Raw genomic sequence first — 57,671 nt, forward strand, 5'->3', positions numbered from 1 at the left:
CGCGTTACGTCACCGTATTCACGCGCGCCCCGAGCTGGGCTTTGAGGAGTACGCCACCAGCCGGCAAGTCGCCGAGTGTCTGGTGCGCTGGGGTTACGAGGTCAGCACCGGCGTGGGCAAGACCGGGGTGGTCGCCACCCTGAAAAATGGCGAAGGGCGGTCCATCGGCCTGCGTGCCGATATGGATGCGTTGCCGATTCAGGAAGCCACCGGCTTGCCCTATGCCAGCCAAATTGATGGTGTCATGCACGCCTGCGGCCACGATGGTCACACGGCGATCCTGTTGACAGCCGCCCGGTATCTGGCGCAAACCCGGGCCTTCAAAGGTACGCTTCAGCTGATTTTCCAACCGGCGGAAGAAGGCTTGGGCGGTGCCCGGAAAATGCTGGAAGAGGGGCTGCTCGAACGCTTTCCCTGTGATGCGGTTTTCGCGATGCATAACGTTCCCGGGTATCCCGTCGGGCATATGGGCTTCTATAGCGGGCCATTCATGGCCTCGGCCGACACGGTGAACATCAGGATCATCGGCAAGGGCGGGCACGGCGCGGTGCCGCACAAGGCTGTCGACCCGGTGGTGGTCTGCGCTTCGATCGTGATTGCCCTGCAAAGCATCGTGTCGCGCAATGTCAGCCCACAGGACATGGCGATCATCACCGTAGGCTCGATTCATGCCGGTAGCGCCTCGAATGTCATCCCGTCCAGCGCCGACATGAGCCTGAGCGTGCGTGCCCTGACGCCGGAGGTTCGCCGCTTGCTCGAAGTCAGGATCAATGAATTGGTCAACGCCCAGGCCGCCAGTTTTGGTGCCCAGGCACAGATCGATTATCAGCATTGTCATCCGGTGTTGATCAACGATCCGGAGTCAACCGAAATTGCCCGGGAAGTCGCACGGGACTGGCTGGGAGACGAGCGGTTGATCAACGACTTGCGCCCCTTCACCGCAAGTGAAGACTTTGCCTTCATCCTGGAGAAATGCCCCGGCAGCTATCTGGTGATCGGCAATGGCGAAGGTGACAGCGGCTGCCTGCTGCACAACCCCGGCTATGACTTCAATGATGCCTGCCTGCCGATCGGGGCGAGTTACTGGGTCAAGTTGGTGGAAAGTTTTCTGCGTTGAGACGCCGCGCTGGCGAGCGTCTATCTGTACAAGCATCATCTGCGACCTGAGAGGAAAATAATGAACAAGATCATTGCAGCGGTTTCACTGGTATTGCTGACGGCATCAAGCCTCGCGAGTGCGGCCGACTGGTCGGGAAAAGTCCTGAGACTGGGGGTGGACCCTACCTATCCGCCGCTGGAGTACAAGAACCAGGATGGCACGCTGACCGGCTTCGGGGTCGATATCGCCGAAGCACTCTGTGCCGAAATACACGCCCGTTGCGTATGGGTCGAAAGCAGCTGGGACGGGATGATTCCGGCACTGCTGGCGCGAAAATTCGACGCGGTGGCGTCGTCGATGACGGTCACGCCAAAACGTCTGGAGCAGATTGCGTTCACCGACAAGGTCTCCAATGCGCCGGCACGCCTGGTGGTCAGGCGTGGGTCGGGATTGCAGCCGAGTATTGAATCGCTCAAGGGCAAACGCATCGGTGTGGAACAGGGCTCGACCCAGGAAGCCTTCGCCAAAACCGTGTGGGGCTCGAAGGGCGTGGAGGTGCTGTCTTATCAGAATCAGGATCAGGTCTACGCCGATCTGGTCGTGGGGCGGCTCGATGCTTCGCTGCAGGGCTCCATCCAGGCCAGCTACGGATTTCTGAACACCGAGGCCGGCAAGGATTACGAGTTCTCGGGCGCGACCCTGGATGACCCGAAGTTTTTCGGCGTGGGTGACGGGATCGGCTTGCGCAAAAACGATGTGGAGTTGCGCGAGGACTTGAACAAGGCCCTGGCGACCATTCTCGCCAACGGTACCTACGAGCGAATCAACAAAAAGTACTTCGATTTCGACGTCTACGGCGCGAAGTAATTTCTGACTGGGCGCTCGCCCGAGCGCCCTATCGCCATAAATGGGGCATTACACCCACCCAGCCGGGCGGTTACCACCTAATTTGAGTAATAGTCCCCCCTCAGATTGAATCACTCAGAAACAGCTTGTTAATTCATTTGAGCTTTTTCTTCGCCCTGCGCTAATGGCTCATTTGTTGCACCACTCCCTGGAACCCGCAGCAGCAGTCGTCCCGAACATCATGGAGACGGCGGGGCTTGCCAGACTCGGCATGGCGCGAGGGGTGGAAAATGCAATGCGCGACACCACCATGCAGCTCCATCGCCTCTTTATGAGGAGCTTCCTATGAGTTCCATGATCAAGGTTGGCATCGTTGATGATCACCCGCTGTTAAGGGATGGGGTCACAATGGCGCTGAAGAAAATAGCTGACTTTCAGGTGGTCGGGCAGGGCGGGTCTGCCGATGAGGCCCTGGAAATTGCCGCTCGTTTTGCTCCGAATGTTTTGCTGATGGATGTCAATATGCCGGGCGATAGCTTTGCTGCCGTGCGAGCGATCTCAGCTTCTTCGCCGGCAGTTAAAATTTTGATGCTGACGGTATCCGAGTCCATCGAGGACGCCTATTCCGCCCTCGAAGCGGGCGCGCAGGGGTATGCGTTGAAAGGCATAAGCGGTCGTGAGCTTGTACAAGCCATCAGAAATGTTGCCGGTGGTGAAACCTTCATTACACCTAAACTTGCCAGCAAGCTGTTAGGCAATTTCAGACAGTACGCGGGTGATAAGCAAAAGGTCGAGCTGACCCATCGCGAAGAACAAGTTATCCGGGAGGTATCGAAGGGCCTGACTAACCGCGAGGTGGCTATCAAGCTTGAGCTCTGTGAGAAGACTATCAAGCACTACATGACGAATGTCATGTACAAGCTACGCGTTCGTAACCGGACGCAGGCAGTCGCAGCAGTAAGACGGCATTGGGAGAGTGACCATATACCTGGCTTATGTGGTGCTCTTCAACGCCGCGACTTGAATGGCAACAGTAAGCAAAATAACGGGGCATAAGCGCTAATGCGATCTGTAGCAGCTGCCGAGCTCGCGAGGCTGCGTTCGGCTGCGAAGCAGTCGTAAAATCAATCATTGCGTTACGTCAGGCATACCGCGTCAGCTGGACTCACGACTGCTTCGCAGCCGAACGCAGCCTCGCGGGCTCGGCAGCTGCTACAAAGGGTGTCGGGCGATCAGATTTTGAACTGCGCTCTGGCTTTGGTACCGCAATGGGGTGCCGATTCAATAATGAATATTCCGCCGAGGGATTCGACACGATAGCGCATGCCGATAAGGCCCAGATGAGTTCTACTTCGACCTGGTACGCTCGGCTTCTCGGTTGAAATACCCACTCCCGCATCCTCGACTTGCACTTCCAGTAGCCCTTCGGAGTGAGAAGCGCTGAGTTTTTGGCCTTTCCCTCCGGCGTGAATATAGGCATTGTTCAATGCTTCCTGGGCGAAGCGGTAAATACAAATTTTATGCGCTATCGGTACATCGTCTGGAAGAGTATCAAGCTCCAGATCGACTCGTGTCTCGGTCCGCTCTTCGTGCCGCTCGGCAAGCAATATCAGTGCATCGTGCAGGGTCAGATCAGTGACTTCCGGAAGTGCCAGGCCGAGTGATATTTCCCGCACTTCGTTTAAAGCATCCTCGCCGGCATGTCTGATCATTTCGAGGACTTCCTCATCTGGGGCGCCTTTCGAATCCTCGAGCTCTTCAAGGCGAAGGAGGATAAGTGACAACAGCTGGGCAGGACCATCATGAAGGTCTGCCCCGATCCGACGAAGAGTGAGTTCACTGATTCTGGAAAATTCGCGATTGGCTGTCGTGACTTTGCGCTGAAGGGCAGCATTACTTGAGTGCAACCTGGCTTGCTCATCCATTCGCCATTTAAGTGCGGTTTCATGCAGCTTTATTATCTTGTCGCCACGCCGAACAATAAAAAATAACAGCAAAATCATTGCCATTGTTGCTGCACCAACAATCGCCCAAACTTTCTTGCGAACGTTATTGATTTCGCGCTGTAACGCTTCTGCGGTTTCGTAAAACTCACCAACCGCAACAATCTTTCCAGTACCCGCTTCGCGCAGTGGAGCAAAGATTTCATAGAAGGGAATATTCAGACTTCGCTCAAAAGCATCGTCAGTATCCTCCTCAAGATCATTGTCCAGCTCTGTATAGATCTTGCCGGTCAGCGCTTGCGAGATCTCCTCTGTCGGGAAATTTTTCTGGACCGCGGATTTGTCGGTGCTGTAGACAATCGTGCCGTCTGGCAGCCAGATCTTCACCGAGACAACGTGTGTGCTCAACGAGGTGCTGGACAGCAGGTGGTCAATGGTCTGAATCGTTCCATCGGGGAGCTCTTTGGCAGTGGTTAATCCCTGAACGAAAGGCTCGAGAAAGTTCGCCATATAGCGCGCTCCCGCCTCTGCCGCCGTTTGAACCGTTGCATCTTCGATACTCTGGCTGACGAGGTTTCCAACGAACGTCATGGTCAAACCCAGAATTATTGTGGCGCAGATTACGAACTGGGTTGAGCGGCTTAAATGGCGCAATTTTACACGGGGGCCCTGGCTCCCGGGCACTCCGCCACCGGACGTTTGGCCTGCCTCCGATCCGACCAAGGTCTGATCCGATTCATCGACCAAGGTCTCAGAATTTGGTTGGGCTTTTGTCTCTGTACACATCCGGGCAGCACCTCAATACTCATTTTCAATGGAGTGTAGAGCTAGCGTTTGAGGTTGAAGGTGGGAGGCGCGATGAATAATTTAAAAAGATTCCCGATCCATCTGGATAATCGCTATTTCCGGCAACAACAGCCGGGGGCTATTACCAATGGTGTGGTCGGCCATTCGCGCTCTGTACTGTCACTTTACGGCCACACAAGCCAGGATGGAAACGTCTGCACGCTTGGCATTCAACAGACTAGTCAATTGCTAGTCGATGCCAACTTTCTCATGGATAAAAGGCTTGTTGACGAAGCCGCATGGACGCAGAACCGTGCCATCACCCCTCAGGAAATCCCGGTATATGGCGATCTTCACGAGCCTGTTCCGGGCAATGACTCTGATCGCTGGATATGTGGCATCTGTGACAAGCCCCTTATGCCTGAGACAGCATCATGTACAGACGCATAGAGCCCCGATTCGTGAAGGGGCCTTTTGTAAGTTGCACCTTCTATTCAACCTGCGTTCATGGGCCGTCGCCTCCTTGAGGCGCAATACCAGCCTGTAGATACGGTTGTCATGGGGAATTGATCCTCAGTTGAGCATTGCTGATTGCACGCAATTCAGTGAGGGCTCAGTGCGGCCGTCATACCAGGTCCCGTCGTTCAATTTTCGATTTTTGTTTATGGGGTCCAGCACTAAACCACGCGTTTGCAGCCGTGTTTTATGCGTGTGGTTTCCTGATTAGTCAAGCATCGAGGAAACAGCCATGGCCAGCTTCATCAAGTCCGATCTCGAGTTCATTCTTGAACAAATTTTCATCGCCGAACGACATGCAGCAGGCGCGAGTCTGGTTGACATGCTACCGAACGTAGAAGTGCCCTTCGGCCTGCGCACCGTCTCCGGCATCTACAACAACCTGGCTAATCCCCAGTTCGGCGCCGCCGACACCATCTTCCCGCGTATGACGATACCGGTGTTCAATACCGCGCAGGTCCAGCCGGTCGGCTTCTTCGGCCCCGCCGATCCTGGCGGAACCACGCCGACCTCTTACCTGCAGACCAGCGGTGCCGTCTTCGACTCGCAGCCGCGCACCATCAGCAACCTGATCGTCGACATGACCGCCAACAACCCGGCGGCGGTCGCGGCTGCAGCGGCCAATCCGGGTTCACAGGTGGTCACCAGCCCCGGTCTGGATGGCCTGTTCGGCACCGCCGACGACGTTTCCGTCTTCAAGATCCCAAATATCACGCCGGACGCGGGCCTGACCGCGCCCTTCAACGCCTGGATGACCTTCTTCGGCCAGTTCTTCGACCACGGCCTGGACCTGGTCACCAAAGGCGGCAGCGGCACGGTGTTCATTCCGCTGCAGCCCGACGATCCACTGTTCGTGCCTGGTAGCCCGACCAACTTCATGGTGTTGACGCGGGCCACCAATCTGCCCGGTCCCGACGGCATCCTCGGCACCGCCGATGACATCCACGATCAGAGCAACACCACCTCGCCGTTTGTCGATCAGAACCAGACCTACAGCTCACATCCCTCGCACCAGGTATTCCTGCGCGCCTATGAGCTCAACGCCGCCGGCGACCCGGTCGCCACCGGCAAGCTGATCACCAATCGTGACCTGGGTGCCGATGGTGTGTTCGGCACCGCCGACGACGTCGAAACCGGTGGCATGGCCACCTGGAAGGTGGTCAAGGCCCAGGCCCATGATCTGCTCGGGATCAACCTGACCGATGCGGATGTGTTCGATCTGCCGCTGCTGGCGACCGACGCCTATGGCAACTTCATCAAGGGCCCCAACGGCCTTCCGCAAGTCGTGATGAAGGGCGCGGATGGCATTGCCGGCACCGCCGATGACATACTCGTCGAGGGTAATCGGGCCGCGCCAATCAGCCTGACGAACGCCGTGCGCACCGGTCACCAGTTCCTCATCGACATCGCCCACAGCGCCGATCCGACCGGCGGCCTGACGGCTGATGCGGACACCGTCATTGGTGGCCCGCAAGCGCCCGGCACCTACGACAACGAGTTGTTGGATGCGCACTACATCGCCGGCGATGGCCGGGTCAACGAGAACATCGGCCTGACCACCGTCCACTCCGTCTTCCACCACGAGCACAACCGGCTGGTTGATCAGACCAAGGCGACGGTACTGGCCTCCGCCGACCTCGTCTTCCTGAACCAGTGGCTGATGCCCGACGCCCAACTGACGGCGTTGCCGGTGACGGCGGCCGACATCGCGGCCCTGCACTGGAACGGCGAGCGGTTGTTCCAGGCCGCCAAGTTCGGCACCGAGATGCAGTACCAGCACCTGGTGTTCGAGGAGTTCGCGCGCACCGTCCAGCCGCAAGTGGACGCTTTCCTGGCACCCATGGGTAACGACACCACGATCAACCCGGCGATCGTCGCCGAATTCGCACACACGGTATTTCGCTTCGGTCACTCGATGCTGGTAGAGACGGTCGATCGTTTCGATGCCAACTTCAACGTCGTCGGCGACGGCAATCCGACTGCCCCGGGCAATCAGCAGACCGGCCTGATCGCGGCCTTCCTCAACCCGCTGGCATTCGCTGCCAGCGGCCCCACCCCTGAGCAGGCGACAGGCGCCGTCGTACGCGGCCTGACCCGCCAGGTCGGCAACGAAATCGACGAGTTCGTGACCGATGCGGTGCGCAACAACCTGGTTGGCCTGCCGCTGGACCTGGCCGCCCTTAACCTGGCGCGTGGCCGCGACGCCGGCATCCCGTCGCTGAACGAGGCGCGACGCGAGTTCTACCACATGACCGGCGACAGCCAACTGACCCCCTACACGAGCTGGGCCGATTTCGTGCAGCACATGAAGCACCCGGAATCGCTGGTCAACTTCATCGCCGCCTACGGCACGCATTCAACCATCACTAGCGCTACGACGATGGCGGGCAAGCGCGCCGCGGCTGCAGACCTGGTGTTCGGCAGCGCGACCGCGCCAATCGACCGTCTCGACTTCCTGCACAGCACCGGTGTCTGGGCGAACAACGCCGGTGCGGACGGTATTCCGAACACCGCAGACGACTTCACCATCTCCGGCCTGGACAACGTCGACTTCTGGATCGGCGGCCTGGCCGAAGAGAAGATGCCCTTTGGCGGCCTGCTGGGTTCGAGCTTCAACTTCGTCTTCGAAACCCAGATGGAAAACCTGCAGAATGGCGACCGCTTCTACTATCTGGCGCGCACCGCGGGACTCAACTTCGGCACTGAGCTTGAGAACAATTCGTTCGCCAATCTGGTGATGCTCAACAGCGACGCAACACACCTGTCGGCTAACGTATTCCTGACGCCGGCCTTCACCCTGGAGACCGACCCGACGCGCCAGTTCAACCAGAGTGTGGTGGCCGGCCCGGACGGCATCGTCGGCACGCTCGACGATCTGCCCGCCAACGCCGACCCCTTTGGCCCGTCGATCCACCCGATCGGCTCACCACGGATTGACCATTTCACGCCGCTGGTGATCCGCGACAACCCCGCCACAGTGGGCCTGGATACCAACTACCTGCATTACACCGGCGGCGATACGGTCGTACTGGGCGGCACGGTCGGCAACGATATCCTCATTGCTGGCGACTCGGACGACGACACCGTCTATGGCGACGCCGGCAACGACCGGCTCGACGGCGGCTACGGCAACGACAACATCTTTGGTGGCGCCGGTGACGACATCATCACTGACATCGGCGGTGACGACGTCATTCGCGGCGAGGACGGCAACGACGTCATCCAGGCCGGTAACTCGACCCTGGCCGGTAACAATCTGGTCCTCGGCGGTGCGGGCAAAGACTTCGTCATCACCACCGAAGACATCACGATGACCTTCGGCGGCGCGGGCGACGATTTCATCCTCGGCGCCAAGGTCAACCTGGCGCCGACCGGCAACGAAGGCGACGACTGGATCGAGGGCGGCACCCAGGACGGTGCACCCGGCGACAACGCGAGCCCGACATTGACCGACGATGTGCCCGGCAACGACATCTTCATCGGCACCGGCGGATTCGATGAAATGATCGGCGAGGGCGGCGACGACACCTTCGTCGCCAGCGACGCTCAGGACAAGATGGACGGCATGTCCGGGTTCGACTGGACCACCTACAAGAATGACAAGTTCGGCGTGACCGTCGACATGGTCACCCCGTTCTTCAGTCCGTATCACCCGGTGGCCAATGCTGCGGGCGATATCGTGGGCGCGGTGGGGCAATCGCCCGATGCGGTCTATGACCGGTTCGCGGAAGTGGAGGGGCTGTCGGGGTCGGCCTTCGCCGACTTCCTGCGCGGCGATGAACAAAACGCGGCCATCATCGCCAACATCACGGCCAGGGGCAGCATCCTCACCAACTTCGATCTCGTCAGCGGCCTGCGGGCCTTTGTCGGCAGCGCCGGTTTCGGTGCCGACGGCATCGGAGGGACGGCCGACGATCAGTTCGGCGCGGGCAACATCATCCTCGGCGGCGATGGCAGCGACATCATCGAAGGCCGTGGCGGCAGCGACCTCATCGACGGCGACAGTTGGCTCAACGTGCGCATCAGCGTGCGGCAGAACATCGATGGCACCGGGCCGGAGATCGCCAGCTTCGACAGCATGGTGCCCATGATCCCGCTCATGCTGAACGGCACCTTCAATCCCGGCCAGCTCGTCGCCGTGCGCGAAATCCTGCCTGGTACATCCGTAGGCGGGGCTGCGTTCGACACCGTCAACTTCATGGGCCCTCTGGCGAACTACACGATCGCCGTCAACGGCATCGTCGTCGATCCCGCCGTGCCCCTCGATATCGCCGCCACCGACATCGTCACCGTGACCGACAATGTCGGCAACGAAGAAACCGACCGTCTCACCCACATCGAACGGCTGCAGTTCTCCGATCAGGCAGTGGTCCTCGTGCAGGGGGTCAACGCCGAGCCTGTGGGCGCACTGACGGTCGATAACACCGCACCGACCGTTGGCCAGACGCTGACCGTGTCGGCGGCAGGCATCACCGATGCCGACAACGCGGGTGGGGGGATCAACAATTCCATCAGTTACATATGGCAGGTTGAATTGGCACCGGGCTCGGGCGTCTTCGAGGACATCATCCTCGGGCCAGGCCGCATCGGTATCGGATTTACCAGAGCGGACGCGCCCACTCTCACGGTGACGGCGGATCTTGCCGGCCTGGCAGTGCGCGTCAAAGGCATCTATGCGGACGATAATGGCGTGACCGAGCAGGTATTCTCGGCACCGACCACGGCAGTAGTGGCCGCGGCACCGGCCCCCGCAGCGGCGCCTTCGCTGATCGATCCGCAGACCACTGCCCCAAGCAACGGTGTGCGTTACACGCAATCGGACCTGGCGTTCATCCTTGACCAGATCAAGATCGCGGAACACAACGCGGCGGGTGAGAACCTGGTTACTCTGCTGCCGAACATACGGATGCCATTCGGTTTGCGCACGGTCGAAGGGACGGAAAACAACCTGCTCCATCCCGAGTTCGGTGCCGCCGATACGGTATTCCCGCGTCTGACCACGCCGGACTTCCGCCCGGCCGAAGCCGGCACGAGCTACACCCAGACCAGCGGCCTGGTGATCGACTCGCAGCCGCGCACCATCAGCAACCTGATCGTCGATCAGACCGCCAGCAACCCGGCGGCGGTCGCAGCCACGTTCGATCCGGGCCTGGATGGCATCCTTGGCACGGCTGACGATGTCTTGAAGGTCGGTGCACAGGTGGTTACCGGAACCCGCACCGACGGCACGACGTTCCAGACCTTCTTCGACCCGAACGTGAGCCCCGACGCGGGCCTGACCGCACCCTTCAACCAATGGATGACTTTCTTCGGCCAGTTTTTCGATCATGGCCTGGACCTGGTCACCAAGGGCGGCTCGGGTACGGTGTTCATTCCGCTGCAGCCCGATGACCCGCTGTTCGTGCCCGGTAGCCCGACCAACTTCATGGTGCTGACGCGGGCCACCAACCTGCCAGGGCCCGATGGCATCCTCGGCACGGCCGACGACATCCACGAGAACACCAACACCACCTCGCCGTTTGTCGACCAGAACCAGACCTACAGCTCGCATCCTTCGCATCAGGTGTTCCTGCGTGCCTATGAGCTCAACGTCGCCGGCGATCCAGTCGCCACCGGCAAGCTGATCACCAATCGTGATCTGGGCGCCGATGGCGTGTTCGGCACGGCCGACGACGTCGAGATCGGTGGCATGGCCACCTGGAAGGTGGTCAAGGCGCAAGCTCATGACCTGCTCGGGATCGACCTCACCGATGCCGATTTCAACAACGTGCCATTGTTGGCGACCGACGCCTACGGCAATTTCATCAAGGGTCCGAACGGTTTCCCTCAGGTGGTGATGGTGGGCCCGGACGGCATTGCCGGCACGGCCGACGATGTGCTCGTTGAAGGCAATCCGGCGGCGCCCATCAGCCTGGTCGATGCCGTACGTACCGGTCATGCCTTCCTCAACGACATCGCGCACACCGCCGTTCCGATCGACGACGTGACCGGCGCAGCACTTCTGCCCGATGTGGACACTGTTGTTGGCGGTACGCCTGCGCCGGGCTTCTACGACAACGAACTGTTGGACGCGCACTACATTGCCGGCGACGGCCGGGTCAACGAGAACATCGGTCTGACCACCGTCCATTCCATCTTCCACCATGAGCACAACCGCTTGGTCGATCACACCAAAGCGGTGGTCCTGGCGACAGCGGCAAGCGGCGACGTGTCCTTCCTGAACGAGTGGCTGCTCACGCCTGTCACTGCCGTTCCCGTCGACACCACGACCCTGGACTGGAACGGCGAGCGCCTGTTCCAGACGGCGAAGTTCGGCACCGAGATGCAGTACCAGCACCTGGTGTTCGAGGAGTTCGCGCGTACGATCCAGCCTATGGTCGATCCGTTCTTTGCCCCGGGCCAGGTGTACGACACCGCGATCGATCCGAGCATCGTTGCCGAGTTCGCGCACACCGTTTATCGTTTCGGGCACTCGATGCTGCTGGAGCAGGTCGACCGGCTGGATCCGAACTTCGCCTCGAGCGATATCGGGCTGATTCAGGCCTTCCTCAACCCGATCGCGTTCGCGGGCAGCGGCCCCACTCCGGAACAGGCGGCCGGTGCCATCGTGCGCGGCGTGACCCGCCAGGTGGGCAACGAGATTGACGAGTTCGTCACCGAAGCCCTGCGCAACAACCTGCTCGGCCTGCCGCTCGATCTGCCCTCCATTAACCTGGCGCGCGGCCGCGATACCGGCATTCCGTCCCTGAACGCGGCGCGGCGGGAGTTCTATCTGCCTACAGGCGACGCAGAGCTCAAGCCCTACACCAGTTGGGCCGATTTCGTGCAGCACATAAAGCATCCGGAATCGCTGATCAACTTCATCGCCGCCTACGGCACGCACCCGACCATCACCGGCGCCGTCACGCTGGCGGACAAGCGCGCCGCGGCTGCGGACCTGGTGTTAGGCGGCGCGACCGCACCAGCCGACCGTGTCGACTTCCTGAACAGCACGGGTGCCTGGGCCAGTAACCCCGGTGCGGACGGTATTCTGAACACCGCAGACGACGTGACCATCACCGGTCTGGATAACGTCGACTTCTGGGTTGGCGGGCTGGCTGAGGAGAAGATGCCGTTTGGCGGCATGCTCGGCTCGACCTTCAACTTCGTCTTCGAGAACCAGATGGAGAAACTCCAGGACGGAGACCGCTTCTACTATCTGGAGCGCACCGCCTCGATGGACTTTGGCGCGGAACTTGAGAACAACACGTTCGCCACTCTGGTGATGGCCAATACCGACGCAACACACCTCTCGGCCAGGGTTTTCCTGACGCCGGCCTTTACCCTCGAGGTCGACCCGACCAAGCAGTTCAACCCGAGTGTGATTGCCGGGCCGGATGGCATACTGGTCGACAATCCATTGACACTAGTCAATGAGGCCGCCGACAACCTGCCGGCCAATGCTGATCCCTTTGGACCGTCGAACCATCCGATTGGCTCACCACGCAGTGACTTCCTCACACCGCTGGTGATCCGCGACAACCCCGGCACAGTGGGCCCGGATACCAACTACCTGCACTACACCGGTGCCGATACGGTCGTGCTCGGCGGCACACCCGGCAACGATATCCTCATTGCCGGCGACTCGGACGACGACACGGTCTATGGCGACGCCGGTAACGACCGGATCGATGGCGGCTACGGCAACGACCAACTCTTCGGCGGTACCGGTGACGACATCATCACCGACATCGGCGGCGACGACGTCATCCACGGCGAGGAAGGTAACGACGTCATCCAGGGCGGCAACGGCCTCAACCTGATCCTCGGCCAGGCCGGTCAGGACTTCATCATCACCGGCGAGGACTCGGCCGATAGCAGTGGCGGCCTGGGCAACGACTTCATCCTCGGCAGCAAGGCGAACGAATTCGCGCGCGGCGGCGAAGGTGACGACTGGATCCAGGGCGGATCCGCTGATGGTGTTGCCGGCGACAACTTCGACGCATTCGGCAACGATCCGATCATTGGCAACGATGTCTTCATGGGCGATGGCGGGCCGGACAACTTCGACGGGGAAGGCGGTGATGACATCATGGTCGGCAGCCCCAGCGAGGCGGACCGTTTCATCGGGTTCTCCGGTTACGACTGGGCGACCTACAGGGACGATCCGGTCGGCGTGACCATTGGCCTCAACTCCAGTCAGCGCTTCTTCGATCAGCCGGCGGTGCCCGGTTCCACCGCGTCGATCCTTGCCCGGTTGGACCTGGTGGAAGGGCTGTCGGGATCGGCACACGCCGATTTCCTCACTGGCGATGATTCCACCGCGGTAACGCTCGCTATCGCTGGCGCCACGGGTAGTGTGCTCACCAACCTTGACCTCATCAGTGGTCTGCGGGCGTTCGTCGGTGCCGCTGCTGCTGGCCTCGACGGCATCGTGGGTACCGCAGACGATAAGTTCGACGGGGGCAACATTATCCTGGGTGGTGCCGGCAGCGACGTCATCCAGGGCCTTGGCGGCGATGACCTCATCGACGGCGACAAGTGGCTCAACGTGCGCATCAGCGTGCGGCAGAACATCGATGGCACCGGGCCGGAAATCGCCAGCTTCGACAACATGACACCGCTGGTCCCGCTGATGTTGAACGGTACCTATAACCCCGGCCAGCTCCAGATCGTCCGCGAGATCCTGACGGCGGCCGGTCCTGACTTCGATACGGCGCTGTACTCCGGCAATTTTGCGGATTACACCGTGGTCGAAAACGTCAATGGCACCGTTACGGTCACCGACAGTGTCGCTGGCAGGGACGGGATCGACACTCTCAGCAATATCGAGCGGTTGCAATTCACCGATCAGGCGATCGTGCTTGGCGGTTTGAACTCGGCGCCAGTCGGTTCGCTGACGATCGACGATGCCACGCCCGCCGTCGGCCAGACGCTGACGGTATCGGCGGCAGACATCACCGATGCCGACAATACCGCGACCGGTGGCGCGATCACCAGCCCCATCAGTTTCTTCTGGCAGTTCGAACCAAGCCCAGGCTCGGGCGTCTTCGAAGACATCACCTTCTTTGCCGCCGGAGAGGTCGCGCGCGCGGAGGGTACGACTGTCACGGTGGGCACGGAATTCAGGGTCCCACCACCGGCGACCCTCATTGGTGCCGTGCCGGCTATCCCGCAACTCGTCGTGCCAACCGGACTGGCTCTGCGCGTCAGGGCGGTCTACAAGGACGCCAATGGCGTGCTGGAGGAGGTATTCTCGGCGCCGACGGCACCGATCACGGCGGCCGGTACCGGCACCGTCAACTTCCTGCCGGTCGGAACGGTGCTGATCAGCGATACGACCCCGACGGAAGGCTCGACCTTGAGCGCCACGGATGCATTCACCGACGCCAACGGGACCACAACCTCGGTGATTACCCATCAGTGGCAAGTGGGGAGCGGTGCGATCTTTACCGACATCGTCGGCGAGACGGGCACGACCCTCGCGCTCATCCCGACACTGGTCGGTCAGCAACTGCGTATCGTCGCGAGTTACACCGATGACCTCGGCACACTTGAGCGAGTCACCTCTGCCGCTACGGCAGTGGTCGGTGATGTGTTTGTCGGTACCGCCGGTGTCGACATCTGGACCGGCACGGCAGGCGACGACATTGCCAGCGGAGGTGCTGGCAACGACATCCTGAACGGCTTGGGCGGCAACGACATCATCAATGGTGACGCGGGCAATGACGTGCTCATCGGCGGTCTTGGTGCCGACACGATGGCCGGCGGTGATGGCAACGATATCTACGAAGTCACCGACGCTGGGGACGTGGTGACGGAGCTAGCCGGTGGCGGCATCGACGAGGTCTGGACCTCGCTTGCGAACTACACCCTGAGTGCCAACGTCGAGAATCTGTTTTTCGGAGGCAGCGGCAACTTCACGGGCGGCGGCAACGTGCTCGACAACACGATCGTGGGCGGTGCGGGTAACGACATCATCATCGGTGCCGCAGGTGCCGACATAATGGTCGGCGGTGGCGGCAACGATATCTACGAAGTCACCGACCTTGGGGACCAGGTGATCGAGGCCGCCGGTGGTGGTGGCGACACGGTCTGGACCTCGCTCGCGAGCTACAACCTGGGTGCCAACGTCGAAAATCTGTTTTTCGGCGGCAGCGGCAACTTCGCGGGCAACGGTAACGAGCTGGCCAACACGATCGCGGGCGGAGCGGGTAACGACGTCCTCGTCGGTGGCGCAGGTGCCGACATGATGGTCGGCGGTGGCGGCAGCGATATCTATGAAGTCACCGACCTTGGGGACCAGACGGTCGAACTCGCCGGTGCCGGCATCGACACGGTCTGGACCTCGCTCGCGAGCTACACCCTGAGTGCCAACGTCGAGAATATGTTTTTCGGCGGCAGCGGCAACTTTGCGGGCACCGGCAACGAGCTGGCCAACATGCTCGTGAGCGGTGCGGGTAACGACCTGCTCATCGGTAACGGCGGTGCTGACACGATGGTCGGCGGTGCCGGCAGCGATATCTACGAAGTCACCGACCTCGGGGACGTGGTAGGCGAGAACGCCGGTGGCGGCAGCGACACGATCTGGACCTCGCTCGCGAGCTACACCCTGGATGCCAACGTCGAGAATCTGTTTTTCGGCGGCAACGGCAACTTTGTGGGCACTGGCAACGGGCTGGCCAACACGATCGTGGGTGGTGCAGGTAACGACTTCATCGTCGGCGCCGGGGGTAACGACGTGATGAGTGGTGGCGTGGCCGGCAACGATACGTTCGTGTTTGGTGCCGCCGGTTTCGGCAACGACACGATCCTGAACTTCGGAGCCAATCCGGCCGCAGGACAGGACTTGCTCGATCTCAGGCCGATGGGGATCACCAGCGCGACGTTCGCTCCCAGCCTGACCATAACGGCAGACGGGGCGGACACGGTGGTCGGGATCGGAGCGGACTCCATCCGCCTTGTGGGTGTCAGCAGTGCGACCGTTGATCAGACGGACTTCATTCTGGCCACTTGAGGTACTGGTCAGTACTGTCGCAGGGAGCGTGGAAAACGGAGGGGAGGGCAATGAATGCCCTCCCTTTTTTTCCTTCCGTTCAATTGCCTCATGAATGCGTTCGATGTGGGAATTCAGGGAGGGCTGAATCGCCCAGGGTTTTGTAGCGAAAGCGATGATCGCCTTGGCGTAACCCACAACCCATCGCGGACAGTCCGATACCAGAGTCAGGTGTCGGATTGATGAGCCGCCCAGTGTTTCATCTCTTCGGCAATGAAGTGGTTCACCAGATCGCTGTACATCTTCTCGATGGCATCCGGGCTCAGGCCTTCAGCCTCGGCCCATTCGCGTCGTGTCGCGAGCATGGCCTTGAAACGCTCCGGAGCACGCACTGAAGTCACCGAAGTCTTGAACTTCGAGGCCGCCAGTACGTAGTGAAAACGCTTGCCCAACAGCTTGATAACGACCTGATCAAGGGCATCGATTTCGCGTCGGATGTCCTCCATGCCTGCACACGCTTCGGGCTGCAACTGATTGATAACTTCCATGCAGGAGACTCCATTTGCTAAAAAGATCATGAGCCTTCGGAAAAAGCATCGGTGCGCTATCTTCCGTGGGCGATACAGCCTCAATACCATAAAATCCGCTGTCCGCCCCAATGCGCGCGGCTATCGGTTCAGCAGGGGTGCCAGCAATGCACACATACCTCGCCAGTGCGAACCCTCCCAGTAAACCCGTTGGCAGGCGTCGCAGCGCAGGAAGTGCGAATAGAGGGCGCCAATGCGTGGCGGCACCTGCGGCCGAGCCAGTTCCGGGCTGATCTCGTGCAGCGGCAGGTTGCAATGAAGGCACAGGCTGAATGGCCGCGCGCTACGCGCCAGGTCGAGGCGCTCGTACAATTCACGCAGCTGCAGCGACGGTTTCAGGGCATGCACATAACAGCCGTGGCTGATGATCCGCCGCTTGAGCAGTTCGCGGTCGCGGGTTAGCACGATGCGTCCTTGCTGTGCAGCGATCTCGGCGATCTCGCCATCCTCGAAGCCATTGTCATAGAGGGTGTCGAAGCCGCTCATGCGCAGCAGGCTGGCCAGCCCGCCAAGGTGCGCATCAGCGACGAAGCGCAGCACCCGTAAAGGTTGTGTACGAACCTTTAGCAGCGGGCTGATGTCCAGCGTTTCGAACTTGGGATACACCGCCAGCCGGTCACTGTCGAGGATCACCCGCTCGAAGCCCACCGACTCGCCATTGAGCAGCACCAGCTCGACTTCGGTGTGCGGTACCCCAAGCGCCTCGATCATGTGCTTGACCGTCGCCCCTCGCGCGCATTTGCAGGTGAAGGATTGCCGCCGCCGTTCGGCCGGCAGGAAATCGTTGAGCTCCTCGTAGAAGCGGAAGGTTGCACTGGTCATGCTCAACAGTATGGCAGGGCTGCAGGAAGAGCGAGTCTCGCCTGAACAACTTCTGCGGCAGGCTCGAAACTTCCAAACTCCCGCTGAAAGATTGAGCCAATCTGTTGCAACGACCGGTTGAGTCCACAACTGATAGCGGCTGCTTCCCAATAGCGCTACGCTGGTGATCGCATCCCTCACGTTCTGATTACAACGACATGAACCGCCTTCTTTATTGTCTGCGTGGCTGGGCCCGAAAGCTAAAACAGCAAATCATGGCTCTCTGGTTTTGTTATCAGCATCCGCAAACGCCTTGGCTACCCAAATGGATTTCAGTTTTTGTTGTGGCTTATGCGTTGAGTCCAATTGACCTTATTCCCGATTTTATTCCCGTGCTTGGATACGTGGACGACGTGATTATTTTGCCGCTTGGTATTCTGCTTGCAATTCGGCTGATGCCAATAGCGGTGCTTCATGAGTGTCAGCTCAAAGCGGCTGAGTGGGAGGCCAGAGATTTGAGGCGCCCGGTGAATGAGCTTGCTGCGGTACTCATCGTACTGACTTGGTTCATTGTCGGTATTGGTGCGTGGCGAGCGTGGGGTGTTTGACACAGGATCGATAGAAACGGGGGGAGTGAAGCTGTCGTCCAGTTCCGTGAATGGTTGCAGCAGCACCTCTCCCATTGGATCAAAGCCAATAGAGCAGCGCAATGGTATACAGCCAGCCGATGCAGAGGGTGACAATCAGGTAGATCACCACGAGCATCAGAGCGTGATTCCACATGACACTAACCTCCCATAACCACGGTTTGAGGCGCGTTAGGGGCGTCTGATAAACCGAATAAACTAGGTTAAGCCGTACCGCAGCATCCGCGCTGCTCCTGGAATGGCGGGCACTTCACCGTGCCAAACGAACAGAACACACAGCAGTCACCGCGGTTCGGGCGTAGCAGCGTTTTGCAACGGACGCACTCGTAGAAGAACTGGCAAGTGTCCGTGGGCATGGCTTCCTGCTTGGCGAAACCGCAATGCGGGCAGGTCAGCACGGATTCGAGGATGACGGCGCTCATGGTTGCCTCACTTGTGCACGGTGGAGGGAGAACCCGCCTTCGCCGTCGCCTCGGTCAACGCCTCAGGGGTGGCTTTATTGGGGGCATAGGTGACGATGGCGATCTTCTCGGCGAAATCGACCTTGACGGTACTTACGCCGGGCAACTGCTCCAGCGATCTCTTGCCGATCTGTTGAACCATCGTCTTCTCCATTGAATCGATCTAATCTAGAGTCACTCTACACTCCGTACCCAAGTACAGAATCAAGGGGCGTGTGATGGCGACAGGGCTGAGTATCGGCAAGTTGGCGGAAGCTGCCGGGGTGAACATCGAGACTATTCGCTATTACCAGCGACGCGGCTTGCTGGATGAACCGCCAAAACCGCTCAGCGGTTATCGGCACTATCTACCGGAGCAGGTCAAACGGCTGCGCTTCATTAAGAGGGCACAGGCGTTGGGATTCACGCTGGATGAGGTGGGCGCATTGCTGACACTGGATGCGGCCTGCACTTGTAGCGAGACTCGGGCACTGGCCGTGCGCAAGCTGGCCCTGATCGAGCAAAAGATGGCTGACCTTGCCGCCATGCGGCAGGTGCTAGGCGGACTGGTGCAGAAATGCGATCTAGGCGACGGCGGAGCCGCTTGCCCTATCATCGATGTGCTGAACGAAGAGTGATACACCAATCATCGGCAGATTTTGCGTAGCGACGCAGACTTAAAAATAGTGTCTGCGTTTTTACCCAGTCTGGACCCATGGCTGCCACTCACAAACCGCTGTTATTATTTCGATGTGGCAAATTGCACCGCGATAAATCATGCATCGCGGATATTTAGAATTATAAAAAAGTGATAATAACAATACGAGAATGGCTTATCTCGAACATGCCCGCAGAATAGGGGAAGGCGCCCGTTTTAGAGGAGCGTTTCGAAGCGCCTGTCGATTGACCGCTATTGGCTGATTTATGCCTGTAAAGACCGCAGCCGATCTCAAAATCATCGATTTTTTGAAATCACACCACTCATGTATTGATTTAAATCGCGCAGATCCTTAATCCTCCAAGGGTACGGAGATAGCTTTACACCATTCTCTTTCAAGGTTTTTGGGATTAAGTCTCCATTTGGGCGAAGTATTATCGATGATACAATAACGCCCGGATAATCATTTAATCGTTTTTTGAAGGCGGACGTTGTAAGGTCAGGTGTAGGGGGGGTGCTTTTATTAGCCAATGGCCCTGTTCCTTTGAGATCTATTCCGTGGCACATGGTACATCTCTGTAAATAGAGATTTTTCCCATTTGCATTGTCCGCGAAGGACAGTGATGTTTGAATTAGCGATAGAATTCCTAGCGAAGCGATGAATAATATTTTCATTTTCATGTGGCCTTATTACATAAGACAGATCTGAATCGAGGGCAACCCCGGAGTTGCCACTGCAACACTCAACTCTCTCGATAACATTTGAACCGAGATTGTTCATTAGCAATATGTTCGCGCCCGCGAGAGGTCGACTGGCTCGCCGGCATCGCCACGTCCAGCGCTGCCTCCGTGACCCAGAAGTCGTGTAACAGCGATCAACTGCGGTGTGGCAGTGGTTGCACTCGGGTACCAGACGACCAACTCCAGCGGGCGGTCATTTTGCTTGTCTGGCAACGTCGAGGCCCGGAAGCCAATGGGGTTGTCGCCAGCGAACGCATATATGTTTGGGCAGATAAGGAGCAGGGCGTCGAGCACTGTTTTCATTGTTTGTATCTTCCTTGACGGGATCAGCGTCGATTGGACGCGATCAGGTGCGCGGGAAAGATATCAGCCATCGTGTCGGCACACACAATCATTTCTGATGCCCATTAAATCAACTCGTTTTCCAGGCGCATCCCAACCGCTATTGCTGGCTGCCTGGGGCCAACGGTGGCGGCAGCACGGAGCCAGCCTGGAACATGATTTCTCCGTCTGCCTTAATCAGATGCCATATCGGCTATCAGGAAAACCTTCAACACTCACGTTGAAGTGCAAATTCGACAGCGCTCAGCAAAGCATCGCCGCTGAAGGGCTTACGCAGGCATTCGATGGGTTTATAACGGCTGGATTCGGCCAGTGTCGCTTCATCCCAATGTGCCGACATGCAAATCACCGGGAATTTTCTGTCCTTGAGCGTCAGCGCGTGCATGACGTCTATCCCTGACAGGCCGTTCATTTTCAAATCCAACAACAGGCAGGCGATGTCATTGAAGTTTTCGAGGGCCAGGAACTCCTCGCCCGAGGCGAATACTCGGGCGCGGTATCCGGCCGACCGAAGCAGGTTGGCGAGGCTTTTGCGCACGGACGCATCGTCGTCCACGATGCAGACGATGATCATGACGCTGCCGGATGATCCAGGGGCGGTGCAGCCAGTGTCGATAGTCATGAAGAGCCCTGAGTGCCAAACGCCGGCTCGGCGCTGAGCAAGCCATAAAGGCTGACCAGACTGACCAGCGAGCGCGTCTGCATCTTCTCCATGATGTGTTTGCGGTGGACCTTGGCGGTGACTTCACTGGTGCCCAATCGGTTGGCGATGTGCTTGTTGGACAGACCCGCGACGATCAGCGGGAGCACTTCGTGTTCACGGGGGGTCAATAGGGTAGCCCTTTGACGGGCACTCTGAGTGCGTTGCCATTGCTCGAACGCCGTCGCTGCACGCTGACGGGTGGTGCGCAGGATGTCCAGCAACTGGCTGTCATTGAAAGGCTTGGTCAGGAACTCGACCGCTCCCGCTTTCATGGCCTGCACCGACATCGGGATGGTGCCAAAACCGGTCATGAAAATAACCGGCCACGGAAGTCCGCGCCGCCCGAGTGCGGATTGCAGTTCCAGGCCTGTCGCCTCGGGCAAGCTGACGTCCAGCAACAAGCAAGCGGGGCCGATGTCGAGGTCAGCGCTGAGCAATTCTTCGGCCGAGGCGAATATCCGGTGCACAATGCCTTCGGCCCGCAGCAGCCGGCTGAGCGCCGTGCGCACGGGGGCTTCATCGTCCACGATGAATACCTGCACGCTGTCAGGATCGATCCGCTGCTGATCCTTGGACGCCGAGGGGCCCGGGGTCATAGGATGGAACAGGGGCAGGGGCGGTTCACGTTCTTTCAATAATCGGTAACCTCGGCGCGGGACCGTCTGGATGAGCTCTTTTTCTCCGAGCAACTTGCGCAGCGAGGAAATCTGCACCTGCAGATTGTTTTCCTCGACGACGGTGTCAGGCCAGACCTGTGTGATCAATTCATCTTTGCTGACGATTCGGCCATCGGCCTGCATCAGCACCGAGAGGATTTCGAACGCCCGGCCTCCGACACGCAGCGGCCGTCCATCAAGAAAGGCTTCACGCCGTTCCAGGGAAATAGTGGCTTGGCCGAGTCGGATCATACGTTCCTCTGCACTGCGTTGACGGGGAGTGACGCCGGAACGTCGTTTCATCAGGGCTACACGCTAGGGGACGGCCTCGCATAATGCAATTATCCCGAGGGATAACACGCTGCGATTTCAGTGCGCAAAAACCACAGGTCGCGGGGGCACTGAACTGCCATCCTAGTGCCGATAACGGACAGGATTGCTCGAGCGCAGCCATCGGGCCAGAGCCTTGCGTATACTCACCGGCTCAGCCCGAAATGAATCTTCAGCGGTGATTGTTCATGCCCAGCAGCCCTCTCTCAGCATCCGGTTCCCACAGTCTTGATGTGTTCCACGATGAAGCCTGGCTTGAGCGTTGCACCTTCGCAATACTGCGCCGGGAAAACGACCTGACCTGGTTCACGCTCCAGGATCGGCAATCGGGCACACGTTGGCTCGCCGCCCGGGCGCCGATTCAGCGGCCTGCCGTATGCCAGCGGCTGGAGCGCGATTTTCACCTGCGCCTGGATCCGGCCTGGGCGATTGCCCCGGTCGCGTTCATCCGCTCGGCCGAGGGGCCTTTGTTGATCTATCCCACGCATGGGGTGCCGCTGACTGATTTGATTGGTGACACAGGGATGCCACTGGCGCGCGTGCTGGTCATCGCGGTAACTGCGGCCAACGCGCTCGCGAGCGCCCAGAAGATGGGCGTGCGACATGCCAGTCTGTTACCCCACCACTTGGTGGTGGACGCCGCTGACTCGGTCAGACTACTGAGTTTTCACAGCCATGCCGGGGAGACGCCCGCCGTTGAACTGCCCGGCCTGGAGCAATGGCCTTATCTGGCCCCCGAGCAAGTGCGTCGCGATGCCGCCAATTTTGACGCGCGCAGCGATGTCTACGCGCTGACCGCGATTCTTTATCAAGCGCTGACCGGCCGACTGCCGCTCACCGCCCGCGACCCATCCCAATGGCTGCACGTGCACGCCGCTGTCCAGCCGGAATCACCGGCGATTCATGTCACCGATCTACCGGAAGGCATCTGCCGGGTTCTGCTCAAAGGCTTGGCGAAAGAGCCGGGTGCCCGCTACCAGAGTGCCGAATCAATGGCCGCGGATCTGGCCTGGTGCCAACAGCAGTGGCTGGAACATGAGCGTATCGACGCGTTCCGCCTGGGCGCTTTCGATGCGTTGCCTTCCTTGGCCCGCAGCGATGTGCTGTTCGGTCGAGAGGCCGAACGTACGCAGTTGGTCGAGCTGATGCGTCAGGTAGGCAACGATGGCATTGCCCGGGTTCTGCTGGTCGGTGGCGCGCCGGGTGCCGGCAAGTCGACGCTGATCCATCAGGGTGTCCGGCCCCTGGCGCCCGGCTACTGGGCCAGCGGCAAGAGCAATCTGTTGCAGCAGGAAATTCCATTTGCACCCTTGGCAGAAATCTTCAAGTCGCTGATGACCCAGTTGCTGGGCAAGCCGGCTCTGGAGCTGCAGACGCTGGGCGAGCAACTGGTCGAACGGCTTAAGGGGCGGGGCAGGCTTCTGGTGGAACTGGCGCCCGAGGCCGAGCTGGTCATCGGGGTCACACCTGAACTGCCGAACATGCCGGCCCGACATGCGCTCGATCGCGCCAACCGGACCCTGCTCGATGTATTGGAAGTCTTCGCTCAGCCGGGACGCCCCCTGGTGCTGTTCGTGGATGACGTGCAATGGGCGGACGATTCGACGCTGTCGTTTTTGCAGGCCTTCGTCGCCCGGAGGCCCCGACATCTGGTGCTGATCCTGGCGTATCGCGAGGCGGAGTCGCAGGCCCTCGAGCGCGAGGGGGGAGTGCTGGAGGTGCTGGGCCGCGAGCAATCGTTGCCCTGTGCAAGCGTCTTGCTGGGGCCATTGTCGGTGGCCGCGGTCGCGGAGTTGATCGCCGCTGAGCTGGGCACTGACCCCAGGGAGATTGAGGCGCTCGCGCAAGTCGTGCATTACAAGACGGCCGGCAACCCTCTGTTCGTCAGCCAAGTGTTGCGCGCATTGATCGATGAACGTCTGGTGCGCTTTGACGTGCAGGGTCACCGCTGGGTCTGGAATCAACAGGAGGTGGACGGTTATCGCTACGCTGACAACGTCGCGGACTTGATGGTACTGCGACTCGAACGCCTGTCACCGATGGAGCGCGAAGTGCTGCGCACGGCCGGCTATGTCGGCGGGCGCTGTGATGAATCATTGCTGTACCGGCTGTTGCCGTGTGAGCTGCAACAGATCACCCATGCTGTGCAAAGCCTGGTCGATTCAGGTTTTCTGCTGCGTGAGCGCGAGCAACTGGTGTTTCCCCATGACCGTGTACTTGAGGCGGCCTGTCAGCTTGCGGCGCCAGTGGGACGCGCTGCCGAGCATGCGCGTATCGCGGGTGCCATGCTTGATCATTGGGGTGAGCAGATCCATGAGCGCGTGTTCGAAGTCGCCAGTCAGATCCAGCGCATTGACGCCGATGAACTGGAGGCGCATCGCCGCGCCGCGTTCGTCGAACTGTTGGTCGAAGCCGCCGAACGCGCCCGGGACACCGCCGCTGTCGAGCAGGCCGTGGGCTATCTTCGCACGGCCGAAAGTCTGCTCGGCCAGACGGGGTGGTCGAGTCTCTACACCCAGGCGTTCGCCACCCAATGGTTGGCGGCCGAGTGCGACATGCTCCTGGCCGATCTGACCGGTGCCCAACGCCGCCTCGACGACTGCCTGACCCACGCCACTACAGCGCTTGACCGCGCGAAATCCTATCGGTTACTAGCCACCTTGCGCACGCTGCACTCCGATTACGAGGGGGCGATCACCGAGGCGTTGAACGGTCTGGCCCTGCTGGATATTCTCCTTCAGCGCAGGCCCTCACAGAACGATTTGACCCTGGCATTTACCCAGGTTCGTGAGCTTGTCGGCGCACGCCGCATCGCCGATCTGGTGCATTTGCCCAAGGCCGATGACCCGCCTGTCGAAGCGGCCATGGAGTTGCTCAGTACGTTGATTTCTTCATTCTTCGTTGACGACGACATTCGTTTTCTGCATTTGGCGAAAATGGTCGAACTCACGCTGCTGCATGGCACTACGCCAAGCAGTGGTTACGGTTTTGCCTGGTTTGGCGTGATGATCGCCGAACGCTATGGCGAGTATGTGGACGGGCAGGCCTTCGCCGAAGTGGCTCTTGAACTCACCGACAAGCACGGCTACGAAGCAGGGCGCACAGGCACGCTGGTGGCGCTCGATCAGGTCAGCCCGTGGACCCGACCGATGGCATACGCTCGACAGAGGGCGTTCGCCGCATTCGAGTGCGGCCAGGCCGGCGGCGACCTGGGCATGTCCTGTTACGCCTGCAACCACATCGGTTCCGACCTGCTGTTCATGGGCGAACCCTTGCAAGGGGTGTTGAACGAACTGGAGCACGGGTTGAGGTGGGTGCGGCAATTTCATTACATCGATATCGAGCGCATCCTGCTGGCGCAACAGGAATTCGCCACCGATCTGCGCGACGGGCGCCTGCATCGGCCGTTGGCCGAACTGGATGGCATCGAACATGACCGTTTCGGCCCCATCGACCGTACCCGTGTGTCGCAGCCGACGCTGTTCTGGTCGTGGCTGTATTCAGGTATGTCAGCGTTTTATTTCGGCGATATCCCTTACGCATTGCGACGTTTCGAAGAAGCCGCTGCGCTGGCCTGGTCCATTCCGGCGCATATCAATCTCGCAGATTACTACCTGTTCTACAGCCTGGCGCTGGGCAGTGCGCAAGCGCCGGGCGAGGTCGCGGAAAAACTGGAAAAACTCGAGCGGCAACGCCTGCGGTTCCTGCCGTGGGTCGAACTCAACCCGACAACCTTCCGCAACAAGCTGCTGCTGATCGATGGGGTCATCGCCCGTTTGCGCGGTCAGGAACTGGTAGCTATCCGTTGTTTCGATCAGTCGCAGATCGCTGCGGCGGCGGCCGGTTTCATCCATGAGCAGGCGCTGGCCCATGAACAGCTGGCCGATATCTGCCTACCCAACGGGCTGGTGTCGGGTGCCAGCCACCACCTGCGTGTCGCGCGCGATTGCTACAACCTGTGGGGCGCCGACAGCAAGGCACGTCAATTGGAAACCTTGCACCCGTTTCTGAGTGCGGAGCCGTCGTTCGAGCCGGTCCGGCCTGTGACCCAGGTCCGTCTCGATCTTGAAGTGGGGATCGAAGCGGCACGTGCACTGTCGCAAGAGGTTCTGCTCGAACGACTGGTCGAAACCCTGATGAATCACTTGATGATTCAGGCCGGTGCGGACAATGGCGTGCTGATGATCGTCAGCGGCGCCGAACTGCAACTGGCGGCGACGGCTTCGGTCGAAGCCGGCAATGTACGGGTCGCTCTGGACGCCGGGCAACCGCTCGAACAGGTGGCGCCGGCCTCGGTGCTCAATGCCACGATGCGCACGCGCACGACCCTGGTGCTCGACGATGCCCGGGCCGATTGTCCCGAGGCCTACAGCGCCGATCTGCAACAGCGCCAGATGCGGTCGGTGTTATGCCTGCCGTTGCTCAAACAAGGCACGTTGATCGGCCTGGTTTATCTGGAAAATAGTCTGGTCCCCAAGCTGTTCAGCGCCCAGCGCCTGACCATGTTGGAAATTCTCGCCTCTCAGGCCGCGGTGTCACTTCAAACCGCCAAGCTGTATGAACAGCTGGTCGAGGACAACCAGCTACGCGCGCAGATGGAAGCGGACTTGCGCAGTTCCCGCGCGGAACTGGCGCGTACCTCGCACCTCAAGGTCATGGGCGAGCTTTCTGCTTCGATTGCCCATGAAATCAGCCAGCCGTTGCTGGGCATCGTGTCCAATGCCTCGGCCAGTCTGCGCTGGCTCAAGCGTGATCAGCCCGATCTGGAAGAGGCGATTCAGGGGCTGGAAGACATTCGCTCGGATAGCGCCCGTGCCGCGGACATAGTCCAGGCGCTTCGCGCACTCGCCAAACAGGTTCCGTTGCAACGGTTGCCGGTGCAAATCGATCACTTGATCGGAGAGGTCGTGCGCCTGACCGCCACCGACCTGGCGAACCGCAATGTGCGCCTGGAGACCCGGCTCGAAGCGCGATGCCCGGTGTCGGTCGACGCGGTGCAGATCCAGCAGGTGGTGTGCAACCTGATCACCAATGCGCTGGAGGCCATCGCCGGAGCAGGGGTGCCCAATGGATGCATCATCATCGGCTCAACGGTGAAGGACGCTCATGTCCAGGTCTGCTTCCAGGACAACGGCCCTGGAATTGACGTACACCAGCGCGAGCAGATCTTCGATGCGTTTTACACTACCAAAGGCAGCGGCATGGGAATGGGCCTGGCCATCTGCAGGTCGGTGATCGGCGCGCACGGCGGGACGCTGGTGGTCCAGGACAGCGAACAGGGCGCCCGGATTTGCTTCAACCTGCCACTGGCTCCGGCCAGCGCCGGATAAAAAAAGGCCGCATGAGCGGCCAAAGGGGAGGAGTTCGTTTTTTCGATCTCGATCAGTTCACGCGTGCAGCTCTTGCGCGCGCGACTGTCCCACGCTGTCGACCAGGCTATCGTGAATTCTCCAGTTGGGTATGTCCCGATCAATCGCTGGTGGCTGGCGAGGGTGGCTCGTTGCATGATCAAAGGCCCGTCGCCATGCCCGGGGTGTCATCCCCTCCAGGCGGCTGAAGGTGCGAGTGAAATGCGAGTGGTCCGCGAAACCGCATTCATAGACGACATCGGTGATCGGCATCGAGGTGATTAGCAGGCTTTTGGCTTTTTCGATTTTCATCATCACTAGCCAGCCTTGCGGCGAGTGGCCGGTAACCTTTTTGAACGCCCGGGAAAAATGGCTACGGGACAGGTTGCAGTGTTCGGCAATCTCGCTGATGCGAACGCAACTGCCCATGTCACGCAGCATCAGCTCCTTGGCGCGGCGCTCCTGCCAGCCGGACAGGGCACCCAACGGCCGTACAAGGGTGCATGGATGGTTTGAAATCACCGATTGCGGGTTCATGGTGGCTCTCCTGATCGTTCAGGAAAGTCTGTCCGCCGGCGACATTTAAAGTCCTTAAGCAAACCTTAAGAGTTCTGAAATCCAGTGTCCGTTGCAGTGTGTCCTTCCATGCCGTTCAGCTAGCTATCTCCGCAGTCCTCAACGCGAACCCTGAGCAAGCGTGATCGTTACGTTTTTATTCATCAGTGGCGCCTTTCAATATCAAAAATTTCAACTACCACTTATGTGTGACCGAACCGGGCCGATTCAACGCGGTTCAGATTTTTCGACGATTGTTAATTCGATCCTTATTCGAAGATTTACACTTGCCGGGATTTAATCCATGCAAACCAGAATAGGTGCACTGCCTGCCTTTACGCTACTTGCCCTGTGCTGCCAACCAGCCTGGGCCGGCGGCATTCTGCTCGACGAAATCGGCACCGATAACGTTGGCCTGGCCAACGCCGGTGCCGCTGCCCGCGCGCAAGGCCCTTCGACCATCTGGGTGCAGACGCGGTGGTGGTTTACGACCAGATTCAGCCGGTCGCCGCTTACGTAACCGGTCCTTTGTGGAGCCGCAACCTCGATACGATCCAAGGGCGCAAGCTGAAAGGCATTGCCATCAAATACCAATGACGAGGTAAACAGCAATGAAAGCTATCCTGACTTGGCTGACGGTGACGTTGGCGACTGTATTGATCAGTGCCTGCGCCACCGTGGGGTCGAACGATGGTGGTGCTGGTGAAATGGAGATTCGCTCGGGCAAGATCGAGCAGATATCGCTGACGCAGATGCAGACCAATCACGACAGTGGTGTCGGCGCCGTACTCGGAGGCCTGGGCGGACTTGGTATCGGCAGCCTGATTGGCAGTGGCACCGGGCGCGACGTCGCCATGGTCGCTGGCGCACTCGCCGGTGCGGTTGGCGGTAACTATGCAGAGAAGAAAAAGTATGACCAGCCCGTCGCGGCGCAACAGGTTATCGTGCGGGTAAAAAGTGGCGTGCTGGTATCGGTGACTCAGCCGATCAATCCGGCCCTGGGTAAAGGCATGAACGTTTACATCGAAGGTGCGGGGAATAATGCCCGGGTGCTACCGCAGGGTGGTTAAGGGCCGGTCAGGCCCCGAGACTCCCTGCACAGCGTTATGGTCCGTCGCTTGCCGTACATTCAAGGTCAATTAGGTGGTTTCATCGTAGAGCGTCCTGGTCTGCCAGACCCGGTGCAGAATCCGAACCACTTGCCGCTCAGGCGGGGAATTGGGTTATCCAGTGCCTGGCAATCTCTTCGCGCCGGCAGATCCACACCGCGTCGTGGCCTTGCACGTAATCGAGAAAGCGCGCCAGCGCCATCGCTCGACCAGGATGGCCACTGATCCGCCCATGCAGGCCGACGCTCATCATCTTCGGGTGTTGCGCGCCTTCCTGCCACAGCAGGTCGAAAGCATCCTTGAGCAGCCGGAAGAAGTCTTCACCGCAGGCGAAACCGTTCGGCAGCAGATAGCGGGCATCGTTGTTGACCAGCGTGTAAGGGATCACCAGGTGGGCGGGCGAGCCTGGGAGCCAATAGGGCAGATCATCGTTGTAGGCGTCTGAGCTATAGAGAAACCCGCCTTCCTCACGCAACAGGCGGCGGGTGTTCTGGCTGACCCTTCCTGTGTACCAACCTACGGGGCGTTTACCGCAGATTTGCTTGATCACGTCGAGGGTGAGTTGGATATGGTGCCGCTCCTGGTCTTCAGGCATGTCGCGATAGTCCAGCCAACGGTAGCCATGCCCGGCAATCTCATGCCCGGCAGCGCAGAGCGCATGGCCAATTGCCGGGGTGAGTTCCAGTGCCCGGCCGACGGCGAAGGCGGTCAGTGGCAGGCCTCGGGCGCTGAACAGCTGCAGAATGCGCCACACACCTGCGCGCGATCCGTATTCGTACATGCCCTCGACGCTCAAGTCCGGTTCCCCCACACGCGGCGGGCGGCCCGGTAGCTCGTGAAGCCAGGCCTCCGACTGCGCATCGCCATTGAGGATGCAGGATTCCGCACCTTCTTCGATGTTGAGTACGAACTGGACCGCGACGCGCGCCTCACCGGGCCATCGCGGGTTGGGTGGGCGGCCGCCATAACCGATGAGGTCGCGGGCGGACATCAGCCGAGCTCGAAGGTGGTGACGCCGAACACACGTTCGTGCGCGATCGCTGGAGGAGGGCCGAGGTACATGCGTGCGCAGCCGAAAACCTCGGTCATGCCCTGTTGGCGCACGAGCGCCATGGCGGCGGGGTTATTCTCCGGGGCATCGAGAAACAGCGGGCCACCCTGCGCAAATTCCGCCAGGCGTGCGTAGAGGGCATTGGCCGCCAGGGCGTCATCGGCGAACAAGGGGCCGATCTTGCAGCCTTCCCGGCAGCGCCTTATTACGCCATAGCCGCTAAGCCTGCCCTCGCGCCGGCAACCCACGGCGAGTGCATCGGCCTGGGCTATCCACCCGCTCAGGAAGGTTGCGCGCGCGGCGGGGAAGCAAGTGCGGTCGTAATCGACAACCTGATCGAACGGGAAGGTCGCCAACGGGACGATGTCCAGGTCGTTTACCTGCGAGGTCGTCGGGCGCTCGGTGATCTCGGCACGAAAACGCAGGTTGCGATGGGAGAAAGCGAAACCACCCTTGGCGTAGTAGTCCTGCATCGCGAAGACGCCGTCCATGCCGATGCTCGCACCTGGGCGCAGGCGGGCGAGGAGTCGCTCGCGGCGTGCGTGCCAGAGGGTATTGCCCAGACCTTGACCGCGATATTCAGGCCGGACGATGAAAAAGCCCATGAAACCGAATTCGCCATTGTAGGAGGTGATGGCACCGCCGCCGATCAATTCGCCGCCCCGGCATGCCGCGATGAAGGCGGCAGGGTCCGTAGCCCAGAACAGCTCGGCATCGTGAAGGCCGGGATTCCAACCCTCACGGGCAGCCCAATCGACGAGCTCGTCCAGCTCGGGACGGGTCATGTTGCGTATGACCAGCTGATTCGACACCGCGAAGTTCTCCTCAGTCGCTAATCGGGCGTGTGGACCATCCCCACTCTGAACCCTTTCGGTATAGCTTCAACCCGAGTATTGATCCAGGCCGTCATGTCACCTGCATCTTTGTATTGCAATGTATCTGCAGTACATCTCGAAACACGTGCGAACAAAAAACACCTTCCCCGACACATGCGGGATACATCCGGGCGTTCGAATACGGTCATCGGGAGTTGGGCTCGCACCACACGGTATTTGCACATGCAACATTAGGTCGAGCGTGACTTTAGACATTCAACACGAAGCGGCTGGTGAGGTGAGCATCGAGATGTCCTCACCAGTCAAGGAGTTTGCAATGAAAATCGTCAAAGCCGCCGCCGTTCAGATAAGCCCGGTTCTCTACAGCCGTGAGGCAACCGTCGAAAAGGTCGTGCAGAAGATCCTCGAGCTTGGCCAGCAGGGGGTGCAGTTCGCCACCTTCCCGGAGACCGTGGTGCCGTACTACCCGTACTTTTCGGCAGTTCAGACGCCCATGCAGCTGTTGGCCGGAACCGAGTATCTGAAGCTGCTCGACCAGGCCGTGACGGTTCCGTCCCCTGCGACCGACGCGATTGGCGAGGCTGCGCGCAAGGCGGGCATGGTGGTGTCCATCGGCGTCAATGAGCGTGACGGTGGAACCCTGTACAACACACAATTGCTCTTCGACGCCGACGGCACGCTGATCCAGCGCCGCCGCAAGATCACGCCTACCCATTTCGAGCGCATGATCTGGGGGCAGGGCGACGGGTCGGGCTTATGCGCCGTCGACAGCAAGATCGGCCGCATTGGTCAGTTGGCGTGCTTTGAACACAACAATCCGCTGGCGCGCTATGCGTTGATTGCTGACGGCGAGCAGATCCATTCAGCCATGTACCCGGGTTCTGCCTTCGGCGAAGGGTTTGCCCAAAGGATGGAAATCAATATTCGCCAGCATGCCCTGGAGTCCGGGTGCTTCGTCGTGAATGCAACGGCCTGGCTGGACGCCGACCAGCAGGCGCAAATCATGAAGGACACCGGCTGTGAGATCGGTCCGATCTCGGGCGGTTGCTTCACCGCGATCGTGGCACCCGACGGCATGCTGCTGGGCGAACCATTGCGGTCCGGTGAAGGTGAGGTCATCGCCGATCTGGATTTTACGCTGATCGATCGCCGCAAGATGTTGATGGACTCGGCCGGCCACTACAATCGTCCGGAATTACTCAGTCTCCTGATCGACCGCACGCCGACCGCGCACATTCACGAACGCACCGGGCAGGCCGCGACGAGCGCGGAGCAGGGCGCGGACGAGCCGCGCGCCACAACTGTGTTGTGAACAGCAGCTATGGTTTTACTGCATGACCATCGTCAATGTGAGGGGCGTCCGTTGATTTTTTCTCCGGAACTATAAAACTCACTGTCGTACTGGTGAGGATCTTGTGAGTCGGGTCGGCCACTTCAAGTAGAATTTTGTGAGTGCCGGGTTTCAGTCCGACCAGGATAATCGGGTCTTCACTGGTATGCGCCCATGTACCTTTCCAGTCGTCGACGGTCACGTGAAGGTGACCGAGACGTGGTGATACATCAGCAGCCGCTTTACCAAATACCGGCATGATCCTGGCGTGCTCTGTTCGATACTGGATAATGACGACCCCGCGAGCGAGCGGCTCGGCAAGCGGCGGATAGGCAATGAGTTTTGGCACTGTCTCGGATTCCAATGGAAGTATTGCCGGCGGGTGATTGGGGTCTGCTGCCCCTTGACTGCACGCTGCTGTGCAAAAGAACACACCCAAAGCAAGGGCGAATAGATTTCTGAGAGCGAGGGACATGGTGTTTTCTCCCAGCGACTTCGAAACGATAGTCAGGGCAGAGATTGAAGGCTGGTTTTGATGGTAGCGACCACACGGTTACGACCTTCGTGTTTAGCGTGATACAGGCGTTGATCGGCTGTATGCAGAATTGCCCCGATGGTGTCGCCGTCGCGGCCGAATTGCGATACGCCGATGCTCACTGTGACCGTGGTTGACCGCTGCAGGCCATGAAAAGAATTATCAGCAACGGTGCTGCGCAGACGCTCAGCGATTACGTGCGCGCCTTCAAGCGAAGTTTGAGGTAGCAGTATCATGAATTCTTCCCCGCCCACTCGGGCTACGCCGTCATACGGCCGGATCGAATCGAGGCATATCTCCACGAAACTCTTCAGGATGTCATCGCCAACCTGATGCCCGAAGCGATCGTTGATGGACTTGAAATTATCCAGATCGAGTGCCAATACGGAGAACGGTGCACCGTCGCGTAGTGTCCGGCCAATTTCGACTTCGACCCGCTCCATGAACCGACGCCGATTATCAGCGCCTGTCAGTGGATCAGTCGCTGCAAGGTGTCCAAGCTCTTGATTGGCGCGCTGGAGTTCCTGCAGGGCGCTCTCGGTATACGCCATCGATTCGGCAAGACGCACCATCAACTCCTCTTGGCTGTAAATTTTCGAGAACGACCGTGTGGTGAGGAACGCTTGCACTACCCCATAGCTCAACATGAAGAATCCACCGGCGAAGATCGCATGAGCGAGCCACCACATATGGTTCCACGGGCGTGCAAGGATGAAGGCAAGAGATGACAGCGCGAATGCGGTGACCGAGATGACAAAAATCATCATCAGCGGCGAACGGATACGGCGCATCAGGAGCATTGTCACGGTCAATGTGGAAAGAACGAGGGCACCCCCTTCCATCGAGAGGCGCACCGCGAGATTGCCGGCGATCGGCGTATTCGCGACGTACGCGACTGCCGCGTCAACCAGCAGGAACAGTCCTATCCAGATCAACCAGGAGCGGGCCTTCATTCGCTGGTCCGCGGTATCCGGTGGGCGGTGGTACGACAGCATTCCGACTAACAACAGAATCGACATGACCAGTCGAGAGGCCGGCCCATAAAGCAGGAAGAGCCAGATATTGTGGTGTGCTTGCCCAGTGAGCGCACCGTGCAACGCGTAGATCAGGACAAAACCGAGAAAACCAAGCGTCATCCATCGCAGTAGCGGATCTCCCGATGACTGATAGCAGCGCCACGTTACGTAAGTAACAAACGAGCCTGCCAAGGTGGCTGCCGTGATCGCAACTATATGGAACAGATGGTTCTCGAATACAAGCGTGGGGTCCTGAAAGAAGTATAAGTAGCCAATCAGATAGCCGGGAACAAGCGCAAAACCTGCGAGCAGCAAGAAGGCGTAGACCTTGACCATGAGGCGAACGGCTTCAGGTGGCTCGCCAGTGGCGATGGGGTTGCTCATGGCTCCCTCCAGGATTGAATCCATCAAGCCAGCACCGGTCCGCTGTTGGAACCGCCTGCATGCCAACGGTCCCTCGCTAGATTACGCAAACATGGGATGGAGCGATCTTTGGCATTTCAATATTAGACGCCTTACCAATTTCTGCTGCAGAAGCAGGTAAAAATGCTCATGCGAACGCAGTTAGCTAATGACGAATGTCTCGTTGTTTTCATCGGCCTATGGTGAGCTAGCGCTAGCGACGATAGTAGCGGTGATCGTCATCGTAGCGGTGCCACATGGCCCGATCCTGGTGGCGCTCCCAATAACGACGGCGTTCTGCTTCTCGGCGGGCTTGCTCTCTACGCCAGTTATCTCTACGCCAGTCGTCTCTGCGCCAATTGTCTCTACGATCGTGCCAATGGCCGTCATGCCAGTATCGGTCGTCATGGGCAAGCAACGGCCCTGGCTGGCTGCCGGCTGTACTGACCAAGGTCGGCCAAGGGTTGCCGGCATCGTGGACCGGAACCTGAACTACTGCGACTTCAGTTGCGAAAACAGGGGTTGAGGTCTTCATCTGTGTTGCTGATGCCGAGCCCACTGCCGCGAACGCGAACAGGCCGAAGAGCACCATCCGTGGGTCATGGAATTTCATGAGCGAAGACTACCTCTGATTGACATTTTGACGTGTGACCATCTGGCCGCGGGAAGCCTGTGTGGGGGGGCGCTTACCGAGCGAATGTGCCTGTCCACATAGACCGATAAATAAGGAAAAGTTCTAGGGGGACGCTGCTTAAATAGCCAACGGCGTCACTGAGCGGTCTTTTGGAAAATGATGCTGGTGCGACGGTCGTTGCAGCAGGAACTTCAGGTCACTGGCCAGGTCGATAGGGGCCCTGTATCGGAAATGCCGAGCAGCGCTGGTGGCCTGTTTTACGGCAGTGCCGTCCGAGATCAGTCGAGTCCACCCCTGATGCCAACAAAAAGTTTACTACCGGGTCTCCTCATGGCGCTCTGCGCCTTCGCGTCGCTTTCTTCGGTTGCTGCCGAGCGGAGAGTGCCAGCGCAAAGTAACAACGCATCCACCACCCTGATCGAAACCGCCTCGCGGCAATATGAAAATGGCCAGTTGGACCAAGCTGCTGCGACGCTGGAACGTGCCCTGCATATTCAGCCGAATAATCCTGCGACGTTGCATTACCTCGGTGTGTTGCGTCTTCAGCAGGGGCAGTACCAGCAGGCTGAAACCCTGGCGGCGCGCTCGAACATGCGGGTTGGTCGCAACGTCGAATTACGCAACCGTAACTTCCAATTGATCCAGGCGGCGCAGCAGGCCCAGTCTTCGGGTACCCCGCCCCAAACCATAGGAAACCCGGTCGCAGTACAGAAGGGGCAGGATGAGCAAGCCCAGTGGCGCCACGAAGCAGAAAAGGGCGTTGCTGAACAATCCACACAGGACACTGGCAGCTTCGCTCACGCAAAGGCAGACCGGGTATTGGATTCACCGACGGCTGGCAGGCCTCGGCCGGAAGGAGAGTTGCAAATGGCTTCCGTCGAGTCAGAGCCTGCGCACGATGAGGTTGAGATTCCCCGCGGCCATTTACCGCCTCCGGGTAAATGCCGGATCTGGTTTCCTGATCGCCCGCCGGGACATCAGCCCGCACCCGGCAAATGCAAGAAACTGCGAGACCGGGTTCCGTCAGGGGCCTACCTGGTGCGCGGTTGAGTTTCTGCGTGTCATTCACGGTCAGGCGTCGGGGCCGCTCGGGTAGTACAGAAACTATCGTTCGGACCTTCCGGGGTTTTTCATGTCAGGGCTCTGCATCCGCCGCAGCATGAGCCAGCTGCGGATGCTTTCATCGTCTAGCCACGTCCGAAAAGTAAAACTTGTCCAGGGTATGCCTCGACTCGGTGTACTCGAACTGCCGGCCGTCCTGCAAAAAGGTCTGGTTGCTGACCACGATCACATGGCTCTGCCCCTCAAGATCAAGGTGCTGCTGGTCGTCCTTGCCTCGCGGTACGGCTTCGATGGTGCGCTGGGCGTAGCTGATTTGCAGATGCAGTGTCTGTTCGATGAAGGCATAGATCGAATGCTCGGCAATCTCGCAATTCAGCCCCGGAATGAGATCGGCGACGAAGTGGTTGATGTCGAGGATGACCCGTTTGCCATCGATTCGACGCACGCGTTTGATCCGCGTGATCAGGCTACCTTCTTCGGCTTTCAGGTGTTCACGCAAGGCACCTTGCAGGGGGAACTGCTCGAACGCCACCACCTCGGTGCTGACGTCATTGCCCAGCCTTGGGTGGGTTTCCTGGAAACTGACGATGCCGCCGAGCTGGAATTCGATCGGATTGGGCGACAGCACGAAGGTGCCTTTACCATGAATTTTTTGCGCGAAACCGCGTTCCTGAAGCAGTTCTATGGCTTGGCGCACGGTGCCGCGACTGGCCCGGTAACTCTCCATCAATTCGGTTTCGGAAGGCAGACGGGCACCGCGTTCCAGTCGTTCGGTGGTGATGCTGGTAAGCAGATCGCTGTAGATCTGGTTGTATTTGCTCATGGGAATGGCTGCGTTGTGCTCAAGGGAGGAACCTTAGGGAACGCGTGAGGGTTTGTCTATTGCACAAATGGCGGGGTAGTCCTGGCTGTCAGAAACATCGCCGTTGGGCGGGACATGGATAAATAAACTCAAACTCGTCTGTACGAGTTGTTGCTTTAACTCGTACAGACGAGTATTTTTCGCTTCGGTGTGCTGCCAAACAACAAAAACACAGCGGATGGAAAAGCATGAGCCACGATTACGCGACTATCGCCAGCGAGCTGCTTCATAGCCTCGGTGGTGCTGACAACCTTGAACAGGCCGCACATTGCGTCACGCGCCTGCGCCTGGCCCTCAAAGACCCACAGCGGGTCAACAGTACGACGCTGAATCAGGTCGACCTGGTCAAAGGCTCGTTTTTCACCGGCGGACTGTTTCAAGTCGTCATCGGTCCTGGCGAGGTCGAGAAGGTCTATGCCGCGCTGCGCGAGCAGACGGGGCTTGCTGCGTCGACCATCGCCGACGTGAAACAAACGGGCGTCGATAAAACCAACGCCATGCAGCGTCTGGTGCGGGTGTTCTCCGATGTGTTCATGCCGATTCTACCGGCGCTGATCATTGCCGGGCTGTTGATGGGCGTGAACAACCTGATCGGCGCCAAAGGCATGTTCATTGCGGGCAAAACCCTGCTTGAGGCTTACCCGACGCTGGACGGTGTCTGGAGCTTGATCAATCTGATGGCCAACACCTCGTTCGTTTTCCTCCCGGCGCTGGTCGGCTGGTCGGCTGCCAAGCGCTTTGGCGGCAGTGAAATCCTTGGCATCGTGCTTGGCCTGATGCTGGTTCACCCGGACCTGCTCAACGCCTGGAACTACGGCAAGGCGGTGGCCGGGCTCGACGGCCAGAGCCTGCCGTATTTCGATATTTTTGGCTGGTTCAAGATCGAGAAGGTCGGCTACCAAGGGCAGATTCTGCCGATCCTGCTGGCCGCCTACGTCATGAGCGTCATTGAAAAATGGCTGCGGGCGCGGGTACCCAATGCCATTCAACTGCTGGTGGTGCCGATTACCACGATCGTCGTCACCGGGGTGTTGGCCCTGGCCGTGATCGGTCCGGTGACCCGTCACCTGGGGATTCTGATCACCGAAGGCGTGGTGACCTTGTTCGACCTGGCGCCTATGGTCGGCGGGGCGATTTTCGGTCTGCTGTATGCACCGCTGGTGATCACCGGCATGCACCACATGTTCCTCGCCGTCGACTTACAGCTTATTTCCACTCAGGGCGGCACCTTCATCTGGCCGATGATCGTCATGTCTAACCTCGCACAAGGCAGCGCGGCACTCGGGGTGTTCTACATGACCCGCAGTGCGCGGGATAAAAGCATGGCCTCGACCTCAGCGATTTCCGCCTATTTCGGCATCACCGAACCGGCCATGTTCGGCGTCAACCTGCGCTACAAATTTCCGTTCTACGCAGCGTTGATCGGCTCGGCGCTGGGCTGCATGTTTCTGTCGCTGAACAAGGTTCAGGCCTCGGCGATCGGTGTCGGTGGTTTGCCCGGTTTCATCTCGATCATCCCGCAATATATCCCGATGTTTGTGGTCGGGATGATCATCACCATGATCGTGCCGTTCGTTTTGACCTGTGGCTTGAGCATGAAGATTGTCCGGCCTGGATATCGAGTCGCCTGAAAGATCCATTCGCGGGCAAGCCCGCTCCCACATTGGAACGCGATCAACTGTGGGAGCGGGCTTGCCCGCGATGAGGCCCGCAAGGCCGATACAAAACTTACTGAAGGAACTCAGTCATGCAAGACTGGCAACGCTCGGTGATCTACCAGATCTACCCGAAGAGTTTTCACAGCCACGCCGGCAACCCCACAGGTGATCTGCTCGGGGTGGTGGCCAAGCTCGATTACCTGCAATGGCTGGGTGTCGATTGTCTGTGGATTACCCCGTTCCTGCGTTCGCCCCAGCGCGACAACGGGTACGACATCAGTGACTACTACGCCATCGATCCAAGCTACGGGACCATGGCTGACTGCGAGTTGCTGATCGCCGAGGCCGGCAGGCGGGGCATCAAGCTGATGCTCGATATTGTGGTCAACCACACTTCCGTCGAGCACATCTGGTTTCAGCAAGCGCGCAGCAGCCTTGATAACCCGTACCGTGACTTCTACATCTGGCGTGATCAGCCGAACAACTGGGAATCCAAGTTCGGCGGTTCCGCCTGGGAGTACGAGGCGCAAACCGGTCAGTACTTTCTGCACCTGTTCGATCGCACCCAGGCTGACCTGAATTGGGACAACCCGCAGGTGCGTGCCGAAGTGTTCAAATTGATGCGCTTCTGGCGTGACAAGGGTGTGGGCGGTTTCCGCCTGGACGTCATTAACCTGATCTCCAAACCAGCAGACTTTCCCGAGGACAACACCGATGGTCGGCGCTTCTACACCGATGGTCCGAACGTGCACGACTACTTGCAGGAAATGCACCGTGAAGTCTTCGAAGGCCACGACCTGATCAATGTCGGCGAGATGTCTTCAACCAACCTGGAACATTGCATTCGTTACTCGCGGCCGGACTCGAAAGAGCTGTCGATGACCTTCAACTTTCATCACCTGAAAGTTGATTACCCGAACTTGCAGAAATGGGTTCGCGCTGACTTCGACTTCCTCGAACTCAAACGCATCCTTTCCGACTGGCAGACCGGGATGCAGGTCGGTGGCGGCTGGAATGCACTGTTCTGGTGTAATCACGATCAGCCGCGAGTGGTTTCGCGGTTTGGTGATGACGGCGAACACCGCGTGGTGTCGGCGAAAATGCTCGGCACTGCGCTGCATTTTTTACAGGGCACGCCATTCATCTATCAGGGTGAAGAGTTGGGCATGACCAACCCGGGGTTTGAGAGCATCGAGCAGTACCGCGATGTCGAGACGCTGAACATCTTCCGGCTCAAGCGTGATGCCGGGGAGTCCGATGCGTCGAGCATGAGCGCGATCATGCAGAAATCCCGTGACAACAGTCGCACCCCGATGCACTGGAACACGCAACCCAATGCCGGTTTCAGCAGTGCCGAACCATGGATTGGTGTGCCGGCCAACGCCACGCAGATCAACGTCGAAAACCAACTCGACGACACGACTTCGGTGCTGCACCACTATCGCCAGTTGATTGCCCTGCGCCGCAGCGAATCGCTGATTCAGGACGGCGTGTACCGCCAGCTCTTGCCCGCGCACCCGCAAGTCTGGGTGTACCTGCGTGAAGGCGTAGGCGAGCGGTTGCTGGTGGTGAATAACTTCTATGGCACGGCGTGTGAAGTCGAGTTGCCGGAGCGGGTAATCACCGACTGCATGTTGCAACGCCTGGTGATTAGCAATTTCCCGGATTGTGAGACACGCAGTCGACAGCTGTTTCTGCGGCCGTACGAGTCGTTCGTCCTGCACCTGACCGACTACTAAAAAAACCATCTTCAAACAACTCGCAGAGCTCTGCGCGGGGTTTCTTGCGCGCAGATTTTGCCGGATGAACACAATAAAAATAATGAGGCGGCTCTTGAAAACAACAATTAACCGCAACCTTGCAACATCGTGCGTGTGTCTGATGTTGCCATTCTCGGCCCAGGCTTTGGAGTTCGCCGGTTACTTGCGCAGCGGTGTCGGGACCTCGGTCAACAGCGGTTCTCAGCAGTGTTTTCAGCTGCAGGGTGCCCAGTCGAAATACCGCTTGGGCAACGAATGCGAGCAGTACGCGGAGCTGGAGTTGCGTCAGGACTTGCACACCCTGGACGACGGCTCGGTGCTGAGCGTCGACGGCATGGCTTCGTTGTACAACCAATACGACAAAGACCTGACGTTCAACGGTGATAACGGTTCGGTGCGCATGCCGCAGATGTACGCACAATGGTCGAACTTGCCGAGTCTCAATGGTGGTTCGTTGTGGGCCGGTCGTCGCTACTACAAGCGAAACGACATCCATATTTCCGACTTCTACTACTGGAACCAGAGCGCCACGGGTGGTGGTATCGAGGATGTGAAGATCGGCGATCTGAAATACAGCTACGCCTTTTCGCGCAAGGACAACCTGTACCAGAAAGATTATGTCACCCGGCAGGATTTCAACGTCGCGGGTTTTCAAACCAACCCCGGCGGTGAACTGGAATTTGGCCTGAGTTACATCGAAAAACCCGACCGTAGCGACGCGCACGCCGGTTGGGCAATCACCGCCCAGCATGTGCAGAAAAACTTCCTCGGCGGTAAGAACAAACTGGCGCTGCAATACGGCGAAGGGCCTGGCACCGGGTTGGGTTATACCGGCGATGTGGGCCTGAACGACAGCAACAAGAGCTACCGGCTGGTGGAGTTCTTCGACTGGCAAGTGACACCGCGTTTTGGTGGTCAGGTCGAAGCGGTCTATCAGAAGGATATCCGCCCGGACGGTAACGGCCAGAACTGGATCTCCCTGGGCGTTCGCCCGGCTTACGCGATCACCGACCAATTCAAGTTGGTGACCGAGCTGGGACACGATCAGGTCGAGGCCTCAGGAGGTACGCGCAAGTTGAGTAAATTCACCTTTGTCCCGACCTGGTCGCCAAAAGGCCCGGGATTCTGGGAACGTCCCGAGGTGCGTTTGTATTACACCTATGCCAGCTGGAACGAAGCGGCCAAGCGTGCGGCCAATGAACTGGCACAAGGTTCCGCGTTGTCCGATACCGGCGCGTTCGGCACGGCGCTGCATGGTGCGAACGTCGGATTGCAAGTCGAGTACTGGTGGAAATAAGCGATGCTGTCGGAGCCCGCGCTCCATCGGCACTTCAAAGAACAAAACCGCAGGTGAAGTCATGACCATAACCCAACCATTGCAATTGCTGGCGCCGCTGTCCGGGGTGCTGGTGCCACTTGATCACGTGCCGGATCCGGTGTTCGCCAGCCGGGTGATCGGCGACGGCCTGTGCATCGATCCGACCTCGCAGACCCTTTGCGCGCCGTTGGCCGGCGTGGTCAGCAATCTTCAACACAGTGGCCATGCGATCAGCATCACCGATGACAGCGGCGTACAGGTGTTGTTGCACATTGGTCTGGACACCGTGAACCTGGCGGGTAAGGGGTTCAGCGCCTTGGTCGAGCAGGGCCAGCGTGTCGAGGCCGGACAGCCGTTGATCGAGTTCGATGCCGACTATGTAGCCCTGCATGCCCGCAGCCTATTGACCTTGATGCTGCTGGTCAGTGGCGAACCCTTCAGCCTGCTGACACCTGACAATGGTCTGGTGGCGTGCGCGCAGCCCGTGTTACGCCTGAGCCTTGGCGATCCGCGGTCCAGTGTTGCGCAGGAGGAGGGCGAAGCGCTGTTCTCCAAACCGGTCCGCCTGCCTAACCCCAATGGTCTGCACGCACGACCGGCGGCGATTTTTGCGCAGGCGGCGAAAGGTTTTACGGCAAGTATTTGTCTGCACAAGCAGCAGGACAGCGCCAACGCCAAGTCGCTGGTGGCGATCATGGCGTTGCAGACGGTTCACGGCGATGCGCTGCAGGTCAGCGCGGTGGGAGAGGATGCCGAATTGGCCATCCGCACGCTGACCCAACTACTGGTGGATGGCTGCGGTGAGGCCGTGACGGCGTTGGCGGTCGTGGCGCCGGTAGTTCAGGCGCAGGAGGTGTCGACGAAGCTGTTGCGCGGTGTTTGTGCTTCGGGGGGGACGGCCTTTGGGCACGTGGTGCAGGTGGCTGAGCGCGCCCCGGAGGTGCCTGAGTTTGCCGCGGATCAGTTTCTGGAGCGTGAGTCGCTGGAGCGTGCGCTGACCCGCGCGACGCAGGCACTGCAACACTTGCGCGACAACGCGCAAGGTAAGGCGCAGGGGGATATCTTCAAGGCACATCAGGAGTTACTGGAAGACCCGAGTCTGCTGGAACAAGCTCAGGCCCTGATTGCTGAGGGCAAGAGCGCGGCGTTTGCCTGGAACAGTGCAACTGACGCCACCGCTACGTTGTTCAAGTCGCTGGGCAATACGTTGTTGGCCGAGCGGGCGTTGGACCTGATGGATGTCGGCCAGCGTGTGCTCAAGCTGATTCTTGGGGTGCCGGACGGTATCTGGGAATTGCCGGATCAGGCGATTTTGATTGCCGAACAACTGACACCGTCGCAGACCGCTGCCCTGGATACCGACAAAGTGTTGGGTTTCGCCACCGTGGGCGGCGGTGCCACCAGCCATGTGGCAATACTTGCTCGGGCCCTGGGTTTGCCAGCGGTGTGTGGTTTGCCGATTCAGGTGTTGTCGCTGGCCAGTGGCACTCGGGTGTTGCTCGATGCGGACAAGGGCGAATTACACGTAGACCCGGCGGCGCCGGCTATCGAACAGCTGTACGCCAAACTACAGCAGCAACGGCAACGGCATCTGCACGAACTCGAGCAGGCTTCGCTGGCGGCCTGCACCCGTGATGGTCATCACTTCGAGGTCACGGCCAACGTCGCTTCGCTGGCCGAAACCGAGCAGGCCATGAACCTCGGGGCTGAAGGTGTCGGCCTGCTGCGTTCGGAGTTTTTGTATCAGCAGCGCAGTCTGGCGCCGAGCCTTGATGAACAGGCCAGCATCTACAGCGCCATTGCTCGTACGTTGGGTCCGCAGCGCAATCTGGTAGTGCGTACGCTGGATGTCGGTGGCGACAAACCGCTGGCCTATGTGCCAATGGACAGCGAGGCCAATCCGTTTCTAGGCATCCGCGGGATTCGCTTGTGTCTGGAGCGTCCGCAGCTATTGCGCGAACAACTTCAGGCGATTCTGAGCAGCGCCGGTCTGGCCCGGCTGCACATCATGCTGCCGATGGTCAGCCAGTTGTCGGAGCTGCGCCTGGCGCGGCAGATGCTGGAAGAAGAGGCGCTGGCGCTCGGGCTCAAGGAGCTGCCGAAACTGGGCATCATGATCGAAGTCCCGTCCGCAGCATTGATGGCGGACCTGTTTGCCCCCGAGGTGGACTTCTTCTCCATCGGCACCAACGACCTGACCCAATACACCCTGGCCATGGACCGTGATCACCCACGTCTGGCCAGCCAGGCCGACAGTTTTCACCCCTCGGTATTGCGTCTGATCGCCAGCACCGTGAAGGCCGCCCATGCCCATGGCAAGTGGGTCGGGGTGTGTGGCGCGCTGGCTTCGGAGACTCTGGCGGTGCCGCTGTTGCTAGGGCTTGGGGTGGATGAATTGTCGGTCAGCGTGCCGCTGATTCCGGCGATCAAGGCCGCGATTCGCGAGGTCGAGCTCAGCGACTGTCAGGCTGTCGCGCATCACGTACTTGGGTTGGAGAGTGCAGAGCAGGTCCGCGAGGTCTTGTCTTTGCAGCAGCAGGCGATGGTCGAAACTTCACAGGTGTTGGAGAACTAAACATGTTCGAGAAAATGCAACGGGCGTTCTGGAAAGCATTGACCCCGGATCTGCTGGTGGATGAGCCGAAGGTGACTGCTCTGCTTTCTACTGACCTGCCGTCGAGCGTGATCGCCGCACTGGGAGGGCTGGATAACCTGGCGTCGCAACAGCGCATTGCGATAACGCGAGTGCGGGTCCAGTTGCGTGATGTAACCCGACTGGACGAACAGGCCTTGCGTGCGGCGGGTGTGCCGGGGGTGATGGTGCTGGCGGTTGGCGTGGTGCATGTATTAATGCCAGTGCCCAAGGTGGGACCGACTGTCTGCGCGTGATCCAACGAACACGACCCCGTCAGATCGGGCAGACTCAAATTGCTACTTGAGGTTTAGAAGAGCGTCCAGAGATGGCATTCGACGATAGCAAGTCAATCATGGCGCGCGCGGCCGCAGATTGACGACGATGGGGTGCATAGACCAAGGAGAATGGTCGCGACCGGCCCCGCAGGTGAGGCAATATTTCCACCAACCGACCGCGTTCCATTCGGTCACGGACGATGAACTCGTAGCTCTGGCAAATGCCGATGCCCTGTTCGGCCAATGACACCACACCCAGCACGTCATCCGAGGTTTCGATGGACGAGCTGGGCAACCAGTCAATGTCTCGCTCGCCATCGCGAAATACCCAGGGCGCCAGGCGACCCGTCCGCGGCATTACGAATGGCAGGCACATATGTCGTTGCAATTCGTCCAGTGACTGAGGCGTACCGGCTCGTTCGACGTATTCGGGCGACGCGACCAGCAGCAATGCTGCGTCCTCGAGCTTGCGCGCCACCATGCCGCTGTCGGGCAAGTGACCAAGACGGATGGCGAGATCGAATCCCTCGGCTACCAGATCGACATTGCGGTTGGTGATGTTCAGCTCGACGTGTACTTGCGGGTATTGCCGGGCAAAGCGCGCCAGCAACGGCGGTAATCGGTAGTGCCCATAGGTTGTCGGCACGCTGAGCCGAACGCGTCCGGCCAACTCACCCTCCTGGCCCTGTACATCGCGTTCGGCTTCCTCCAGGAGCGAGAAGGCCGAGCGCGTCTGCTCCAGATAGAGTCGTCCGGCTTCGGTCAAACCAAGTCGGCGCGTGGTTCGTTGCAACAATTGCCGTCCCAGGCGTACTTCCAGCCGGGCGACGGCACGACTCAATACCGAAGGTGTGCTCGATAGCGCCACGGCGCCTGCGGTGAAAGAGCCATGCTCGACCACGGCAATGAAGACCTCAACATCCCCCAGATAGTCGAATTTTCGACTCATTTTGCTCTCCAAAGAACAAATGTTTTTCCATTAGGTCAGTTTATCTCCTCAATGGTGATGAATACAGTAACGCCCATTCCTCATCACAGGGTTGCAGCCATGAGTCAGAGCTCCTCCGTTTCCATGAAGTTGATGTACAAATTCGCGACCATGCTAGCCATAGTCTTCGCGACAGCCACGGCCCAGGCCGGCAATGTGCTGGTCGTCTTGTCCGATGAGAACCATCTGGATCTGAAGGACGGAAAGGTCTTCCCGACCGGGTTTTACCTCAATGAACTGATGCAGCCAGTCAAGCTGCTGCTCGATGCTGGCCATCGGGTCACGTTTTCGACGCCGACTGGGAAAGCGCCGACGGTCGACGCGAAATCCATCGATCCGATGTACTTCGACAACAATCCCGTCGATCTGCAGGTGCACCAGGACTTGCTCAACCAACTGGCGCTGACTTCGAAGGAAAACTCGCCGGTGGTCAGTCTGGCGCGCATCGAACAGCTGGGCTATGGCCGTTTCGATGCAGTTTATATCCCCGGTGGTCATGCGCCGATGCAGGATCTGTTGAAGAGTCCAGCGCTGGGGCGCCTGCTGACCGAGTTCCACAGCCGTAACAAGACGACCGCGTTGGTCTGCCACGGCCCGATTGCCTTGCTGTCGACGCTGCCGGATGCCAATGGTTTCGTGGCTGCGCTGGAATCTGGCCAGGCCAAACGTACACCGCAGTGGATTTACAGCGGCTACCAGGTCACGGTCATCAGCAACCAGGAAGAAGAGCAGGCCAAGCCCCAACTGGGCGGTGGCGAGATGAAACTCTACCCGCAGACCGCACTGCAACAAGCCGGGGTGCAATACCGCAGCAATACCACTCCGTGGACGCCCAATGTCGTTGTCGACCGTGAATTGATTACCGGCCAGAACCCGGCTTCGGCAATCGCAGTTGGACACGAACTGCTTAAGCGCTTGAAGTAGCGCTGTCCGGCGCCGCAGCCTGACCATCCGAGCTTATCTTGATAAGTCCAGGGGCCCTCGAAGGGCCCGTTATCATTGAGAGAATGGCCCAGTCAGAAGTATTTGAGCCATCCGATATCGCGACGGCGTGCCTTCAATGCCGAGAACCAGTGCACTGGTAAATACAGCGCTAAAGCCAGGATGAGCGCTGTCAGCCACACAGCCCAAATGCTGTCGTAACCGAAAAATTTGCCTTGGTTCAATCCGAACAATGCCACGCTGATCAGATACAGCGCTTTCAGTACGTAAAGGTGGAGCAAGTAGAAGAACATCGGCGCCGCGCCAAATACTGCCAATGTATTGACCCACTTGCGTTGTTGAGCCCGCTCCAAGGCACGAAGCAGTAACAAACCAACTCCCAGAGTCAGACAAAGGAACAGCAGGGAGGGTGGGTATTTTGTAATGTTGAAGTAACTCATAAGGGTTTGTGTGATGCCTTCATGGGTTACCCAGTGGACCTCGCCATAACCGTTGACTGCTCGCAGGGCGGCAAATCCGATCAATGCCCCGGCCCCTGCAAGTAGCAGAGTGCGCTGACGCTTTTCGGCCAAAACCTGGCTGGCAAACCAAGGGCCGATACTGAACCCAAGGGCGATCACACCGATCCACGGAAGCACCGGGTAGGAGGTGCGCAGACGCAAGCTGTCGGAGAAAACGATCCAGCCGCGATCATGCAGAATCGCCCAAGGTATATGTATTGGCGAACCTGTCGAGAAGTGCACATTATCCAGAAGATTGTGCCCTGCCACGATCACCAGGCCCAGTGAGCACAGAATAGCTTTAGGCAACCAAACCAGTCCGGCCAGGGCAATCATGCATACACCAATGGCCCAGATCACTTGCATGTAAATCACTGTAGGCGGGAGCTGAAATGTCCAGGCGAAGTTCACCAGGCTGAACTCCAGTAGCACCAGGAATAGACCGCGCTTGAATAAAAAGGCTGACACATCGCGCTTACCCTGATGTTTTTCGCCATACAGGTAAGCGGAGAGTCCAGTCAGAAGTACGAACACTGGTGCACATAAATGGGCGAGTGTACGGCTGATAAATAGCGCCGGTTCAGTGGAGTCGATGTTCATTGGGTCTGTTACTTGACGGTGCAAAAAGAACGTTTCGCGCACGTGATCCAACAGCATAAGGAGGATGACCAATCCCCTTAGGGCATCAATGGACAGTAGGCGCTGGTTCAGGTTTGTGATGGGCGGGATGTGAGTGGTAGCTGTCATCGAATGTCGCAAGCAGGGAGTGGATGGCTCTGCCAGTGATAACCGGCAGTTCGAATTTACATTCGTTATAACATATCACTCATCTCCATTTCGAAGACATTCCAATGGGTCAGCTCATTCCGGCGTCACTGGCAAACCCGGGGGGATTGCTCATCCGTGTGAGTCCATTGCTGCCACCTTGCGCTGGCAGTCAAACGCTCTAGTCCGTCGCTTTGATTGATCTGTGTCGTAAAACTGTAATGTTACGGTCATAGAATTGAAACGACCTCTTACACTTTACCTCAGCTGGCCTTTGGCCTTTTTCATGGATGAGCAAGCCGCATGCGTCGTGTCGTATTCAATCAGAAGGGGGGCGTTGGAAAATCCAGCATTGCCTGTAATCTTGCCGCCGTCAGTGCTGCCGAAGGTTACCGAACGCTGCTGGTTGACCTCGATCCCCAGGCCAACTCGACTCACTACCTCACGGGCTTGATCAACGAGCACATTCCCGCAGGCATAGCCGACTTCTTCAAACAAACACTGTCCAGCGGCTTCGAAGGCAGAAGCAATCGAGTGGCCATCACCGAGACCGATTACGACAACCTTCACCTGGTGACCGCCAGCCCTGAACTGTCAGACCTCCAGTCAAAACTGGAGAGCAAATTCAAGATCAACAAGCTGCGCAAGTTACTGGTTGAGTTGTCCGAGGATTATGAGCGCATCTATATCGATACGCCTCCTTCACTGAACTTCTATACGTTCAGTGCACTGGTGGCAGCAGATCGGTTGCTGATTCCATTCGATTGCGGCAGCTTTTCACGTCAGGCGATGTACCGTGTCATCGCACAGGTAGAAGAGCTACGTCTTGATCACAATGAGTCACTGAAAGTGGAAGGGGTGGTGGTCAACCAGTTCACCGGGCATACCAGCCTGCACCAATCTCTTGTGAATGAGCTGTTGGCCGAAGGTTTGCCTGTTCTGCCGATTTACCTGAGCAGCTCCGTCAAGATGCGTGAATCTCACGAAGTGTCAGTTCCCATCGTCCATTTGGCCCCTCGCCATAAGCTTTCGCTGGAGTTTGCCGGCTTGCTGGATGCCCTGGAGCGGGCCGCTTAGTTTCATCACGGAAGGGGCAGATCAGCCGGTGCCGGTGATTCAAAGCCAGTTTGTACAGCTGAAACACTGACGAAACATTCCGGCCATATGATTCGCGTCACTGAAACCTGGGAGGGTTGGAGATGAATCGGCCATCAAGAAGTATGCGCAAACTGCTCGACGCCGTTGCCAGCAACAATGAGGCAGCGGCGCTTGAGGTGATGCGTGCTGCCGAGCAGCTTCAAGATGAGGTATTGCGCCAACGATTGCTCAACCTGATTCATCGGCTCAACCAAGACGCCAATGACTTGCGAATGGCGCGGGACTATATCCAGGGCGGAGCCATCAAGCTCGCCTGACCCGCGATGCCAGTCAGTTAAACCCCGTGGAAGCGATGCTGGTAAAGGGAATGGGCGTCGTCATGCGCCCATCATGCGAAAGTGGCTCGGCGGCGGCTTTTAATCGAGTTTAAACAGGATGAACAAAGTCCGAGCACGGAGAAAAACCTGTTCTCCGGCCACAAAGCGTCGTAGTTTACGCGCCATAACTACAAGGACGTTGGGGGTCTAAGTGGGAGTTTATCGTCTGTTATTGGCCGTTCTGGTCGCTGTTTCTCATATGGGCAAGACGTTCATGGGGTTAAACCCCGGCGTCATTGCCGTGATTTCCTTCCTGATCATCAGCGGTTTCGTGATGACCTCGCTGATCGAGCGCAACTACAAGGCGTTGGAGAAAGTCGGCCTGTTCTATCTGGACAGGGTCTTGCGCCTTTACCCTCAGTTCCTGTTCTACTTCGTGGTCTCTTGCACAGTGATCTATTTCCTGCTGCCCGACACGCCTCAAGCGTCCGAGCTGACCCTCAGGAACATTGCCGCAAGCCTTCCTATGATTCCCCTAGGGTTCTACATGTTCGGTGCAGCCGGGGTGGAGATCCTGCCGCCCGCCTGGTCGCTGGGACTTGAGATGTGTTTCTACCTGGTGATCCCTTTCCTGATCATCTACAGGGCACGGGGCGTTGCCTTCGCCTTGTCCGTTGCCGTATTCATGGCTGCGTGCCTTGGCTTCATCAACACCGACCTGTACGGCTACCGCTTGCTCCCGGGCGTCCTGTTCATGTTCCTGTGCGGCAGCTACCTCTACAAACCTCAGGCGAAGGGTTTAGCGATCGCTGCGGGCACCGCCGTAGCGGCAGCATTGATTTTTGTGGCGATCATGGCGGGGCTGATCGAACGCCGACCGTTCAACGCCGAGGTGACCGCCGGTATTGCGCTGGGCGTACCCGCCGTGTACTTGCTGACAAAATTCAAGTTTCACCGGGCTGACGAGTTCCTCGGGAACATCAGCTACGGCGTGTTCCTGAATCACTTTGTGGTGATGTACTTCCTGCGTGCTTTTTGGCCGGTTGCATACGATGGTCACATCGTTGCAACGGTGCTGGCTCTGTCGTTTTTACTGAGCGGCGTTTCGTACTACTGCGTCGAGCAGCCAGCCTTGAAGCTTCGGCATGCGCTTCGAGCCGGTGCGAAGTATGGAGTGGGTCAAGTGCGGGGCAGCGAAATTGCGGCTTAGTGGCCGTGGTGGTTGCAGTCGCTGTCATTCTTTTGCTCTATGTGAAAACAGATAGGGGCGCTTTCAAAAAGCGCTTCTCATGATCAGGATCCGGCAACAGGCATGTGTCGTATTTCCCGAAGAGCCAATAACGATTGAGCGCAATGCGGTCGTATGCCCAATCTAGAAGTTTGCGAGGGAAGATGCGCAACAGACTCACGGGGCGCCAGACTGCGGAAAACTGGCTGATGACTTCGAAAAATGCATCCGAACGCGTCCAGTAGTGTCGATCGCGGATCACCGCCATGGTGTCGAATTGATCCACGGGCAAACCTGCCCAGGCGAGCAGAGCCTGCCCCTCGGGTGACTGAACCGCCGCCAATCGCACGCGCCGCTGGCGGTCATGACGAATCAAGAACTTCGCCCAGGCATTGCATAGCTTGCAGACACCATCGAACAAGACCACCGTCTCTCCTGGTTTGAGCAGTGGTGCGGGTGAGGGGCGGATTTGCGAGGCTGGCATAAGTATGGGTCCAAGGGAACCTGGTTTGTGTAAGCGGGGTCTCGGTTAAACCGGCGCTAGCAGCACCTTGGGTGCTGCATTTGAGGCTCGAGGCCGCACACTTCTGCCAGCTTGGGGACGCGCTACAGCGATCAGCCGTTGGCGTGATCGGCCGCCTTGGCTTTGCTTACAGCTACAGCGGCTTCAGCCTTCTGTTTCTGTGCAACCTGGAAGGCTTTCATCGAGACTGTCCGGGCCGACTCCATGCGTGCGAAGGTCCGATCACCGCCACCTGTGGCCATCGCCAGAGAAGAAGCGGTCAGGGTGGCGACTACGAAGAGAACTTTCATGGATTTCATTAGGGTATCCTCAAGTGAGATTTTGTTAACAGCTAACAGCGGGATTTATTTACTAAAGCTGAACTTCCTTGTTCAACTTGGGCTCATCATCCAGCCAGTGCGGTGTTTCTTGTTGCCCAGGAGCTTTGCTCCACGCGATCTTCGGTGCCTTTGCTTTTTGCCCAGGCAGTGAGCAGTACCATCGCCGCGAATCCACCGACGATGAGAACCGGATAGGCTGCCAGCAACTCCACCAGCGAGTACTTCCAGGCCAGCGGACGACCAACGCCCAGCATGGCGGCATAGAACCACGACACGCCAGAGAGTGCACCGGAGAACAGCGCCAGCATGCGCAGGCTGAAGGAGAGTTTCAGTAGCGAACCGGCTTTTTTCAGTGCCGGCAATACAGCGCTATGCAGCAGGAAGCCGTTAAAGGTCAACAGCACAACGATGCCGATTTTGGCTTGCAGTTTTGGATTGAGGAAATACTCCATCCCCTTGCCGGCATAATCGATCCCGATAATACCGATGCCCGTAATCCAAAGAGCCACAAGTGCAAGCGATACGGTTTTTTGAAGGCTTTCCATATGCGCGTCATCATGGTGCCCTGACGCATCCCCATTCAGGAGTTGCTTGACCATTGCAATGTCACTGGTCAAAACCAGCCCGATTGCCACGCAACAGGCGATAAGGTGGAAATATACAACGCCCAAGCGCAAATATTCCACGGTGGACGAAGAAAGCATACTAAGTTCCATGGTTACCCCTTGGCTTCAATAGTGAATCAATATAGCCCTCAGCACGGCTTGATTGGAGTTTGCCGTTGCTGATTGCAATTAAGATTCAGCATTTACTATTAATTAATCTTGCGGCATTACGCTGCCAAGATAATAGCGAGTTTCGCGAATGATTTTTTAATCATTCGATCATGTCCATATTCAGGTAACAAAAAACATCATCCGCACTGAGTGCATATGAGGTTTAACTTCCACTTCTGTGGGGCCGGCGAGGCCCAGAACCCGATCGACGAGCGGATCAGGCAATGTTGGTAGGGTTGGCCGGACTTCCGCCCCATTCGAGGAAACGGATCTTGTGAACCTCACCCTCGCTGTCTTCATAGACCAGGGTCACTGGTACCACGCCGGTCTTGTCGGATGTATCGGTACGCTGCAGAACCCTCTGCACATCAATATCCATCCCATAATGGTATTCGACGGCTGAGACATGCGCGCCGGGTTCTTGCAGGCCGTTCTGGTCAAAGACACTTGGCGCGAGACTGGAAATCACGGCACTTACTACTGTGGCTATATTCATAAGGCTGTACCTCTTCTGAAGTTCGCTTAACGGGGACTTAATGTGACACATGGAGAACGCGAAGTTCAGCTTAGCTCGACGAACGTGCCTTCCTGAAAAGCCTGTAGTGGCTGCAAACTCCCGGCAATTCCCCGCGCTTGACGCCTTTCGACCATTCGTCCTTTAACCCCCGTATTTGTTGGTCAAAGTCCGTTTTTGAAGGACGTCATGACATGTCATGGCGGATTTTCACGCTAGGTGAATCAGTGATTTCTATTCAGTCGGCCGAGTCCTGACGACCGAAAACACCTGCTATTGAGCCAGGGGAAAAATGGCGGGATCAGTTAAGCCACAACGCAATGTAGCAGCTGGCGTAGCCTGCGTCCGGCTGCGCAGCAGTCGTAAATCCGGCTTGCACGATCTCTCTGACGTACCGCGAACTCTGATTTTACGACTGCTGCGCAGCCGGACGCAGCCTTCGGCAGCTGCTACAAGGAAGGCGTAGCGTTTGGGTTCGCCTGACAGATCGGCATTAGGGCTGTATCCGACCCACGGCGGACGCTCGGAGACAACCTTTGGCATCTCCATGATCGCAATGAAACCAATATGCTCAACGTAGAAACGCGTGCTATCAGCGATTATATTGCTGCAATCAGTGCACTAATGTCCTGCAATCAACCAGTCTTGTTCATCAAGAGATCAGTTCTCACACTGGGGTCACTAATTTGATTGCGATTTCTGACTGAAGGAGAAATGACCATGGTTTCTGCGATCCGGTTTAGCCAGTTCGGCAATCCCGAAGTACTGCAAATGCAGACCCTGAGCGAACAATCGCCTGGGCAGGGTGAGGTGTGGCTTGAGCAAGAGGCTATAGGTGTCAATTTTCTCGACGTTACCCAACGTAAGGGAGCGGTGCCCATTGCGTTGCCATCCGGGCTCGGGCTGGAAGGCGCGGGGCGTGTCGCCATTGTTGGTGCAGGCGTCAGCAATGTGCGAGCAGGGGATCGCGTCGCCTATGCCACCGGTCCAATTGGCTCGTATGCTTCGGCCCGGCTTTATCCTGCGCAGCGCCTGGTCAAAATTCCGGATGCACTGTCGTTTGATGATGCAGCCGCCGTCATGTTCAAGGGCATCACCGCACAGTACCTATTGAAAGCCACCTATCCCGTAGGGCCCGGCACAACCATTCTCCTCTACGGTGTGGCGGGAGGGTTGGGGGAAATTATGGTGCCGTGGGCGAAGCACTTGGGGGCCACTGTGATCGGCGTCGTTTCAAAGTCGGCCAGTGTCGAAAAAGCCCGGCTGCTTGGGTGCGATGAAGTTCTGGTGTTTGATGCTGCAAGCCTGGCATCGGATGTCGCTCGTATCACCGGTGGTCAAAAGGTCGACGTCGTCTATGACCCGATCGGGCGTGTGTCTTTCCAGGCATCCCTGGACAGCTTGCGACCACGAGGTCTGATGGTATCGTTCGGAGCTTCATCTGGTGCGCCCTCAGCGGTGGAACTGTCGACACTCAACTCCCAAGGCTCCCTGTACCTGACACGTCCTTCGTTGGCCGCTCATACGGCGAGTGCTTCCGAGTACCAGGAACGAGCGCAGGATGTGTTGGCAGCCATAGGCGCGGGTATTATCCAACCGCGGGTCCGGGCAAGCTACTCTCTGGCGGACGCAGCATTGGCGCACGCCGACCTGGAGTCGGGGCGTTCATCGGGGGCGATCATTCTAAAACCATGAATCTTGATGTTCTGCACAATCAGCACAGTGACGAAATCGCTGCGTTTCTGGCCGTTGCCTCGCAAGGCTCATTTGTCGGGGCTGGCCGGCTATTGCAGCGGCACCCTACAGTCGTCTCTAAACGACTCGCCGCCATGGAAAAGCGCCTAGGCGTTCGGCTCGTGGAGCGCTCAACCCGGCAGGTTCGAATTACTGAAACCGGTGCCAAGCTGGAGCAGCGCCTTCGCTCAGCCATCGAATTGATGAATGAGGCGCAGCAGCAAGCGTCCGAGGGCGCCAGCGAAATTCGGGGTACTTTGCGGCTTGCATTACCGGCAGCCATGGGCAGGCTTTGGCTTGGCCCGATGCTGCCGGAGTTTCTCAAGGATCATCCGCATGTCTCGATCCTCGCAGACTATAGCGAGCGTCTGGTCGACATCATTGATGAAGGTTTTGACGCTGCGATCCGAATCGGCGAGTTGGAAGACAACCGGTTGATCGCCAAGAAACTGAGTGACCATCGCCGGATACTGTGTGCCTCGCCTGCTTACATCAGAAAGCACGGCATGCCCGAAACTCCACAGGATCTGATCAGGCACAATTGCCTTCGCTTCAGTGGCCTTGCGTCTTTTCCTCAGTGGAGACTCCATCGCGGCAATGAGCTGCAGGCGGTTTCTCCGAAAGGAAACCTGACTGCCAATGACAGTGAATCATTGCTGGCAGCGGCCCGCGCCGATGCCGGAATTCTGGGGGCAGGTGATTGGTTGATGAGCCGTGATATTGCTGCCGGGAGGCTGCTGCATATCCTTCCTGACTGGCAATTGGATACCGCTGGTGGGGTCTATCTGGTCAGGCCATCGGCCAAATTTCCGGGTGCCGTGGTTGTCGCGTTCAAACAATGGATCGAGTCAAAGTTTAGCCCCGCGCCTCCATGGGCCATTTGAAAACAAACGGTATCTCTCTGATTGATCGATTCTGTACCGTCCGGCCCGGCCCGTTGTCTTAATGACCACAGCCCCCCGTTAATGATGCAAGACGCAAAATATCAAAGGTGAATCGAAGCCGCGGTCCGGAAAAGAAACCGCGGCGATCGATCAATCAGGCGGCGGGGAGCAGGCCTTTCTGTTTGGCGACATGAGTCGCCAGTGCGTCCATCAAGTCCGGGGACAGGCAGTCATAGGGTTCCAGGCCGATCGAGCGCAGGCGCTCGCGGATAGCCTTCATTTGTGCTGGCGGTGTGCCGGTTTCGATGATGGAGGACACGAACGCCGCGAATCCCGGCGCAGCCCATCCGCTCTGTGGCGAAAGCTCGGTGTGGACGAAGTCCAGGCCATAAAACGCATGGTCCTTGTTCTCGATGCGCCCAAAGAGATGGGCGTGACATTGCTTGCAGGCGTGGCGCTGGATGGTGGCGGTTTTGTCGACGATCTCCAGTTTTTCGCCGTGGGCAATGACGCTGACCTTATCTCGAGGCACCACCGCGATGACGGCGAATATCGCGTTTTGTGGTTTCCAGCATTTGCTGCAGCCGCACGCGTGGTTATGCAGAGTTTGTGCGTCGATCTTGACCACGACCTTGTCGGTCGCACACAGGCATTGCAGGGTGCCACCCGCGAAATTCGCGGCGGCGGGTTGAATACCATTGTCCAGTGCCGGGTGAAGTTGCAAGGTGCTCATGCTGGCGTCTCCGTTTCAGGGTGTCAGACAAAAGTGCCTGGGGCCGTGCCCCAGACCGGTGGTTCATCGGATTTCGAAAAGGACACAGTGCCTAAACGAGTGACCTCCTTCGGTGCGACCGGTCGGTTACCCAGATCAAGAATAGTCTGCGTTGCGCTGAGCCTCCGCCTGCAGCAAGTTTTTGCACTCCTCAGGTAAATGTTTTCCACCCACCTCGCCGCTGCATATTGGTGAGGTTTCTCAGCTAGTAATGGTTTGACACTCTGCAACTCGCATCCAGCCATTAAAAAAAGCAGCCCTTACTCCCGGATATCATGATTTTTCACAAGCATGAGCCTTCCTTATAGTCCTCCCAAACCCACTTGGAACACGGTTGTGTTTCCCTTGATGCGAGACAGTTTTATGGAGAATAAGAAACGCGCCATCCAAGCTTCAGAGGTTGGGATGGGGACTCGAGTCGTATGGGGAGGAGAGCAGGTTGAGCATCCCTACAATGCGACCCAGACACCCATCGTGGTCAGTGCCGCCTATGGCTATGACGATATCGATAAGTGGTATGACGTGGCATTGGGAAAGGAGCCCGGGTTCATTTACAGCCGTATGAGCAATCCCACTGTCTCTGTCTTGGAAGATAAACTTTGTGAACTCGAAAACGCCGAGTCGGCTGTAGCTTTCAGTACCGGAATGGCCGCAATCAGCGGTGTACTACACACCTTCCTATCCTATGGGCAGCGTGTGATATCTACACGTGACAGCTACGGTGGTACGAACAAAATTTTTGAGGAGTTTCTCCCACGCATGGGCGTGGAGGTCACCCTTTGCGATACGCTCGACACTATGGCGCTTGAGCAGGAGATCGCTAAAGGCTGCAGCGTCCTGTACCTGGAAACACCTACGAACCCAACGCTGAAAATCGTTGATATTCGGCGCCTGGTGGCAGCGGCGAAGCGAGTGGGCGCTTTGGTTGTTGCGGACAATACATTCGCGACGCCTCTGAATCAGAATCCGCTCGCTTTAGGCGTTGATGTGGTTGTGCACAGCGCGACCAAATTCCTGTCCGGTCATGGTGATGTACTCGGCGGCGTGGTTTGCGGCGCCGAGCATTTGATGTCTCAAGTTCGCCATTACCGCGAAATCAATGGTGCCTCGCTGGATCCTTTTTCGGCGTATCTAATAATCCGGGGCATCAAGACTCTGGCCCTGCGTCTTCGCCAGCAACAGGCGAGCGCGAAGCTTTTGGCCGAGTACCTCTGTACCGAGCCGCTGGTTGAGTCTGTGAACTATCCAGGGTTGCCTCAGCATCCAGGTCATGACATCGCTCGTTCACAAATGAACGGATTCGGAGCCATCGTCAGCTTCGTGCTGAAAGGAGGCATGGACACAGTGACCCGTTTGCTACCGCTGCTCAGATTTGCGCATCGGGCGGGTAATTTGGGAGCTGTGGAGACCATCTATGGGCCGGCTCGAACGACCAGTCACGTGGAAAATACCTTGGAAGAACGTCAGGCACTCGGAATTTCCGAAGGTTTGGTTCGAGTGTCAGTAGGTATTGAAGATTCAGCAGATTTATTGGCTGATTTAAAACAAGCCTTCGCTTTAGTGCGAAGTAAACAAGGTGATGCAAGCCTTCACGCTGACAGTGCCCAACGTTTCATTGAGGTAGAAGCCTGAATACGGGCAGGACTTTCGATATTCATCTTAAGCCCTTCATGAAGAATGAAAATAATAAAATCCAGCGACGACAAAATTGTACTGCCCAAAAGCCGGTTACAAGGTGTTTGTCCGAACATTTCATGAGAATAAAACTATGTCCACGCATATCGAAGATAATCAGCCCGATCCAAACTCGCGTTTCAAAAAGGAAATGCAAACTCGCCACATCGTGATGTTGGC

46 protein-coding genes and 2 pseudogenes (2 of these 48 running past the window's edge) are annotated in these 57,671 nt (G+C 58.3%); 25 read left to right on the top strand and 23 right to left on the bottom strand.

Annotated features, from left to right (window positions below; translation table 11 throughout):
* The 3 genes from ABIA48_RS00425 to ABIA48_RS00435 form a co-directional block, all read left to right on the top strand.
* Nucleotides 1-1,117 carry the 3' portion of a M20 aminoacylase family protein gene (locus ABIA48_RS00425; RefSeq protein ID WP_429486417.1) on the top strand. Its footprint begins 53 nt before the window's first position, so only the last 1,117 of its 1,170 coding nucleotides appear in the window; the start codon falls outside the window, past its left edge; it ends in the stop codon at nucleotides 1,115-1,117.
* 60 nt (nucleotides 1,118-1,177) lie between these two features.
* Nucleotides 1,178-1,966, top strand: coding sequence for an ABC transporter substrate-binding protein (locus ABIA48_RS00430; RefSeq protein ID WP_429486418.1), 789 nt, complete (start codon nucleotides 1,178-1,180; stop codon nucleotides 1,964-1,966).
* Nucleotides 1,967-2,290: 324 nt separating this feature from the next.
* The gene (locus ABIA48_RS00435; protein ID WP_429486420.1) at nucleotides 2,291-3,001 is read left to right on the top strand and encodes a response regulator; all 711 of its coding nucleotides are present in this window, start codon (nucleotides 2,291-2,293) and stop codon (nucleotides 2,999-3,001) included.
* Between the two features lie 176 nt (nucleotides 3,002-3,177).
* Here ABIA48_RS00435 and ABIA48_RS00440 read toward each other — a convergent pair whose 3' ends face one another.
* Entirely contained in the window at nucleotides 3,178-4,674 is a 1,497-nt protein-coding gene (locus ABIA48_RS00440; RefSeq protein WP_429486421.1) for a histidine kinase, read from the bottom strand.
* Between the two features lie 72 nt (nucleotides 4,675-4,746).
* Here ABIA48_RS00440 and ABIA48_RS00445 point away from each other — a divergent pair, with 72 nt between their 5' ends.
* Together ABIA48_RS00445 and ABIA48_RS00450 are read left to right on the top strand one after the other, a co-directional pair.
* Nucleotides 4,747-5,124: a hypothetical protein gene (locus tag ABIA48_RS00445; protein WP_429486423.1), complete on the top strand. Its 378-nt coding sequence runs from the start codon at nucleotides 4,747-4,749 to the stop codon at nucleotides 5,122-5,124.
* A gap of 298 nt (nucleotides 5,125-5,422) precedes the next feature.
* Nucleotides 5,423-16,186 carry a peroxidase family protein gene (locus ABIA48_RS00450; protein WP_429486425.1) on the top strand — a complete coding sequence of 3,588 codons (10,764 nt, stop codon included), beginning with the start codon at nucleotides 5,423-5,425 and terminating at the stop codon, nucleotides 16,184-16,186.
* Between the two features lie 206 nt (nucleotides 16,187-16,392).
* On the opposite strand, the gene ABIA48_RS00455 is transcribed toward ABIA48_RS00450, so the two are convergent.
* Nucleotides 16,393-16,713, bottom strand: coding sequence for an isochorismate lyase (locus ABIA48_RS00455; protein ID WP_429486426.1), 321 nt, complete (start codon nucleotides 16,711-16,713; stop codon nucleotides 16,393-16,395).
* 120 nt (nucleotides 16,714-16,833) lie between these two features.
* Entirely contained in the window at nucleotides 16,834-17,574 is a 741-nt protein-coding gene (locus ABIA48_RS00460; protein WP_429486428.1) for a Mut7-C RNAse domain-containing protein, read from the bottom strand.
* 197 nt (nucleotides 17,575-17,771) lie between these two features.
* On the opposite strand from ABIA48_RS00460, the gene ABIA48_RS00465 reads away from it, so the two are divergent.
* Nucleotides 17,772-18,161, top strand: a complete 390-nt coding sequence (locus tag ABIA48_RS00465) for a YkvA family protein (RefSeq protein ID WP_429486429.1) — start codon at nucleotides 17,772-17,774, stop codon at nucleotides 18,159-18,161.
* Nucleotides 18,162-18,403: 242 nt separating this feature from the next.
* On the opposite strand, the gene ABIA48_RS00470 is transcribed toward ABIA48_RS00465, so the two are convergent.
* Nucleotides 18,404-18,622: a GDCCVxC domain-containing (seleno)protein gene (locus tag ABIA48_RS00470; protein WP_429486431.1), complete on the bottom strand. Its 219-nt coding sequence runs from the start codon at nucleotides 18,620-18,622 to the stop codon at nucleotides 18,404-18,406.
* 7 nt (nucleotides 18,623-18,629) lie between these two features.
* The gene (locus ABIA48_RS00475) at nucleotides 18,630-18,803 is read right to left on the bottom strand and encodes a heavy-metal-associated domain-containing protein (protein ID WP_429486433.1); all 174 of its coding nucleotides are present in this window, start codon (nucleotides 18,801-18,803) and stop codon (nucleotides 18,630-18,632) included.
* Between the two features lie 76 nt (nucleotides 18,804-18,879).
* On the opposite strand from ABIA48_RS00475, the gene merR reads away from it, so the two are divergent.
* Nucleotides 18,880-19,278 (top strand): Hg(II)-responsive transcriptional regulator, encoded by a 399-nt coding sequence (gene merR / locus ABIA48_RS00480; protein WP_204931405.1) that lies wholly within the window; start codon nucleotides 18,880-18,882, stop codon nucleotides 19,276-19,278.
* Nucleotides 19,279-19,595: 317 nt separating this feature from the next.
* On the opposite strand, the gene ABIA48_RS00485 is transcribed toward merR, so the two are convergent.
* From ABIA48_RS00485 to ABIA48_RS00500, 4 genes and pseudogenes are all read right to left on the bottom strand, one after another.
* Nucleotides 19,596-19,979: a c-type cytochrome gene (locus ABIA48_RS00485; RefSeq protein WP_429486435.1), complete on the bottom strand. Its 384-nt coding sequence runs from the start codon at nucleotides 19,977-19,979 to the stop codon at nucleotides 19,596-19,598.
* Between the two features lie 189 nt (nucleotides 19,980-20,168).
* A pseudogene (locus tag ABIA48_RS00490) lies at nucleotides 20,169-20,342 on the bottom strand (dienelactone hydrolase); the annotation flags it as partial.
* Between the two features lie 247 nt (nucleotides 20,343-20,589).
* Nucleotides 20,590-20,955 carry a response regulator transcription factor gene (locus ABIA48_RS00495; RefSeq protein ID WP_429492753.1) on the bottom strand — a complete coding sequence of 122 codons (366 nt, stop codon included), beginning with the start codon at nucleotides 20,953-20,955 and terminating at the stop codon, nucleotides 20,590-20,592.
* Nucleotides 20,956-20,999: 44 nt separating this feature from the next.
* Nucleotides 21,000-21,992: a response regulator gene (locus tag ABIA48_RS00500; RefSeq protein ID WP_429486437.1), complete on the bottom strand. Its 993-nt coding sequence runs from the start codon at nucleotides 21,990-21,992 to the stop codon at nucleotides 21,000-21,002.
* A 353-nt stretch (nucleotides 21,993-22,345) separates the two neighbouring features.
* On the opposite strand from ABIA48_RS00500, the gene ABIA48_RS00505 reads away from it, so the two are divergent.
* A complete protein-coding gene (locus tag ABIA48_RS00505; RefSeq protein ID WP_429492755.1) occupies nucleotides 22,346-27,400 on the top strand; it encodes a trifunctional serine/threonine-protein kinase/ATP-binding protein/sensor histidine kinase in 5,055 nt (1,684 codons plus the stop codon).
* A 57-nt stretch (nucleotides 27,401-27,457) separates the two neighbouring features.
* On the opposite strand, the gene ABIA48_RS00510 is transcribed toward ABIA48_RS00505, so the two are convergent.
* Complete coding sequence (locus ABIA48_RS00510) at nucleotides 27,458-27,955, bottom strand: helix-turn-helix transcriptional regulator (RefSeq protein WP_429486439.1); 498 nt, start codon at nucleotides 27,953-27,955, stop codon at nucleotides 27,458-27,460.
* Nucleotides 27,956-28,277: 322 nt separating this feature from the next.
* Here ABIA48_RS00510 and ABIA48_RS00515 point away from each other — a divergent pair.
* Nucleotides 28,278-28,436: pseudogene (locus tag ABIA48_RS00515) on the top strand (transporter); the annotation flags it as partial.
* Between the two features lie 148 nt (nucleotides 28,437-28,584).
* A complete protein-coding gene (locus ABIA48_RS00520; RefSeq protein WP_204931431.1) occupies nucleotides 28,585-29,043 on the top strand; it encodes a glycine zipper 2TM domain-containing protein in 459 nt (152 codons plus the stop codon).
* A 136-nt stretch (nucleotides 29,044-29,179) separates the two neighbouring features.
* Here the strand turns inward: ABIA48_RS00520 and puuE are convergent, their stop codons facing one another.
* Together puuE and ABIA48_RS00530 are read right to left on the bottom strand one after the other, a co-directional pair.
* Nucleotides 29,180-30,073: an allantoinase PuuE gene (gene puuE / locus ABIA48_RS00525; protein ID WP_429486441.1), complete on the bottom strand. Its 894-nt coding sequence runs from the start codon at nucleotides 30,071-30,073 to the stop codon at nucleotides 29,180-29,182.
* Nucleotides 30,073-30,945, bottom strand: coding sequence for a GNAT family N-acetyltransferase (locus ABIA48_RS00530; RefSeq protein WP_429486442.1), 873 nt, complete (start codon nucleotides 30,943-30,945; stop codon nucleotides 30,073-30,075). Before ABIA48_RS00530 ends, puuE begins: the two co-directional genes overlap by 1 nt.
* A gap of 340 nt (nucleotides 30,946-31,285) precedes the next feature.
* On the opposite strand from ABIA48_RS00530, the gene ABIA48_RS00535 reads away from it, so the two are divergent.
* Complete coding sequence (locus ABIA48_RS00535; protein ID WP_429486444.1) at nucleotides 31,286-32,281, top strand: carbon-nitrogen hydrolase family protein; 996 nt, start codon at nucleotides 31,286-31,288, stop codon at nucleotides 32,279-32,281.
* A 7-nt stretch (nucleotides 32,282-32,288) separates the two neighbouring features.
* On the opposite strand, the gene ABIA48_RS00540 is transcribed toward ABIA48_RS00535, so the two are convergent.
* The 3 genes from ABIA48_RS00540 to ABIA48_RS00550 all read right to left on the bottom strand — a co-directional run bounded on the left by ABIA48_RS00540 (nucleotide 32,289) and on the right by ABIA48_RS00550 (nucleotide 34,865).
* Nucleotides 32,289-32,774: a DUF6130 family protein gene (locus tag ABIA48_RS00540; protein WP_429486446.1), complete on the bottom strand. Its 486-nt coding sequence runs from the start codon at nucleotides 32,772-32,774 to the stop codon at nucleotides 32,289-32,291.
* Between the two features lie 32 nt (nucleotides 32,775-32,806).
* Nucleotides 32,807-34,234: a GGDEF domain-containing protein gene (locus ABIA48_RS00545; RefSeq protein ID WP_429486448.1), complete on the bottom strand. Its 1,428-nt coding sequence runs from the start codon at nucleotides 34,232-34,234 to the stop codon at nucleotides 32,807-32,809.
* 232 nt (nucleotides 34,235-34,466) lie between these two features.
* Nucleotides 34,467-34,865: a hypothetical protein gene (locus ABIA48_RS00550; RefSeq protein WP_429486450.1), complete on the bottom strand. Its 399-nt coding sequence runs from the start codon at nucleotides 34,863-34,865 to the stop codon at nucleotides 34,467-34,469.
* Nucleotides 34,866-35,183: 318 nt separating this feature from the next.
* Between ABIA48_RS00550 and ABIA48_RS00555 the strand changes: the two genes are divergently transcribed.
* A complete protein-coding gene (locus ABIA48_RS00555; protein WP_429492757.1) occupies nucleotides 35,184-35,936 on the top strand; it encodes a tetratricopeptide repeat protein in 753 nt (250 codons plus the stop codon).
* Between the two features lie 130 nt (nucleotides 35,937-36,066).
* On the opposite strand, the gene treR is transcribed toward ABIA48_RS00555, so the two are convergent.
* The gene (gene treR, locus ABIA48_RS00560; protein WP_007986558.1) at nucleotides 36,067-36,771 is read right to left on the bottom strand and encodes a trehalose operon repressor; all 705 of its coding nucleotides are present in this window, start codon (nucleotides 36,769-36,771) and stop codon (nucleotides 36,067-36,069) included.
* Between the two features lie 227 nt (nucleotides 36,772-36,998).
* Between treR and treP the strand changes: the two genes are divergently transcribed.
* The 5 genes from treP (at nucleotide 36,999) to ABIA48_RS00585 (ending at nucleotide 44,435) form a co-directional block, all read left to right on the top strand.
* Nucleotides 36,999-38,441, top strand: coding sequence for a PTS system trehalose-specific EIIBC component (gene treP, locus ABIA48_RS00565; RefSeq protein ID WP_429486451.1), 1,443 nt, complete (start codon nucleotides 36,999-37,001; stop codon nucleotides 38,439-38,441).
* A gap of 116 nt (nucleotides 38,442-38,557) precedes the next feature.
* Complete coding sequence (treC, locus tag ABIA48_RS00570; RefSeq protein ID WP_429486453.1) at nucleotides 38,558-40,207, top strand: alpha,alpha-phosphotrehalase; 1,650 nt, start codon at nucleotides 38,558-38,560, stop codon at nucleotides 40,205-40,207.
* A gap of 94 nt (nucleotides 40,208-40,301) precedes the next feature.
* On the top strand, nucleotides 40,302-41,525 hold the full coding sequence (locus tag ABIA48_RS00575) for a maltoporin (protein WP_429486455.1): 1,224 nt from the start codon (nucleotides 40,302-40,304) through the stop codon (nucleotides 41,523-41,525).
* 61 nt (nucleotides 41,526-41,586) lie between these two features.
* Entirely contained in the window at nucleotides 41,587-44,121 is a 2,535-nt protein-coding gene (gene ptsP, locus ABIA48_RS00580) for a phosphoenolpyruvate--protein phosphotransferase (protein WP_429486457.1), read from the top strand.
* Between the two features lie 2 nt (nucleotides 44,122-44,123).
* The gene (locus ABIA48_RS00585; RefSeq protein WP_429486459.1) at nucleotides 44,124-44,435 is read left to right on the top strand and encodes a PTS transporter subunit EIIB; all 312 of its coding nucleotides are present in this window, start codon (nucleotides 44,124-44,126) and stop codon (nucleotides 44,433-44,435) included.
* Nucleotides 44,436-44,469: 34 nt separating this feature from the next.
* On the opposite strand, the gene ABIA48_RS00590 is transcribed toward ABIA48_RS00585, so the two are convergent.
* On the bottom strand, nucleotides 44,470-45,405 hold the full coding sequence (locus tag ABIA48_RS00590; protein WP_429486461.1) for a LysR family transcriptional regulator: 936 nt from the start codon (nucleotides 45,403-45,405) through the stop codon (nucleotides 44,470-44,472).
* 123 nt (nucleotides 45,406-45,528) lie between these two features.
* On the opposite strand from ABIA48_RS00590, the gene ABIA48_RS00595 reads away from it, so the two are divergent.
* Nucleotides 45,529-46,368 carry a type 1 glutamine amidotransferase domain-containing protein gene (locus ABIA48_RS00595; RefSeq protein ID WP_429492759.1) on the top strand — a complete coding sequence of 280 codons (840 nt, stop codon included), beginning with the start codon at nucleotides 45,529-45,531 and terminating at the stop codon, nucleotides 46,366-46,368.
* Between the two features lie 92 nt (nucleotides 46,369-46,460).
* Here the strand turns inward: ABIA48_RS00595 and ABIA48_RS00600 are convergent, their stop codons facing one another.
* Nucleotides 46,461-47,633 carry a DUF1624 domain-containing protein gene (locus ABIA48_RS00600; protein ID WP_429486463.1) on the bottom strand — a complete coding sequence of 391 codons (1,173 nt, stop codon included), beginning with the start codon at nucleotides 47,631-47,633 and terminating at the stop codon, nucleotides 46,461-46,463.
* Nucleotides 47,634-47,954: 321 nt separating this feature from the next.
* On the opposite strand from ABIA48_RS00600, the gene ABIA48_RS00605 reads away from it, so the two are divergent.
* The 3 genes from ABIA48_RS00605 (at nucleotide 47,955) to ABIA48_RS00615 (ending at nucleotide 50,276) form a co-directional block, all read left to right on the top strand.
* Nucleotides 47,955-48,728, top strand: a complete 774-nt coding sequence (locus tag ABIA48_RS00605) for a ParA family protein (RefSeq protein ID WP_429486465.1) — start codon at nucleotides 47,955-47,957, stop codon at nucleotides 48,726-48,728.
* A gap of 122 nt (nucleotides 48,729-48,850) precedes the next feature.
* A complete protein-coding gene (locus tag ABIA48_RS00610) occupies nucleotides 48,851-49,066 on the top strand; it encodes a hypothetical protein (protein ID WP_429486467.1) in 216 nt (71 codons plus the stop codon).
* A 211-nt stretch (nucleotides 49,067-49,277) separates the two neighbouring features.
* Entirely contained in the window at nucleotides 49,278-50,276 is a 999-nt protein-coding gene (locus ABIA48_RS00615) for an acyltransferase family protein (protein ID WP_429486468.1), read from the top strand.
* A 37-nt stretch (nucleotides 50,277-50,313) separates the two neighbouring features.
* Here ABIA48_RS00615 and ABIA48_RS00620 read toward each other — a convergent pair whose 3' ends face one another.
* The 4 genes from ABIA48_RS00620 to ABIA48_RS00635 form a co-directional block, all read right to left on the bottom strand.
* The gene (locus tag ABIA48_RS00620; RefSeq protein WP_429486470.1) at nucleotides 50,314-50,778 is read right to left on the bottom strand and encodes a thiol-disulfide oxidoreductase DCC family protein; all 465 of its coding nucleotides are present in this window, start codon (nucleotides 50,776-50,778) and stop codon (nucleotides 50,314-50,316) included.
* A gap of 131 nt (nucleotides 50,779-50,909) precedes the next feature.
* The gene (locus tag ABIA48_RS00625) at nucleotides 50,910-51,116 is read right to left on the bottom strand and encodes a co-regulatory protein PtrA N-terminal domain-containing protein (RefSeq protein ID WP_007986583.1); all 207 of its coding nucleotides are present in this window, start codon (nucleotides 51,114-51,116) and stop codon (nucleotides 50,910-50,912) included.
* An 86-nt stretch (nucleotides 51,117-51,202) separates the two neighbouring features.
* The gene (locus tag ABIA48_RS00630; RefSeq protein WP_429486472.1) at nucleotides 51,203-51,853 is read right to left on the bottom strand and encodes a hypothetical protein; all 651 of its coding nucleotides are present in this window, start codon (nucleotides 51,851-51,853) and stop codon (nucleotides 51,203-51,205) included.
* A 277-nt stretch (nucleotides 51,854-52,130) separates the two neighbouring features.
* Nucleotides 52,131-52,409, bottom strand: coding sequence for a DUF2790 domain-containing protein (locus ABIA48_RS00635; RefSeq protein ID WP_007986586.1), 279 nt, complete (start codon nucleotides 52,407-52,409; stop codon nucleotides 52,131-52,133).
* 738 nt (nucleotides 52,410-53,147) lie between these two features.
* Between ABIA48_RS00635 and ABIA48_RS00640 the strand changes: the two genes are divergently transcribed.
* On the top strand, nucleotides 53,148-54,122 hold the full coding sequence (locus ABIA48_RS00640) for a quinone oxidoreductase family protein (protein WP_429486474.1): 975 nt from the start codon (nucleotides 53,148-53,150) through the stop codon (nucleotides 54,120-54,122).
* Nucleotides 54,119-55,045, top strand: coding sequence for a LysR family transcriptional regulator (locus ABIA48_RS00645; RefSeq protein WP_429486476.1), 927 nt, complete (start codon nucleotides 54,119-54,121; stop codon nucleotides 55,043-55,045). Before ABIA48_RS00640 ends, ABIA48_RS00645 begins: the two co-directional genes overlap by 4 nt.
* 154 nt (nucleotides 55,046-55,199) lie before the next feature.
* Here ABIA48_RS00645 and gfa read toward each other — a convergent pair whose 3' ends face one another.
* On the bottom strand, nucleotides 55,200-55,778 hold the full coding sequence (gfa, locus tag ABIA48_RS00650; RefSeq protein WP_429486477.1) for an S-(hydroxymethyl)glutathione synthase: 579 nt from the start codon (nucleotides 55,776-55,778) through the stop codon (nucleotides 55,200-55,202).
* Nucleotides 55,779-56,180: 402 nt separating this feature from the next.
* Between gfa and ABIA48_RS00655 the strand changes: the two genes are divergently transcribed.
* Together ABIA48_RS00655 and ABIA48_RS00660 are read left to right on the top strand one after the other, a co-directional pair.
* On the top strand, nucleotides 56,181-57,449 hold the full coding sequence (locus ABIA48_RS00655; RefSeq protein WP_429486479.1) for a cystathionine gamma-synthase family protein: 1,269 nt from the start codon (nucleotides 56,181-56,183) through the stop codon (nucleotides 57,447-57,449).
* A gap of 136 nt (nucleotides 57,450-57,585) precedes the next feature.
* A protein-coding gene (locus tag ABIA48_RS00660; RefSeq protein ID WP_204931466.1) for an amino acid permease crosses the window boundary here: on the top strand, nucleotides 57,586-57,671 show its start. The gene runs 1,351 nt beyond the window's last position; 86 of the gene's 1,437 nt are visible here — the first part of the coding sequence; its start codon is at nucleotides 57,586-57,588; its stop codon lies off the right edge, out of view.

Source organism: Pseudomonas sp. S30_BP2TU TE3576, assembly GCF_050436025.1.
In the GTDB taxonomy this organism is placed as follows: Bacteria; Pseudomonadota; Gammaproteobacteria; order Pseudomonadales; family Pseudomonadaceae; genus Aquipseudomonas.

What these genes read in the sequence shown, in the direction of transcription:
- treR (WP_007986558.1), bottom strand. Translation starts at nt 36,771, where the DNA reads ATGAGCAAATACAACCAGATCTACAGCGATCTGCTTACCAGCATCACC.
- ABIA48_RS00610 (WP_429486467.1), top strand. Translation starts at nt 48,851, where the DNA reads ATGAATCGGCCATCAAGAAGTATGCGCAAACTGCTCGACGCCGTTGCC.
- treP (WP_429486451.1), top strand. Translation starts at nt 36,999, where the DNA reads ATGAGCCACGATTACGCGACTATCGCCAGCGAGCTGCTTCATAGCCTC.
- ABIA48_RS00440 (WP_429486421.1), bottom strand. Translation starts at nt 4,674, where the DNA reads ATGTGTACAGAGACAAAAGCCCAACCAAATTCTGAGACCTTGGTCGAT.
- ABIA48_RS00625 (WP_007986583.1), bottom strand. Translation starts at nt 51,116, where the DNA reads ATGAAATCCATGAAAGTTCTCTTCGTAGTCGCCACCCTGACCGCTTCT.
- ABIA48_RS00475 (WP_429486433.1), bottom strand. Translation starts at nt 18,803, where the DNA reads ATGGTTCAACAGATCGGCAAGAGATCGCTGGAGCAGTTGCCCGGCGTA.
- ABIA48_RS00445 (WP_429486423.1), top strand. Translation starts at nt 4,747, where the DNA reads ATGAATAATTTAAAAAGATTCCCGATCCATCTGGATAATCGCTATTTC.
- ABIA48_RS00585 (WP_429486459.1), top strand. Translation starts at nt 44,124, where the DNA reads ATGTTCGAGAAAATGCAACGGGCGTTCTGGAAAGCATTGACCCCGGAT.
- ABIA48_RS00520 (WP_204931431.1), top strand. Translation starts at nt 28,585, where the DNA reads ATGAAAGCTATCCTGACTTGGCTGACGGTGACGTTGGCGACTGTATTG.
- ABIA48_RS00470 (WP_429486431.1), bottom strand. Translation starts at nt 18,622, where the DNA reads ATGAGCGCCGTCATCCTCGAATCCGTGCTGACCTGCCCGCATTGCGGT.
- ABIA48_RS00630 (WP_429486472.1), bottom strand. Translation starts at nt 51,853, where the DNA reads ATGGAACTTAGTATGCTTTCTTCGTCCACCGTGGAATATTTGCGCTTG.
- ptsP (WP_429486457.1), top strand. Translation starts at nt 41,587, where the DNA reads ATGACCATAACCCAACCATTGCAATTGCTGGCGCCGCTGTCCGGGGTG.
- ABIA48_RS00455 (WP_429486426.1), bottom strand. Translation starts at nt 16,713, where the DNA reads ATGGAAGTTATCAATCAGTTGCAGCCCGAAGCGTGTGCAGGCATGGAG.
- ABIA48_RS00540 (WP_429486446.1), bottom strand. Translation starts at nt 32,774, where the DNA reads ATGTCCCTCGCTCTCAGAAATCTATTCGCCCTTGCTTTGGGTGTGTTC.
- gfa (WP_429486477.1), bottom strand. Translation starts at nt 55,778, where the DNA reads ATGAGCACCTTGCAACTTCACCCGGCACTGGACAATGGTATTCAACCC.
- ABIA48_RS00450 (WP_429486425.1), top strand. Translation starts at nt 5,423, where the DNA reads ATGGCCAGCTTCATCAAGTCCGATCTCGAGTTCATTCTTGAACAAATT.
- ABIA48_RS00430 (WP_429486418.1), top strand. Translation starts at nt 1,178, where the DNA reads ATGAACAAGATCATTGCAGCGGTTTCACTGGTATTGCTGACGGCATCA.
- ABIA48_RS00595 (WP_429492759.1), top strand. Translation starts at nt 45,529, where the DNA reads ATGAAGTTGATGTACAAATTCGCGACCATGCTAGCCATAGTCTTCGCG.
- ABIA48_RS00645 (WP_429486476.1), top strand. Translation starts at nt 54,119, where the DNA reads ATGAATCTTGATGTTCTGCACAATCAGCACAGTGACGAAATCGCTGCG.
- ABIA48_RS00535 (WP_429486444.1), top strand. Translation starts at nt 31,286, where the DNA reads ATGAAAATCGTCAAAGCCGCCGCCGTTCAGATAAGCCCGGTTCTCTAC.
- ABIA48_RS00640 (WP_429486474.1), top strand. Translation starts at nt 53,148, where the DNA reads ATGGTTTCTGCGATCCGGTTTAGCCAGTTCGGCAATCCCGAAGTACTG.
- ABIA48_RS00545 (WP_429486448.1), bottom strand. Translation starts at nt 34,234, where the DNA reads ATGAGCAACCCCATCGCCACTGGCGAGCCACCTGAAGCCGTTCGCCTC.
- treC (WP_429486453.1), top strand. Translation starts at nt 38,558, where the DNA reads ATGCAAGACTGGCAACGCTCGGTGATCTACCAGATCTACCCGAAGAGT.
- ABIA48_RS00605 (WP_429486465.1), top strand. Translation starts at nt 47,955, where the DNA reads ATGCGTCGTGTCGTATTCAATCAGAAGGGGGGCGTTGGAAAATCCAGC.
- puuE (WP_429486441.1), bottom strand. Translation starts at nt 30,073, where the DNA reads ATGTCCGCCCGCGACCTCATCGGTTATGGCGGCCGCCCACCCAACCCG.
- ABIA48_RS00510 (WP_429486439.1), bottom strand. Translation starts at nt 27,955, where the DNA reads ATGAACCCGCAATCGGTGATTTCAAACCATCCATGCACCCTTGTACGG.
- ABIA48_RS00465 (WP_429486429.1), top strand. Translation starts at nt 17,772, where the DNA reads ATGAACCGCCTTCTTTATTGTCTGCGTGGCTGGGCCCGAAAGCTAAAA.
- ABIA48_RS00655 (WP_429486479.1), top strand. Translation starts at nt 56,181, where the DNA reads ATGGAGAATAAGAAACGCGCCATCCAAGCTTCAGAGGTTGGGATGGGG.
- ABIA48_RS00635 (WP_007986586.1), bottom strand. Translation starts at nt 52,409, where the DNA reads ATGAATATAGCCACAGTAGTAAGTGCCGTGATTTCCAGTCTCGCGCCA.
- ABIA48_RS00500 (WP_429486437.1), bottom strand. Translation starts at nt 21,992, where the DNA reads ATGATCCGACTCGGCCAAGCCACTATTTCCCTGGAACGGCGTGAAGCC.
- ABIA48_RS00620 (WP_429486470.1), bottom strand. Translation starts at nt 50,778, where the DNA reads ATGCCAGCCTCGCAAATCCGCCCCTCACCCGCACCACTGCTCAAACCA.
- merR (WP_204931405.1), top strand. Translation starts at nt 18,880, where the DNA reads ATGGCGACAGGGCTGAGTATCGGCAAGTTGGCGGAAGCTGCCGGGGTG.
- ABIA48_RS00435 (WP_429486420.1), top strand. Translation starts at nt 2,291, where the DNA reads ATGAGTTCCATGATCAAGGTTGGCATCGTTGATGATCACCCGCTGTTA.
- ABIA48_RS00495 (WP_429492753.1), bottom strand. Translation starts at nt 20,955, where the DNA reads ATGATCATCGTCTGCATCGTGGACGACGATGCGTCCGTGCGCAAAAGC.
- ABIA48_RS00590 (WP_429486461.1), bottom strand. Translation starts at nt 45,405, where the DNA reads ATGAGTCGAAAATTCGACTATCTGGGGGATGTTGAGGTCTTCATTGCC.
- ABIA48_RS00550 (WP_429486450.1), bottom strand. Translation starts at nt 34,865, where the DNA reads ATGAAATTCCATGACCCACGGATGGTGCTCTTCGGCCTGTTCGCGTTC.
- ABIA48_RS00485 (WP_429486435.1), bottom strand. Translation starts at nt 19,979, where the DNA reads ATGAAAATGAAAATATTATTCATCGCTTCGCTAGGAATTCTATCGCTA.
- ABIA48_RS00600 (WP_429486463.1), bottom strand. Translation starts at nt 47,633, where the DNA reads ATGACAGCTACCACTCACATCCCGCCCATCACAAACCTGAACCAGCGC.
- ABIA48_RS00555 (WP_429492757.1), top strand. Translation starts at nt 35,184, where the DNA reads ATGCCAACAAAAAGTTTACTACCGGGTCTCCTCATGGCGCTCTGCGCC.
- ABIA48_RS00460 (WP_429486428.1), bottom strand. Translation starts at nt 17,574, where the DNA reads ATGACCAGTGCAACCTTCCGCTTCTACGAGGAGCTCAACGATTTCCTG.